The following is a 40,987-nucleotide window of genomic DNA, read 5'->3' as shown; positions in this document are numbered from 1 at the left end:
ACGCCAACAGTTACGGTGGCCTCGAAACATCCATAAATCTTTACCTCGAGGATAAGAAGATTGGTGAAAAAAGGATTTCCCTGCCGAGAAACGGCGAATTTCTCGATGTTAAGTTCAATGTCATGCCTGAAAACGAGGGTGAATTTACATATCGGGCTTTTTTACCTGCCACAGATGGAGAATTATCCTCTTCTAATAACGCAAGAAGCGTTTGTGTAAAGGTTTTACCTTCGAAAAAGTCCATTCTTCTTATCGGCTCCAAACCTAACTGGGAGATGACCTTTTTGCTTAGAACTCTTGCGCAGGATCCCGATATCGTTGTTAAAAGCGCATTTCTTGGGAAGGCCTCCCCTGCCAGCGAAACGAAAATGCCAAAAACACTGGATGAGCTCAGTAAAAATGATGCCGTTTATATTATAGATGCAATAAATCAACTCGATGGTATGAACCTCGCACCACTTCTTTTGGATTATGTTAACGGTGGAGGTGCCTTGGGATTTCAATTCCTCGGAAACATCATTTTGAATAAAAGCTCAGGCAACACCTGGGCTAAAATGTTTCCTTTTATTTATTCGGCCGGTTCACATGTTTGGATGGAAGACGATTTCGTTCCTGAGGTTACAGTTCGGGGCTTGGCGCATTCCATTACACGTCCTCAAAATGAAACCTCGCTTAAGGTCGAAGATTATCAACGCATTCCACCCCTTTCCGGATTCACAATGATAACAGGAAACACTCCCGGTTCAGAAATTTTAATGGCACATCCAAAAATGGACGACGTCCCTATCCTCTCTGTTCGAGAGGTTGGCAGGGGAAGAACTATGATAATCAATGGTGCGGGTTTTTGGAGATGGGCCTTTGTTCCGCTGGGCTTCGGTAAAGATAATGATCTATATCGTGGCCTAGTCAACAGAAGCTCTAGCTGGCTACTTGCAGCAGGTGAAGGAAGCGACTTCGCTGTTGAGACAGATAAACAAGTGTATCGTAGTGGAGAGAAGGTTATTATCACCGCTCGGCTGAGGGATCAATCTAACCAATCCCTTGAAGGAGCAAAGATTGCTACTAAATTCACGAGCAAAGATAATTCTTCTGATTCTATGGTTATCGTTTTAGAAGACCGTGGCGATGGCATATATTCTCTGGAATTACCTGCTTTCGATATTGGAAGATGGGTAATCAACTCTGTAGCTAGTCTAAACGAACAATCGATCAACACTGCCAACTACAGTTTTCTTGTCGAGCCTTATTCAATCGAATTGGAAAACGTCCAATTAAATACCATTGCGCTTAAAGCAATTGCCGACGCAACAGGTGGAAAATTCTTTCTGCCAGAAAACATCGACTCACTCGATGATTATATCCAAACACCGAAATTGGTTCACAAGGAACGCCGAGAAAGAGATATTTGGGACCATCCAGTTCTTTTAATCATATTTGTTTTATTGCTTTGTGCGGAATGGATCCTACGCAAGAAATGGGATTTGCCCTAGTTGCTGAATTTGCCATATTGGCAAGGTCTTTGCAATTTATTGTTTAATTAATTATCTTTATTATTTAGTGTGTATGTTATTATAGCCAGCAACCTGATATATTACTTTAATTGATATAATGTAACCTACTATGTTATAAAAAAAAACGCGAGGGTAAAACCCTCGCGTTTTTGTGAGAATCCCTTACGCTTCCTATTCAATTACATATTCGATGCAATCGCCGAGGCAAATTCGGAGCACTTAAGTTTTGTTCCACCCTCCATTTGGCGCTCGAGATCATAAGTAACGGTTTTATTGTTAATTGTCTTCCCTATACCCTTTACAATCAGGTCTGCAGCTTCTTGCCACCCCATATATTCAAGCATCATCACGGCAGAGAGAATCAGCGAACTGGGGTTCACTTTATCCTGACCTGTATATTTTGGCGCAGTGCCATGCGTAGCTTCAAACAGTGCAACTTTGTCGCCAATATTTGCTCCTGGAGCTAATCCTAAACCTCCAACCTGAGCAGCGCAAGCATCAGAGATATAGTCTCCATTCAGGTTGGGAGTTGCAAGAACGCTGTATTCACTTGGTCTAAGTAGCACTTGCTGGAAAATCTGATCAGCAATGCGGTCTTTAATAAGGATTTTACCTTCAGGCATTTTGCCATCGAAATCTGCCCAAAGCTCCTGTTCGGTAACAATCTTATCGCGAAATTCATCTTTGGCAAGTTCGTATCCCCAATCGCGGAAAGCTCCCTCGGTAAATTTCTGGATGTTGCCTTTGTGGTCTAAAGTAACAGAAGGCAGATCGTGTTCTATAGCGTATTGGATAGCTTTGCGAACAAGTCTCTTGGTTCCAGTAATGCTGATAGGTTTAATACCGATACCGCTGTCGAGGCGGATCTTCTTACCCATTTCTTTTTTCAAGAAATCTATTACTTTAATGGTTTCCGGTTCGCCCTGTTCGAATTCGATACCCGCATAAACATCCTCGGTATTTTCGCGGAAGATTACCACGTTTAAAAGATCGGGCCGCTTTACCGGACAAGGCACACCCTTAAACCAACGCACTGGACGAACACAGGCATATAAATCCATGATCTGGCGAAGACCAACATTGAGCGAACGGAACCTTGGCGTGATCCACTCAGAGCCACATTGAATGCACTTTTTGGGGCGTTTGCCATCGATTTCGCCTTGTTCTTTCGCGCAATCAAGGCAAACATATTTAAACCCACCCACAGGTGTGGTCAATGGGCCTTTTATCGCGACGTAAAAATGCTCTATTGCTTTGATAGTGTCATCTGGTAAGATATTATCGTTGCCATAGAGTTGGAGGGCAGAAAGCCCCGCATGGACCTCGAACCAGTGTATCTCCTTCTTACCATTATAGGCTTTCTTAACGGCATTATCGACAACTAGCTTCATAGCTGGTGTGATGTCCAGACCGATGCCATCGCCTCGAATAAATGGAATTACCGGATTATTCGGCACCGAGATCTTGCCATTAACATACTCGATCCGAGAACCAATTTTGGGATACTGCAGTCTTTCAAATTCGATCATGCTACTCCTTAATAAGGTTATATATTATTGGTTTATGTTCTTAATATAGTTGAGTTTACCGCCTGCGAGAATAATCGCCCTTTGAAGTTTGGAAAGCCCGTGTTCGACCTCGAAAGAGAATCCTTTCGTCGTGTTTTTAATAAAAATCTGTTCGTTCTTTTCTAATAGTTCGCGTATGTTATCGATTTCAAGGACATCATCTTGTTCTATGCGCTTATAATCTTTGGAATCAATGAAGCGAAGCGGGAGGATTCCGAAATTCACAAGGTTCGCGGAATGAATTCGCTCAAGAGATTTTGCGATAACCGCTTTTACTCCGAGAAACATGGGACAAAGTGCGGCGTGTTCACGCGAAGAGCCTTGTCCGTAAGAGAAACCGCCAACTATAAAATTGTGCAAACCATTATCTCTGTTAGTAGAGGCTCGGGCTGAAAAGGTCTCATCGACAGGCTCGAAGACATAGGTCGAATATTTTGGAGTGTTAGAACGATATTTCAGGCGCTGACCTGCAGGCATGATGTGGTCTGTTGTGATCTTGTCCCCCACTTTAATGGTAATTGGACCGTGAAGCTTTTCTGGGAGTTTCTCGTTGCGTGGTGGATCACCAATATTCGGCCCGCGGAAAATATCAATCGACTCTGGATTCTCCGATGGCGGGAGTATCATAGAATCGTCTATAGTGAATTTATCAGGCATTTCGACTACAGGATAATTATCTTCTCCGAGATCGCGTGGATCGGTAATTTCGCCTTTCAGTGCGCAAGCAACTGCCGTTTCCGGACTAACGAGATATATACCCGCCGAATTTGTTCCTGAGCGGCCATAAAAATTTCTGTTATTTGTGCGAATGCTGACTGCATCGGTGGAAGGAGCCTGACCGCAACCGATACAAAATCCGCAAGTAGTTTCCATAATTCTCGCGCCTGCAGAAATTATCTTTGAAAGCGCGCCGTTATCGGATAGCATTCTTAAAACCTGCTTCGATCCAGGTGAAACAACAAAGCTAAGATCTGGATTGACTTTCTTGCCATTGAGCGCTTCGGCCACAATAGTTAAGTCTTTGAAAGAAGCATTTGTGCAACTTCCAATAGCAACCTGATTGACCTTCATCCCTGCGATATCCCTAACTTTTACAACATTATCGGGAGAATGCGGTTGCGCAACCATGGGTTCTAATGTCGAAAGGTCTATCTCGATTATCTTATCGAACTCAGCATCGGGGTCCGAGTCGAGAGCGACCCAACCATCACCACGATTTTGAGCTTTTAGAAACTGAAAAGTTATCTCATCGCTTGGAAAAACTGAAGTTGTAACGCCTAGCTCGGCGCCCATATTGGTTATCGTGGCCCGTTCCGGGACTGAAAGGGTTCTTACGCCTTCGCCGCCATATTCGACAATAACACCGACATTTCCCTTTGTCGTCATTATTTCGAGCAATTTCAGTATGACATCTTTTGCAGCCACCCATGGCCTAAGTTTACCGTTCAACTCCACTCGGACTATTCGAGGATATGCAATAAAAAAAGGCTGTTGTGCCATTGCAGCAGCGACATCCAGGCCACCAGCTCCGATGGCCATCATACCAATACCGCCTCCGGTTGGTGTGTGGCTATCAGAACCCAATAATGTTCTTCCGGGGAGACCAAATCTCTCGAGATGCACTTGATGGCATATGCCATTCCCGGGTTTTGAGAGATAAATCCCAAATTTGGCTGCTACCGACTGCAAGTATTTGTGGTCATCAGCATTCTCAAAACCCATTTGGAGAGTATTGTGGTCTATATAACTCACAGAAAGATCAGTCTTTACTCTAGGCATGTCTAAGGCCTCGAACTGAAGATAGGCCATAGTGCCGGTTGCATCTTGGGTGAGTGTTTGGTCTATTCGTATCCCAACTGGCAAACCAGCATTCTCCTCGCCGACTATAATGTGCTTTTTAATTATCTTTTGCGCGATAGTAAGACCCATTTCCATCCTTAGTTTTTCGGTTATTTATTGACTTTCCACCCCTGTAAATCCACTCCTCTGGAAGCTTTTTCTCTTATGCTTATCTTATTTACAATAATAATTTATCAATCTTAATTTATTAACCATACTGATAATTTATCTATTGAAAGTTAAGATATAGAAATCGCTTGGCAAGTAAAAAAAATAATATTATAGAGATTAATAATATTGTCCTTAGAGCATTATCAAATATATATATAAGTCTTAACAACCACAAAAATATTTTATTCCAATCAGGTCAATAATCACGAATTATTTGTAAAAAATGAGAGAGTGATAACCAGCTTTATCGTTCGTTGTGTTCGAGAGCTTCGAATAATCAAGCAGAATAATATTTGCGAACTAAACTTATATTGCGGCTAAATAGCACCTTGATCTGCTGCCAAATTAGCAAAATACAGTTTAGGGTAGCAAAATAGTAATAAACATCAAAATATATTGAAATATATGTTTATATAGTTATATTCAATAAAAAGGAGTTAAATATGACAAAAAACATTCTGTCTTCAATTATTCGTGATCGTGAATCATTTTATGATGAGGTATTAAAAACCGATAATAACGGGATTTTAATTATTAAAATGATCCTCGGTTCTCTTTTATTGTTCAGTGTTTATGGGATTTCGATGGGTTTATATAATTCGATTCCACAGGCCATTTCAGCTGCAATAAAGGTTCCGGTTCTGTTTATTCTTTCCCTAATCATTTGTTCCCCGGCTCTTTTCATCTTCAATATACTTCTTGGTAGCAAGCTTAGCCTAGCACAATCGCTAGCAATGATACTCAGTGCGTTTGTAATGGCTGGTTGCATATTGGCTTCATTCGCACCGATAGTAATTTTCTTTATGCTTATTGGATCGAGTTATACTTTTCTTCGATTGCTTCATATTGCTATTTTTACAATTGCAGGATTAACAAGCATGAAAACTCTCAACGATGGGCTTGTTTATGCCTGTGAAGAACATTCGGTTTACCCAAAACAAGGTGTTCAAATTTTTAAAATATGGGTTATTATTTTCGCATTTGTAGGGACTCAATTAGCCTGGAATCTAAGGCCATTTCTTGGGAATAAGGACCTTCAATTCCAACTTTTCAGGAAGCAAGATGGGAATTTTTATAGCCATTTTATCAGGACATTCGGAGATTTCGTGATTGGCGATAAAGCTAAAAAAGAAACAAACGTGGAAAAGAAGGCTAGTCAATTCTACAGCGATGAGCATCTCAAAGAATTCGAGGAATCTGGGAATATTGAAAAGAAAATCGAGGATTTGAATTCCGAAAACGAGGATATGCAAGATGCTCGTTAATGACGAAATTATGACAGTCCAGGATGTTTCAAAATATCTTAAACTCAAACCTCAGACTATATACAAATGGGCCCGAGAGGGCCAAATTCCAGCCGCTAAATTTGGTAAAGAATGGCGATTCCGTAGATCACTTATAGATAAATGGCTCGATGCTCAATTTACAGAATCACCTGCTGTAAAAGAATTAATGGAATAGAGAGATTATTCCAAAATCTGCCTGAGATCGATTAATAGATGTTCCAAAGGAATTCCCCTCGTTTCCGAGATAGATTTGAGCGAACAGTATATTTCACTGGGACAACTTAGGGCGTGAAGACCGTGGCGTGCAACAATCTTCATTGCGCTGGAATTGGTTTTTAATATTGCCTCAAGTGTTGTGTTTTCATCTATCATCATTATTATAATATAATTATTCTTCGAAGATTTTCAAATTAAAAGGAAAATATGCTCGATATGAATAAAGCCGTCTTCGGTTTCTCTGGGTCAATCCCCGATAAGAATTTTATCGATTTCATCGAAAAGGCTCAACCTTATGGTTTTATTATATTTGAACACAATTTTATAAGCTCTAAAGGCCTTAAAAAAACAATAAAAAACCTCCGAAGTATTTGCCCAAAAGCAATGTTCATGATCGATGAAGAGGGCGGTGAAAAAAGTAGATTAAGATTAGAACATGGCTTCCCGAATCCACCCAACCCGCGTGAACTGCCTTCATCGATGACACCTCTTCAGGTTCGTGAAGCCTATAGAACACTTGGAAATGCACTTGCTGATTTAGGGATAGATATCAACCTCGCTCCGGTAGTCGATGTTGCCTCTGAGGGCCACATTTTAGGAGGTCGCGCTTTATCCGATAATCCCTATATCTGTGCAGAATATGCGGTTGCGATTATCGAAGGGCTTTTTTCCGCAGGAATAAAACCCTGCGCAAAACATTTCCCTGGATTAGGTTCTGCGGATATTGATCCGCATCTTGGTGTATCTTTTGCGGGAAAAAATGAAGACTTTTGGTTAAAGCATTTTATACCGTATAAATCGGTTATCGAGGCTGCTATTCCGTATATTATGACAACACATCTAGTTGCAAAAAAGCTCGATCCATCCGGCAAAATAGCAACATATTCTTCAAAAATAATAAATATAATAAGGGAAGACTTAGGATTCACAGGTTCAATTATCAGCGACGACCTATTTATGGGCGGAGCTCAAGAATATCAATCCCTAGAAGATCGTGTTAAGAAAACCCTAGACTCGGGTCACGATATTGTTTTAATATGCAAGGAGTTTGAAGGCCAAACAGAATTGTTATAGATTCGAACTAATCCTTCCGAGAGCTTCTAGAACTTTTTTTACATCGTTGTATTCAGGAATCATTTCATCAAAATCTATCTCTGATATACCTTCGATTTCTCCCAGAAGAATCCTAGCCGCCTTTGGAAAGCTTGTTTTTAAAATATAAAGAGACGCTGATAGATCATCATCGAGAGCAGAAGAACCCAGCAATATAATATCCGGGTGTAACTGAGATTTCTTTGTTTCCAATAGGGCCATATTTAGCGAGGAGAAGCTTAATAAGGAATAATGTCCTCCATCGAGAGCCACTCGATATAATCTCCTTAAGGAAGGATTTTTATCGATAAAGAAAATGGATGGTTTTTGCTCTATTGGACAATTGACATCATGAGATAAAGCTGGAAGATAAACCCTAAAAGTAGAACCAATACCTTCAACTGAATCGACATTTATCGCCCCACCGTGGAATTCCACAATACCATATGAAATTGAAAGCCCCAATCCAGTTCCCTTGCCGGGGCCTTTAGTGCTAAAAAACGGTTCGAAAATCCTATCAATTTTATCCTCGGAGATTCCAATACCTGTGTCTGAGATTAAAATCTCAACAAAATTCTTATTTCGGGAATCCTTTAGGGTTTTAAATTTTGAAGAATCTACTTCAACAAAATTGACCTCGACCGTCAGCTCTCCACCATCGGGCATGGCATCAATAGCATTTAAACAAAGATTGAAGAAAGTCTGCTTAATCTGGACTGGATCGACAAAAACCATAGGCAGATTAGAAGCTACTCTGGTTCTGAAAAAGATATCAGGACTTCCACTTGTGCGCAAAACTCTCATGACCTCTTCGATTAATGTCGAGATATTAGTAGTCTCTCTATGCGGTGGTTCCTGTCTGGCAAATGTCATTAATTGTTTGACTAACCCTGCAGCCCGCTCAGCGGAAGTTTCAATAATTTCGAGCATCTCGTATCTCGGGTCAGAGTTATTAGTTGTCGATTTTATAAGTGAGGCGGCACCTAAAACACCTACGAGTAAATTATCGAAATCGTGGGCAATACCTGCTGCAAGGGTTCCGACGCTTTCCAGCTTTTGTGCTTGTACAAGCTCGCGTTCAAGTATTTTCTTTTCAGTGATGTCTCTTGCTATAACAAGATATGTTCCATCGCCCAAAGATATAAGACTCATCTCAGTCGGAAAAAACACTCCATTTTGTTTAACAGCATTCAATTCTATCAGTCCAGCAGAATCATTATATTCTATTCTTCGGATCTGTCGCCCAAAGGTTTTAGCATCGTCTTCTTGAAACAGTTCAAAGACAAGCATCTGTTTAAGTTCGACTTGAGTATAATTCCACATCCTAGAAACACTTTGATTAATATCGAGTATGTTTCCAAACCTATCGATTGTAATAAACCCATCATTTGCGCGTTCGATAAGGTGACTTCGTTTTTGATCCGACAGGGCTTTTTCGTGCAAACTATCGGCTAATTTAGAAACCATAGAATTAAAACTCGATGCTAAGAGGGCAATCTGGTCCATGCCCTTGCTTCTAACACGAACATTAAGATTTCCTTGAGCAGCGGTTTGAGCGGCCTTAGAAATTTCGTCGATTGGCTTAAGAGTGTTTTTTAAAAGAAAATAGAAGAAAAAAGATGCTATTAATATTGAAGCTATAAGAATAGCGAAAATAACTACAATATCTTTTTTTAGCGGGCTGGTTGCCAAATCATATTCAACTTCGACAACAAGCACTGCACCTAAAGTAGATATAAACCTACAACATCCGATTACAGTTGTCCCATTCCAATCCTTATACTTGCCAATAAATCGGCCTTCTTCAATAGCTTTTTGAATACCAAAAGAAAAATTTCCTGTTTTTTCTTCAACCTTATCTGAACCTATTGTAAAAGCATTCCACCTATTCACAAGGTAGGAATTGATTGAGGTTTTATCTGAAAATCCGAGTCCAAGAACCGAAATAAGCTTATCGAGTTTAACTCTTCCCGCTAAAACAAGCAAAGTATCGCCACTGATTTCTATGGGAGTAGCGATGGTCATTGCCGGTCCCTGAAGAGAGGGGCTAAAATAAATATTAGAGGTGTAAGTCCCTTTTATTCCATTATGGAAATAGGCTCTCTCCTTTTTTATTTTACCAATATTCAAAGGCTCAGTGGATTGTATAATATTTCCATCTTTTGTAGATAAAATGAAAATTTCAAAGAATTCGCTATTGTCCTTAATAAAAAAGCTTATTATGTCATTCTTGGATAGAGGAATGTTCACATTGTGCTTATATAATTCGGCGATTTCTTCAATAGAATTTTCCTGTGCTTCAATCCATGAATGGATATAATGCTCTCTTAACTGAATATTTGTGCTTACCCGGTCGCGCGACATATCAACAAGATTTTTCACAGTTTTAAAATAGATATAAACACCGAAAAAAAACAGAGGAATCATGCATCCCATAATAAATATAGCTGTGAGGCGAACTCCAACGTCCTTTTTAAAACGATCTAACATATTATCAATATTGCTTGGAGTGAATTTTATTAATCAAATCGATAGCAAGATACGATTCGTCTTCCAAACCATTCTCACCCATTAAGCTGTTCCATCGCGAGATATCTACACAGCCTAGAGGTTTTTCCCCAGTGTGAATAAAAGGCACGATTTTAGCCAAAGATTGTCTCTGAAACGAAATTGAAATAGAAGAATCGAAGCATTGAATCGCTTTCAGGGTTAATTCAGGATTTTTTATAGAGTTATCCCAACCAATCATGGAAGCAGAAAGAAATGATTCTACTGCATCGCTATTATGCTCGAGTAAATCTCTGGTAGTTACTAACAAACCTTCGTAATTAATAACTCCATAGTCATAAGCATATATATTCGAAGTCTCTATACCTGCCATGTCGAATTCAACAGGTTCGTTATGAGCATAACCTGCCCATATATCTATATCGCCCGATGTGAAGGCAGCCAAATCATTCTGGCCATATACCAACTCGACTTGACTGGAATCGAGGCCGGCTGTCGAGATAATCCGATAAATCATTCTCTTCCAGTCTTTATTTTTGCAAATTATTTTCTTCTCTTTAAAATCAGTTGGACATTCAATCCCACTGTTTTCCTTAACTATAAATACAGAGGGTTCATATTGAAATATAGCGGCTAAGACCACAATTTGATCTGTTTGTTTACATGCATCAGTAAAATAATTCATGCTCATAACTGCTACATCTAGCTCTCCGGCTATAAGATGCCCAAGAACATCATAATCGTTATCGAATCTTAAAATATTAACATCAAGGTTAAAACTTTCATATATCTTGTAGTGCTCAGCATAATAATATCCCGAAAACTGGGCCCCTGAATACCAGTTTGGCATAAACGATAATACAGTTTTTTTTTGTGAAAGCTCTAGTTTGCTGGATGGCTTTATTCTTGGATCGCGCAAATGGTATTTATCATCAGCGAGTTTGGATGAAAGTAACAGTATAGCTACAAAGATAATACAAACAAAAACAATTAACAAATTCTTGTTCAACTGAACTCCCTGTAGCTTTTGAATTCAATATAATCTCATTATATTTTAATGATAAAGATCTCAAAAAGCAAGTTCTCTGGTAATATTTTTATTGCACTTGAGAATTATTCTGTTGTTTTTTAGAGAATATACTCGTTGCAGCGATAATTATCAGGATTACGCCTGCGGATATGGCTCCAACCCATCCCAAAGCTGAAAAGGCAGTAACAACAACACCAGCAATACATACACCAGCAAGAGCACAGAAAAAAGAGGGCCAAAACCTTAATCCGAAAAGAAAAGCAGCAAGGCTTCCTGTCCATGCACCCGTTATAGGAAGAGGTATAGCTACAAAAGCAATAAGACCCAATTCTTCATACTTCTTTATTTTGTTAGAGCGTTTACGCGTCCTGTTGAACAGCCATATGAAAAACTTATCGAATATCTTCATACGCCTTAAAAACCTTGATACAGGACCCAACAAAAGAAGGATAAAGGGAATTGGTATCATGTTGCCTAATACACATAAAATATAGCTATGGGGTATAGACATTCCGAAGAGGTGCATTGCCACAGGAATGGCTCCCCTGAGCTCGACTATCGGCAGCATCGCTATAATGAGAACTACAAGATCGGAGGGTATGCCTTTTTTGTGCAGCCACGAAGCAATCTTATCTCCGTGGGACAAAGCTTCCTCATCTCTGGGAACCGTTTCAGAAGCGACCAGCGAGCTCACGAATAATATTATCAGCACAAATAATGCTATTTTGGCCCTTTTCCCTGCCATAGATTTCATTTGGGAATTCTCCTGAAGGGATATGACAACATAAGACCAATAAAGCTTAGGGTTTCAGAAAATCCATTGATGTTACTTGGTTGCTCATTATAAATTGTCGGTATAGTAACATAAGAGAATTTTGCACCAAGACTCGATGCTTCAAGTAATAATTCGGTTTCGGTTTGATAGCGGTCTATCCTAAGATGAACATTGCGCAAAATGGATGTGCTTATCAGTCTGAAACCACACTGCGAATCGCGCATCTTTTCGCCTGTCCATAAACGGACAAAAAAACTCGTTGCACTGTTTGAAAATTTCCTAATAAAGGGCATACCTCTTACATCGGTCATTCGGTCGCCAAGGACAAGATCCGCAGAAGATTTCTTCATCTTATCAATGAAATTAGCGCATAACTCCGGTGGATGTTGTAAATCGGAATCTATAGTCAGAGCTGCATCATAGCCTTTTTCAATAGCCAATTTAAAGCCGGTTTTAAGAGCCGCGCCTTTTCCCATATTGCGCTCAAATCTTATTACTTGAATTCTGTTCCGCTTCGCTATTTCTAGAGTATGATCTGTGCTTCCATCGTCAATGAGAAGAATGTCCTCGGTATCGAAAGTCTGTAAAAGAACTTCAATAAGGCTATCTATCGTCTTCTCTGCATTGAAAGCCGGGGTTATTGCGAGAACTTTCACTTCTTTATCACGCTAAACAATCCAATCATTTACCAAAAAAAAAGCCCTCGCGAGAGGGTATTAAATGGTCGGGGCGACTGGATTTGAACCAGCGGCACCTTGGCCCCCAGCCAAGTGCGCTACCAGACTGCGCTACGCCCCGAACCAAAACGTCAACATAAATTTGACGATTTCCAAATATAAGCGCAAAGAGTGTTGTTGCAAGCATTATTTTTTCCCGAATAAAAAAAGCCCCAAACTCGAAAAGTTAGGGGCTTTTTAAACTAAAGCTATTTGAGAATCACAAATTCTATACGCCTATTGAGACTCCTTCCTTCATCATTCTCATTAGAAGCAATCGGTTCGAGCTCTCCCCTTCCCATAGAGATAATCCTGGCAGCATCTATATCCCCGCTCTTGACAAGATATACTTTAACTGAATCGGCGCGTTTTTGAGAGAGCTTTTGGTTATAACTGTCAGAACCGACAGAATCTGTGTGGCCTTCGATACGAACTCGGACCCCCGGATTATCTGTCATTATTTTTATAGCCTTATCGAGCGCCGGTTTACTTTCCGGCTTGATTGAAGCCCTATTGAAATCGAAAAATATTCCTTTGAGGGTAATTTTCTCCCCGGCTTTTACAAGCTCAAAATCACGTATTATGCTTTTATCCGCTTCAGCTATAATCGGAAAAACCTGCGGAATAAAACCTTCGTATCTAGCCTCTATCTCGTATGTTCCCGGCATTATCGAGATATTATATATTCCGTTTTTGTTGGCCTTGATCGAGGGAATATCCGAGTCCGTGAAAGAAATTTCTGCGGTCAGTGATAAACCATCCTTAATATTTATTACTTTTCCTGTAATAATCGACATTGGTATCGGCCGAAGTTCTATCTTTTGAACAGTTGTTTCGCCGATTTTTATCACAGCTGTTTGCGTGGCTGTTTGATAACCGTCTTTTGAGGCCATAACAGTCCAACTACCACTGGGTAAAGTCATTTTATAACTCCCGGTAATATTCTCGCTCATAATAGGTGCAAAACCGGGTGTTTCGACATTGATGCTTGCCGAAATTCCCTCACCGGTCCTGACATCGACAACATTGCCTGTGAGTTCGCCGTCTGTCGCGGTAATAAGCGGTCTGAGTTGAAAATCTTTAACCGTCGTTTTGTCCTTCTCTGTGATAGCCACCTCGGAAACGGGGTGATAGCCTTCGGCTTCCGCTGTCAGAGTATATGTCCCTACTTTGGCCTGTCCACGATATATACCTGTTTGCGAATCGACTTGCATCTTAATTTTCTCCTCAACTATCATCACATCAGCATCAACAATTTCGCCGCTCACAACATCGGTAACTTTGCCCGTAAGCGTTCCAAAATAACGAAGTGGCCTCAATGCCACGTCCAAAGCAATACCTATTGAATCTGTAATAATCACGGACTTAGTAAATGTTTCATAGCCATTCGCGCTATAAGTAACATTGTGCGCGCCTTTAGTTAACCAGATTGTGTAAATCCCATCTTTTTTTGTGATAAATGGGGCTTTCATGGTTGTATCATCGGATGTAACCATTGCTATTAAAGGACTACCTTTATCGACATCGATAATCGACCCTGTGAGTTTACCATAAATTGTCTGAGGGGGTTCCTGAATAAGCCTTGTCATAAAAGAAACGCCTGCAGTTAATTTCCATTCCATGTTGTCTATATGGCGAACATCTTGCACTCCTTTGTTCCCAAGCCCTATATCAACTCCAAAATCGGTGGAAAACCAATCGCTGTTGAATCGAATACCCGGAGTTATACACATTGGATTGTCTCCAAAATCGACCAATTCTCGAGTCGATTGTTCGGTTGAAAAATCACAGAAAAGGTCGAAATAACCAGCGGGGATTTCTATGCCTGCTCGGGCTATGTATTGATCGTCGTGTTGATCCTCACGCCCAGGAAAGGCACTTTCAAATATCGAGGTTATCGAATGATCTTGAATATAGCCGAAATTAAAATGCAATCTCAAAGGAAGCGGAAAACGTGCTTTATCGCTTGTGAAATCGAAAGTAAGAAGCCCGAGACCCGCAAAACTCTTATCTGTTTCGGTGAAAAGACTATCTTTAAGAATTGCACTTCCGGTAGGCCATGTCAGATAGCCGTATCCACCGATTGTAATCCACCACCATGGGGTATAGGACAGTTTGAGACCGGAATAGGTATCGCCGAAACCAAACTGTGTGGGATCATTTCCATAGATACCTTTATCTGAAACAAGCAATCCAGAAATGCCGCCCGATATTTCTAGAAAACACAACGGGGAAAATGCCGCAGAAATATAGGAATTTGAATGCCTTTGAGTGTAATCGGTGAGAGCTCCTTCGATTATTTGATTATTCAGATTCGTCTGATAATAATTACCATGGACGGAAATCGTTAAATAACCTTTTCCAAAGTTATCGGCAGAAACCGTTCGAATCAGTCCGCTGGTTCCCCAGTAAGTTGGTTGAGCTAATAAAAAGCTCGATAGAATGCACACTGATAGAATGCAAAAAAAATGCTTTTTCACATCTTCTCCTTGTTTGGTATTTGACTTCTTTTTTAATTATAAGCGATGGTGAATTTAAACACAAGTCATTTTTAACTCAATAGGTTAAGTTTTATTATTTACAATTTATCATTGAAGTTAAAAAGTTTTATAACTACAATTATGACTATGGAATTTGAAAATAAAAGATCTTCGCCGAGGATGACATTCGCAGTTGTGCTTATTATTGTTCTTGTCGCTTTTGCTGTTTATTTCAGTGGTGGATACCACGGTTTTTCCAAACCAACATATCAGACACGAACACGAGTTATGTTCGATACACTCATAAGGATAGAACTCGAGGGCGATAAAGGTCTCGATTATCCACAAATCTTCCACGCAATCTGGGAAGAACTCGAATTATGGGAAAAGGAAGTAGATGCTTATGATATGAATTCATATCTTTTTGCAGCCAATGCTTCCGATTGTGATATTATTGTCCCTTCGAGGCTGAGCAAAAGCATTCACGAGGGATTCGACGCGATAATTGCAACAGGTGGGCATTTCGATATTCGTCTGGGCGAGTTGACCGCATTATGGGACTTTTCAGGCGAAGGAAAAATCCCGAACGATAAAGAGATTTCAGCTGCAATAGAAAGAGTGCATTACCCTATTAAGCTCAGGGGAGATACTCTTATTAAAACAGACTTCTTCCCAAAACTCGACCTTGGCGGGCTAGCAAAAGGTTATGCCTTAGATATGATTTATTCATTTCTCGATACTATAGAGGGAATAGATAGGATGATCCTGGACCTCGGAGGAAATATTCGAGTCAAATCTAAAAAAAATGATAATTTCACTATCGGCATTCAAAGCCCTGTAGGGGGAAATATAATTTCCGCTAAATTTAGGCTTAAATCCGGATGGGCGTGCGCTACAACAGGCGACTATCAGAGATATTTCGTTAAGAATGGAGTGCATTACCATCACATTTTGGACCCCAAGGATGGAAAACCGGCAAGGGGATGTTCCGGTGTCACGATTATCGCAGACAAAGGCCTTACGGCGGATATCTATTCGACCGCACTATTCGTTATGGGACCAGAATACGGGATGGAATTTCTAAAAAGCAATCCTCAACTCGAGGCTATTTTTCTTGATTCCACGGGCACGGTTATTGCTGGAAATTTGAAGGTCGAAGAATAATTAGTAAAAAAAACAGTAGATTAGATTGTTTGATTTGAGAATCATGTTGCCTTTATAGATTTGTTTTTTAAATTACATACTTAATTAATCAAATATAAATTGAAATGCGCGGAGGATGGATGAAAAAAACGGCGCTGTTATTAATTTTAATTATCCCGACTTTTTTATATAGTAGTGGAAAGCAAGTCGATTTGGACCCTTTCATCAATGAAGGTCTTACTGCACTCAAAATGCACAATATCGATCTTTCTGTCCTATCATTAATTTCGGGACCCTTCAGAATGTCTTTAATCGATTCCAGTATGCATAGACCTCTCGAAATGCCCTACTTGCTCGACTCGCTTGGGATAGTTTTGTCCGATAATAATACGAGTGCTTTCAAGGTCGTAGAAGCATCGATTAGACTCACCGACAATGAAATTGAACAACCTGTGGCTAAATCAGTGTCGGAGGAATACCCATGGAAAGGGAAAAAGGAAATTCCAGTTCGATTGAGGAACGTGCTGGACATCATTTTTGCCTCCTTCGAACAGGCATCAGTTGAATTCACTGCTGCTTTCTCATCAGTTGATAGCTTTCAGATGGATTCGTTGGAAGAATGGGGTTTGAATTATTTGTCAAATGACGCGGAACATGACATCGATTCTGAGCAAGGGGAAACATCGCTTGAAGATTTCGATGAAAGCCAACTTGAAATCGAAAAACTCACCGATAGGATTTTCAATATTTCCACTAAAATTAACAGAGCCAAGATTGCGTCTGCTTATGCGATTACATTTAAAGCGGCTCTCTCAGCTGCGGAAAAATCTAAAGGCCTTACAGCAAAAAACCCCTCCGAAATAGACATACCGGATAGTATAGCATCGGGGGATGTCATTTATTGGTGTGAAACAGATAGAGGGTTGGTAGTTATAGGAGGCCCTAGAGAAACGGTCTATAGAAAACGAGCCGCTGTAATTCTCGACTTAGGGGGCAACGACTTCTATCTTTCTTCTGCAGGTGGAGCCGATCCACAAAATCCATTCGCGGTGTGCATAGATTTAGGCGGCAACGATTCTTATATATCTGATGAACCTTTCGCTTTCGGTTCCGGAGGAATGGGAATAGGGGTTCTTATCGACTATAACGGTAATGACCTTTATTTAACCGATAACATGGGCATTGCTTGTGGGTGTTATGGTGCTGGAATCCTTGTCGATAAGGCCGGCGATGATGAATACAGCGGTAAAGCCTGCACTCAAGGCTGCGGTTTTCTAGGCTGGGGCACGCTTCTTGATAAAGGGGGAAATGACAAATACTCCTCCACTATTTTTTCTCAAGGATTTGGTTATATAGGTGGTTTAGGCCTCCTTATCGATACTGGAGGGAATGACAATTACATTTCTCAAGGAACATATAGCAATAAACTTAGTTATACTGGTCATTATCTATCTCTTTCTCAAGGATTCGGCCTCGGCAATAGACCAGATTGGTCTGGTGGAATAGGCTTTCTCTTTGATCGTAGTGGCGACGATAATTATATTGCGGACATCTTTTCTCAAGGCTCGAGTTATTGGTTAGCACTCGGTGGCCTATGGGATGGTGGCGGCAACGATTCTTATATTGGTTTCCAATACTCACAGGGAACAGCTACACATCTAAGTGCGGCGATCTTATTGGATAAAACAGGCGACGATTCCTATTGCTCGCATGGAGTTTCTCAGGGTTCAGGACACGACCTGGCAGTAGGATATTTCCTCGATCTGGATGGCAACGATAATTACATCGTCCACGATCTTTCTCAGGGAACCGGAAATGCAAATGGAGTTGGAGTGTTTATCGACTTTGCGGGAAACGACAATTATACTGCCAGAAATGAATACAATGTGCAAGGGTATGGAAATTGGAACAGAGACTTTGGTTCGATTGGGCTTATGCTGGATTGTGCTGGAGATGATAATTTTAGTGGGAAAGGCAATAATTCTAGCTGGTGGGGCACCGGGAAATACGGAATTGGGATAGATTTCCCTGCGAATTTGGAGGAGAAAAAACAGTGATCGAAGCCGCTGGCGCTTTTGCAGGACAACATATATTTATCACCGGGGCTACCGGTGGCATAGGATCGATAATTGCTGCAAGATTGGCTCGAGAAGCCTGCAAAATCACGGCTATCGGTTATAACGAACAAAGATTGAGCGATTTGAAAGAATATGTCGAATCCATCGGAGGACAGTGTGCTGTGATCAAAGCCGATCTATCCAACCAAACTGAGGGAGACAGCTTTATTGAAGAGGCGATGGATAAATTTGGAAAGATCGATACGGCTTTTTTATTAGCTGGTTCATTTACATTTTATCCTGTTTGTGAACTAGAATCGAGAATTATAAACCAAGATGTTACTCTCAATTTGATTTCGCCAATTATACTCGCAAGTTCTTTATTCAAAGAAATGGCACCCAGAGGCGAAGGGAGAATAACTATAGTATCGAGCCTTGCTGGCATTGTGCCTTTGCCGTATCTCTCAGTATATAATTCTGCCAAATCTGGACTTGTTATGTTCTGCCGTTCAGCTGCTCCAGAGTTCTCTGAAAAAGGTATCTCCTTAACTTGTATTGTTCCCGGTGCAGTTGACACTCATTTTATTTCGAAATACAGACCTTCATTTGAGGCAGCAGGTTGGCATATTGATTCAGCTCAAAATGTAGCGGAAGAAATTTTACGAGCTACGGCTCTGGGCAAAAAACTCGTTTTCACGGGAGGGTTCGAGCGAATTGGAGCAAAGATATCTCCCTTATTCCCTGAGTTTACAGAGAGAATAATGGGATATGCTAAAAATAAGTTTAACTCGATCATAGCAAATTCAGAATAAGATGAAAAATCATATTATTACATTTTTTATACTCCTAACCGCTATTTCGTCAATTATTGCGAAACCTAGTGAAAATAAACTCAAGCATAGTTTCATGGTTTTGATATCTCAAAAACAAAGTGAACCCGAAAAGGTAGAAGAGGCATTATCTAAACTTATCGATGGTGGAGAAACAACTGTTAGGTTTATGATATGCTATTTCGATAGAGAGTATCCCCCTATTCGAGATGCTATTGAGCAAGTAATCATCATTATTGGAAAAGAGGCACTCGAACCGCTTACCGAAGTTCTCGCTCATCCTAACGAGACTGAATCTTCATTCGCAGCTTACTTACTTGGTGAAATCGGCTCCAAATCTTCCGGCGTCCCTCTGATCTTAGCGGCTCAATCTCAAAGCAGTAAACTAAGGTATTCTGCGCTAGGAGCCCTAGGGAACTGTGCTGATATTAATGCACTGCCCGTTTTAATAGATGCATTAGATGATGATCTGCCTTCAATTAGAAGGCAGGCTGCTATCAGTCTTGGTGAAATCGGCTCAAATCGTGCTGTTGAATCTCTTATTCCCCTTTTTAGTGATTCAAATGTTTTCGTCAGATATTCGGCTTCTTATGCCATTGCTAATATCGGAGATAATTCCGTTATAGATATTTTAATGAGGAGATTTGAAAGCGATTCGATAGATATTATCGAAAAATCCCATATTATTGAAACAATCGGTATGTTCGCATCCGAAGAGTCACTTCCACTTCTATTTGATTTGTTGGAAGATCCTTCCTATTTAAACAGAGGCTTCGCCTGTCAAGCTTTAGGGTATTATCGTGGAAATTATAAGGTAGCAAACGCACTTAAGCAAAGCCAAACGGATGCCTCCGGTTTTGTCCGAATGATGGCTGGGAAATCGCTTGCCAACATTGGAAATCGTTAGGACACCATTTGAGGCCATTATATTCCATACTAGCTGGAGTTTTTTTTCTTTCTTGCACGATAATAATAGCTGATGATTCCCCGACTGAAGAATCAGTTGGAAAAATCGAGGTTTCTTTTTCCGATCCAAAAGATGGTCGCATATGGAGACATCCATCCGCAGATAAGAATGATTTTACACTTGTTCTCTCTGGTGGAGGCGCTCGAGGGCTATCCCAAATTGGTGTTTTAGAAGTTTTCGAGGAGCACGATTTGCATCCGAGTGCTATTGTTGGTGTAAGTATGGGAGCGATAATCGGTGGTCTATATTCGGCAGGTTATAACACATCACAGCTAAACCAAATTGTTCATCAGATCGAATGGGGCGATTTGATCTACGATTCTCCTAAACGAACAAAGCTTTTCCAGACTCAGAGAATGGCAACTGAACGCTTTCTAGTTCATCTTAGGTTTTTGAATTTTAGACCATATATTCCAGAGGGCATCAGCGCTGCAAATAGAATATCAAGTTTACTTGTGCTATATTGTGCCGCCCCTAATTTCGCTGCCAATGGCGATTTTGACAGGCTACAAATTCCCTTTAGGGCTGTAACAACCGATCTTCGTTCTGGAAAACCATTAATTTTTTCAGAAGGAGATCTTGCTGTCGCATTGCGCGCAAGCTCGGCTATACCTTTATTTCTTTCCCCTCTCGAGATAGATTCGATTCTTCTGGCCGATGGCGGGTTATTATATCCCATACCTGTAGAAATTGCCAAAGTTTTAAGTAGCGCAAAAATCATCGCTGTAGACGCAACGGCAGATTTAAACTATTCAAGGGCTTTAGATAATGCGCTCTATATTTTAGACCAAACCACCAATATCATGGCTGAGGATAAAAAAAAGTATGAGAGAAAACTCGCCGATATACTTATTGAACCCGATCTCGGTTCACAAGGTAGTTATGATTTCGACAATATCGATTCAATAATTGAAATTGGTAAAAAGGCTGCTGAAACTAAATTGGAAGATATAAAAGAAATCCTCGAATACAAAGATAATAATATCACAATATATACAATCTCTTCAATTGATAATGGTGATTTGATTGGTTTAATTTCAGGCAATAAAATATCGATCTCTACACTAAAGAACAAACTAAACGAGTTATACTCTCAGGGTATTTATAAGGATGTTGCAATAGATTACGCAGTTAGTCATGACACTATGAATTTGCAGGTTCATGTGGAACTAAATCCGCCATTACACGGTATAAAAATGGTCGGAGTAGAATCATTCGATGTTGATACTTTTATTTCAAAATTTGTAATAGATACAACGCAACCGGCTAATCATCGGGAAATCGATTCTCTTCTTTCCTCGATAGAGGATTTTTATAAATCGAAGGGATTCGACCTCTCCCATATTTATTTCGCAGCTGTAGATGCTGGAACCCTCGGCATAATTTTTGAAGAAGGTCTAATCGAAGATATCAGAATTGAAGGGAATAACCGAACAAAAGATTGGGTGATTAGAAGTTTTTCAGACCTTGAAATAGGCAAAAAATATCAAAATCGATTACTTGAAAACACGATGTCGAATATTCATGCGACCAATCTTTTCGAGTCAATTATTCCTAGACTAGAAAGGGGCGATAGCGGCGTTGTTGTTTTATTAGAGTTAGCTGAAAAACCCTTCTTAGGGATAAGATTAGGTGCGCGGTATGATATTTTAAATGGAGTTGAGGGAGCCGTCGAAATAGGAGATGATAATCTTTTTGGAATTGCATGGAGACTGAATTTTGGTATTAATGGTGGTTCGCGTCGTTGGAACATCTATTCTAAAATTGAAACTGATAGAATATGGCGTTCATTTATAGCAGGAAACACAACTGTTTTTGCCAAAGGAACGAAATACGATTTATGGCAAGCCGATACGATTTCTGAGACCTACGATATATATTTATATGGCATTAAACTATCTCTGGGACAGCAAATTAAAAGATTTGGGACGCTTTTTTTGGAGATTGGATCTGAATATGTAGTATTTGGACCGGAAAAAAGCAACCATAAAGAGTATCCACTTAATAGATTTGCTATTCGCTCAATTGTGGACACCTTCGACGACAGGCAATTCCCCAGACATGGCAAATACCACGAGAGTTATTTCATGATCAGCAAGGACATCCTCGGCGGTGAATACTCCTTTTCTAAATCATACGCCAGTTTTCAGAGCTATTGGACATGGACGGAAGCGCTTACATTTCACCCCTATGTCATGGGCGGCTATATGTCGGGAGGACCTCCATTTTTCGAGCAGTTTGAACTGGGACAAGACGTAGCTTTTTGGGGCTTACGTGGCGATGAACGAAGAGGTAACTCGTTTTTCAAAATGGGATTCAATTTTAGAGTTAACCCGATGGACCCAGTTTATATTTTTTCAGGAGTGACCTCTGGCCGAACATGGCAAAAAGATGATAAATTAGAATTAAAAGAAACTATTTGGGGTTGGGGTGCTGGTTGGGGAATAGCGACTCCACTTGGCCCTTTACAGCTTTCATGGGGAACCAATACAGAAAAGCTCCAACAGATTAACTTCTCATTTGGATATAATTACGATTAGCGAAAAAGCATTATTATTTGCTAATTACTATGCTGAATTATAAAATCCCACGCATGTAATCCTTTCTTACTTTTATTCTTGATAATCTGTGATATGAGGCTATAATTATCTTACCGGGGTGGTATTAAAACCTGAGATTATACCCGTGGAACCTGATCCGGGTAATACCGGCGTAGGAAGTAGCAGGTTCCGTTAGGAACTTTTTTTTATTGGAGGTCGATTATGAAAATAAACTGGATAAAGCATGTTGAAGCAAATTTGGAGGCCGTTCGCCAAAAAAAGCCCCTCGTTCATAATATTACAAATTTTGTTGTAATGAATTCTTCCGCTAATATACTCCTAGCCATTGGCGCACAACCGGTTATGGCACATGCGATAAACGAGGTCGAAGACATGGTCTCGATAGCAAATAGCTTGGTTCTCAATATTGGTACACTCAGTAACGAATTGGTCGAGGCTATGATTCTTGCGGGCAAAAAAGCCAATAAGCTCGGTGTTCCGGTGATTTTTGATCCTGTCGGTGCTGGAGCTACGCGTCTTAGAACGGAAAAATCAATGGAGATACTCCGAGAAGTAAAACTGGCAGTTATTCGTGGCAACGCCTCGGAAATAAATTCAATTGCAGGCTCGGATGGTGCCCGTGGAGTGGATTCCATCCACGATGTAGATAAAATGGTCGATTTTGCACTCGATATATCCCAGCGCTACAACTGCATAATCGGCATCTCCGGAAAGCGCGATTTAATAACAGACGGCACTCGAATTGTCCGGGTTTCAAACGGAAATCCAATAATGACAAGGGTAACTGGCATAGGCTGCGGACTCACCGCCACCGTAGGAGCTTTTATTGGAGCAAATGAAGACCCTCTCACTGCAGCAGTATCGGCCTTCGGTTATTATGCTATTGCCGGAGACCTAGCTTTTCAGGAAACTCCGTATCCGGGAAGCTTCCTTGCTAAATTCATAGATGCATTGAGTTATATCGAGAACAAAAACCTAAATAAATTGAAGATCGACGAGATATAAATTGAAAACTGATATTAAATACACCCTATATCTTGTCACAGATAGTGCAATGTGTGGAGACCAAGAGCTTATAGACATTGTCACTCAGGCCGTTCTTGGCGGAGTAACGATAGTTCAGTTAAGGGAAAAAAACCTGGATAATTCCCATTTTGTAGCTATTGCAAAAAGACTAAAGAAAAAACTCGAACAACACCGAGTGCCTTTGATAATAAACGACAACATCGACGTAGCTCTCGAAATCGGTGCCCGTGGAGTGCATATCGGTCAACAAGATATGTCGCTAATTCAAGCACGCAAAATTCTGAAGAGTGATTATATTATCGGAGTATCCGTCAGTTCGGTGGATGAGGCCATTCTCGCGGAAAAGCATGGTGCTGATTACATAGCTGTAAGTCCAATATGGGCTACTCCTACAAAACTGGATACTCCACCCCAGGTCGGTTTGGAAGGTGTCCGTAAAATCAGGGCTGTGGTAAAAATTCCAATTGTAGGAATTGGGAATATTAAATATAATAATGCAAAACAGGTCATTCAGGCAGGTTGCGATGGCGCGGCGGTTGTTTCCGCTATAATGAAAGCAGACGATCCGCTCATGGCCGCTAAGAAATTAATCGAAGTTATACACGAGGAGGAATGATGGCAGCAAAAATCGCCGCTTGTGGGCTAAATTGCAACGAATGTGAAGCATACATCGCTACAAAAAATAATAACACCGGGGAATTCGCCAAGATTGCCGAAAAATGGAATCAGGCATACAGCGGTGATATTTGTCCCGAAAATTGTATCTGCGATGGTTGCATGGAAGGCGGAAGGCTAAGCACAGCCCATGCAAACGAATGCTCGCTGCGTATTTGCGCGATAAATAAAGGCGTTCCGACCTGCGCCCATTGCCCCGATTACATGTGCGATACTATGAAACAATTTATCTCTTTTGCGCCAGAATTAGGCAAAAAATTGGCTATAATTCACGCTAATATATAGTTAGCCTTTTTATATAATCTATACTATAAGGCATACTCTATAACATATTCTACAATAATATGTTATAGAGTTTATCTAATCAATAAAACCCTTACGGTTCTATTTGAACCTATTTCTTTTATCAGATATATGCCGGAAGATGTCTTAAGCTCGGGATTCCACAGAGTATTAATTTCTGTCCTATCAATACGCTCGATCAATCTTCCTGAAAGATCGTATATTTCAGCGCTTCCACCTTCGCTCAGGCCGTTAATTGTAACAGCAGAATTAAAGGGATTTGGATACGCAACGAGTTCCTGGGTTTTTGGTCTAGTGATAGCCTCATCGACACCATATTCATTGCTTAGAAAATCCATACAGGCACGGAAAATCGAGGATTTGTTATTCGGGAAAAAACCATCATCGATGCCACCGAAGAGGATCGACGAAAGCACTGTGCGATAACGCGGTAGATCACGAAACATGACACGGCCGGTTGCCAAAATAGGCTCGGGTTCTGAATCCTGACTTGCGAGTGCAATATATGTGCTATCATCGGCAGGTGAGAATTCATCTATGTAATTATCAGCGGGTGAGTTAAGGCAATAATCTGCATCGACAGAGAGGAAAAACCATTCAGGCTCGCCGGAAAGAGTGGCAACATTGCCGGTTGGTTCAGCCGATCGACCATCCGATTCATAAATAGCGCCAAACAAGTCGTAAAATGCGCCCGAGGAGGCACTTCCTCCGGCATAATCTGGTCCTGCATCTGGGGCTATCCAGAGAAGTCTGCCATCGTCCTCGAGCCACGATGCAAGAAGATCGAGATCGCCGTCAGGGATGATCACGCGAGAGCCATCCGTTCTAACAGGTGTTATCAGGACTACATATTTATATTCATCGAGACGGTAAGCAGCAATATCCGGATTCTGTTCGGTGCGAATATAGGAATAGTCATTGTTTGTAAGCAGTTCCGCGATAACATCATCTTCGCCTAGTGTATCCCCGCCATCGATAAAGGGGTGTATTCCCGAATCGTAATCTATAAGGAGAACCTCTGGAGGTGGTGTCTCCTCGAGGACTATATGCAAAACTGTATCTGAAACAATATTAATAAAGGTTGTGTTAGTCGAATATCCCTCTGCTGATACTCTAAGATTGTAAAAGCCATCGGAGATGCTATCTATGTGAAAGTATCCTGCTGAATTAGTTGTATCGAATTTTTCCGCCAATGAAATCTCTGCACCCTCTATGGGCACGAATGGGTCACCTGTGCCGACAGTGCCTGTAACAGTATGGGCTAGACTGTCCATTATTGTCCACCAAACTATGGTGTCAGCGATAGAATTTACGGGTGTTTCTAGGTCGAATGCATTTAGGATAACCTGAACCTCTTCTCCCCATCCGAAATCCGTAAAAGGGTCGTAGCTAAGCGAAAATCCACCCGCAATAGTGTCTATAGTTGAAAGCCATGTTACGCCCATTCCATTAACAATAAGCTCTATAGTGCCTTCATCGACACCAGAACCATCATCGAAAACCTCGCAATAGATATTCGTTTCGCGCAGGTTACCGGTGCTTCCATCGGCTGGAGACCATGCAGCCACATAAGGCGGGATTGTATCCTCCCCCATCGGTATAGACCATTTTATAGCAGCTTGAAAACCTGATGGCACAGCAGTCGCGCTGGCCACTCTCATATCCACCCAATGCGATGGCGTGGAATCAGGATGATATGGGGCTATCTCGAAAACGCCTTCAAGCGGCAGGGAATCGGTGAACCATGTAACTGTGGAAAAGGGCATATTCTGAAATCTAACATCCCATATATGAGATGAAACTCGCGAATTGCGTATATCTGTGGACAATGCAGTGACAAAGGTCCCGGTAACCGGGAAAAAAACCGTAGTATCGTCTGGCGAAACAAAGGCGGGAATGTCGTTGAGTATGTCGTAACCGTTGGACGCGCCATCGGCGACACCAAAGCTACGAAGGAAAATCGCTGAATCCATCGCCTCTATGGTGAATCGCATTGTCCAGTTTTGTGCAAATACTGGGACAATGATAATTAAAGAAAGCAAGAGTATTTTTTTCATAATTTACCTCTGGGATTTTATGTTTATTACAAATAAATGGAATTCTTCTCTTTTTAGCAAGGGATAAATGAAAAATAGAAGCTAGATTTGCCTATTGGCTTTAATTTCAACTTGTAGTGAAGCAATGCTGTGCACTCCCGTTTTTCTATTATTCTCGCCGCGCTGTCACGATTTTTGCTACGGTCGATACTGTATATTTTTTACCTAATTTTCGCCCGCAAAAATCCCCACACCTCCCGACCTTTCCCACGCGCCAGCGCCAGACATGAATCACCGACATGGTGCTTTGATCATGCTATTTAATTTAGTTTATTTTTGGAAGGCTTTAATTTTCTATCATCGGTCTAAATATTAGAAAGCGGGCGAATACAAGATTCGCCTTTTCGGCCAATGACTATCTAGTAGCCATCCCCCAGCTTCACCACTTCGACACCGAGTTCTTCAGGCAACCATCCGAAGGTCATTTTAGTTGCAGGAACGGCCTCTTCGAGGATAAACACTTTTTTACCTTCGGATAACCATGAATCGACAGTCATTTTGCTTACGCCATCGACGAAATACACCTCGGAGGTTTTCGAACGCCACATATCATGGCCCTTTAGTTCGCCAATAAACTCGAAATCTGTATTTAATTCAAAATAGGCTGAGGATCTTCCACAAATAACAAGGGAATTATCGGGAAAAGCAGTTTTTGAGAGAAGACTTCGATATCTCATTATTCTACGACGAACGACTATATCTTCTATTACTATACCGCGAGTGATATTCGGGCGCAATATATAACCAGTCGGGGTTTTTAGGCGTGGCGTTATGGATATAAACGCCGGCAAGATAAGCATCAATCCGAGGAATAACATTATTTTCTTTTTGAATTTAACAGTAAATATTGCCAAAAGAATAAAAGGCAAAAGCGTTAACCAGTAGGCCGATTCGTGGGGCAGAACAATCCATAATGCAATAAATGGTAAAGCCGACAGCACAAACAAAATCTCAGCTATATCATGTGTTTTCGCTTTAAGAAAAACATGGTATAATCCAATTAATATCGCAATCCACCCTAATAGATCGAAAGCACCGTATGACCGATATAGTATAAATACAAAGCGTTGTAAAAGCGCTAAATCCAATGAAAACGGGACAGAACTCGCTCCATTACTAGACCCTACAAGCAATGTGATAAAGCAGATAGCCACGACCGAGGCCATTGCTAAAATACTGAAAAGCGCGTCTTTTTTCGACATCTTATTCAGCCAAAGATAATAAAGCCAGCAAGGTAATAAGATCACTCCTGCGGGACGAAAGGCAAGCGACATTCCAAAAAGAAAACCAGATATTGGGAAAAGGCCCATACCGGCTGTAACTAACGCCCATAGCACAAAAGTCAGCGATGGAATATAATCCATGGTAGTCGCTGAGAAAACCAAAAATAACGGGGTGAAGGCGAATACAATTGTCGTCAAACGAGGACGAGGTAACGCGAGTTGTTTGCATAGAAAATGGAAGGCTATTATCGCAGCAAAACCCAGTATAGCAATCGCAAGATTGGATGCGAACGAGCTTTTTAAAAGACCGACAAGAATTTCCATTGCCGGATAGCCCGGAGGACGCGAAGGTGAATAAATCCCTTTTCCGATGAAATCGATACCGGTTTTAGCAACACGCCAAGCATCCGAATCGACACCATAGCCCAATGGAAAAAATATCACACGACTCGCGAAATACATTATAGCAAGCGCTGGCCAGAATAGTGAATTTCGGGCATCGTTTAGCGATTGCGTTTTTAGATCACTCCTTGCCGTTTTCATCGCGGTATTGGTCGATATATAGGAACCCCCCTAATGGCTTCACCCACTTTGACAACTCCCCCGGATTCTGCAAGTCACGCTTTATAATATGTTTATATGCGTTGGCCTGCGCTTCAAGCAGGTCTGAATGATGAAGAATACAGGCCTCGATTGTCATTGGGGCAACCGGTGAACCCATTTCTGGCGAGCCATGGTGCGAGAGTATCATGTGCGACAACTCGTCGGAGAGAGCTTGAGGAAAGCCTTCAATTTTGGAAATAGCTTCCAAAATTCGCTGATTTCCAATAACGATGTGCCCGATAAGCCTCCCGGGAATAGTATAATCAAAGTATGCATCTGAGGATAACTCTTCGATCTTGCCGATGTCATGCAACAATGCTCCAGCGACAACAAGGTCTCTCCGGCATATAGGGAAAAACCCTGCCGTAGTTTCGCACAATATGGCAACATTAATGGAATGCTCTGCAAGACCGCCGATATATGCGCCATGCCATAGCTTCCCAGCAGGCGTTTCGAGATATTTTTTCTTCGTTTTATCGTCGTCAAAAATGTAACGGATAAGGGCTGAAAGCCATTTATCGGAAATGGATTCTATTTTGGCCGAGAGCCTCCTCTCGAGCTCTTCAAAATCAAATTCTCCTTTTGGAAGCAGGGTTGTGCTATCGAGTTCTTCAGGTAAGGCTGGTCTAATTTCATTAATCGTTACTTGAAGCTTATCTCGATATTCATTGACTACACCTTTGACAAAAACAACTTGCGAATCGCCAATCTCATCAAAAACTTCCTTGGAATCGGCTCCCCAGTAAACTGCAGGAAGCCTTCCAGAGGCATCGCCTATCTCTAATAAAAGATAAGGCTCGCCGTTACTCTTTAAGCGCTTATTACACAACCTCAAAGCGAAATGGCCAGCAAAGAATTCATCCTTGGCGAAATCTTTAAGACTCTTTTCCATCATAGGAACCTCATTTCTTTGTGCGTAATATCCTCTCGATAATAGAGGTGGTGCTTTTGCCCTCCACGAAGTCTATCGTAACAACCTCTCCTCCATTGTCGATAATCAATTTCGATCCGACAATATCATCTATCTTCCAATCAGCACCCTTGACCAAAACATCGGGTTTGATTTTGTTTATGAGTTTTTCTGGGGTGTCTTCGTCGAAGATAATTACTACATCGACAAAACGGAGTGATTCTAAGATAAGCTTTCTATCTTCCTGCGGAACTATAGGGCGTGTTTCGCCCTTTATCCGACAAACACTCGCATCGGAGTTCAGCCCAATAACAAGAATATCACCGAGGGCTTTTGCTTTCTTTAGATACTCTATATGTCCTCTATGAATAATATCAAAACAGCCATTGGTGAAGACTATCCTCTTGCCTTCGTCTTTGAGTTCGGCTATACGATTAAATTTATCCATTAGTTTTTTGGACGGTTTTTTCCCTAACCATACTATTAGCTATACCTTCGAGATTCACTGCAGCAGTTCCAACCTCACCAACAACCACTCCTGCGGCGTGGTTTGCAATTATTGCAGCCTCGATTAAGTTTGCACCAGCAGCCAATGCCGTTGTTGCCACAGCAATAACTGTGTCACCCGCGCCAGTAACATCGAAAACATCTTGTGCCATAGTCTTGAGATGTTCGACCCTTTCACCGGGTTTGAATATGCTCATTCCGCGCTCGCCAGTAGTAATAAGCGCGGCTTTCGCCGAGGTCATCTCCAGAAGTTTCCAACCCGCATTTTCGAGATTAAACTCCGTATCCGTAGCAATACCGGTTGCATGCGATGTTTCGTTGTCGTTCGGCTTTATAAGATCGACATCCTTATAATATTTCCAATGATGCTCTTTAGGATCAACTGTTACGATACTCCCCGAGTTACGACATAAATTAACTATCCTGCTGACGAAATCTGAAGTAATTACGCCCTTACCGTAATCGGAGATTATCACAGCATCTACTTCAGAGGCAACCGAATCCAGTCTTTCGGCGAGTTTTTTATAAACAGCTGGTGACATTTCCACCGCTAATTCGCTGTCAATTCGGCATACCTGCTGATTCCTGGCAATAATACGGGTTTTAACTGTGGTCGGTCTTTTATCGGAAACTACCAATAAATCTATTGGAAGCCCAAGCTCCGCTGAATGGGCTTTGAATTGTTCCCCAGCGATATCATTGCCAATCAGCGAAATGAGCAGGGGCTCAGCCCCAAGAACACTGAGGTTGTCGGCCACATTGGCAGCACCACCAATACGGATCTCCTCCTTTTTAAGGTCAACTATCGGCACAGGCGCTTCGGGAGAAATCCTATCGGCCTCACCCCAAAGATACTTATCGAGCATAACATCGCCGATCACTGCTATCTTCAATTGGGAAACCTTATCAAAGATCTCGGCAAGTCTTTTTTCAGAGAGAAACATCTTCTTCTCCGCTCTGTGGAATTTCAACTTTCAGTTTAGAAAGCTCAGCTTCAAAATCGATTACATCGTCGAAGTTTCTGTAGATGCTGGCGAAACGGATATAAGCTACCCTATCCATATCTATTAGCCTTTTCATAACCATATCACCGATAAGTGAGGATTTAACCTCGAGGCCGTTGTGTTCAAGTAATTCAGCTTCTATCGAATTCGCCATCGATTCTATTTGTTCTGCGTTTACAGGTCTTTTCCTACACGCAAACCTAACGCCTGTAACAATTTTCTCGCGGTCAAACGACTCGCTCCTACCATCACGCTTGAGAACTGTTATCTGGAATTCCTCGACATATTCGTAGGTTGTAAAACGGTTACCGCAAGAGGAGCATTCTCGACGCCTTCGCACAGCGGTGCCTTCGCGCACCGAACGCGAATCTACCACTTTATCGAAATCACTGTTACAAAACGGACATTTCACAATACTACCTCAAATAAATATTTTCGTTGTAAGATATGATTTTTCCTCCAAGGCGCAAGGGATTTTAAGGAAGGTCATGTGTTCTGGACACACTTAAGAGCGCTCTTATGCGTGTTAGAACCTTCATTGCTGTTTTTTTTAAAACTTACGGAGGTCTATCATTTCCGTCCGGTCGAAAACCCAAAGATGGCGATTGATCTTATGCTCGTCCAACCTGTCATTTTGACCAAAGCGATAAATCTCCTGCTTCGACACGGTCACTGCGAGTATTCGCCCTCCTCCCAATGACGATGTAAAGGAAAGCCAACATGCCCTCCCACCTTCTGTAACAAAAGCGGGAACTCATAGCCCTCCCCTATCAATAGCAGCTTGTTCATAATACCATAATTAATTCCATTCAACAATTCCAAAACCTCGATTACCGCTGGAAATCTCCGGCAGTTTACATTATATTCTTTTGAAACACGATTAGGCAGCAAAAATGCTACTAGCTGGAATTATTGGTTTTTTTATCAAAGCAAAATAAAAGGAATATACATTCGTGCATCTAGAATATCGATACAGAGAAATGAACTATTTAACACAAACCAGAAGATTACTTTATAACAAAAGCCATGGTGTAAATGACCTTTAAACACGCATACATAACTACTTTGATCCTGCTGTCTTTTGTCGGTTCAATTTTTTGCGAAAGCTTCGGCAGAAATAAGGTGCAATATGACACCGGGGAGTGGTATTATTTCGAGGAGCAGCATTTCACGCTTTATTTTGAGAATGGTTTCGAGAATCTCGCGATTATCGCAGCCGACATTCTCGAAGAGGCCTACGATATAATCAGCGATGATTTAGGCCACGGAGTTGAAAAACCGGTGCCGGTGATATTATACGCCTCACCCGGGGATTTCCAACAAACGAATATTACAATGTCGATTCTCGGCGAAGGCACCGGTGGTTTCACCGAGTCATTTAAGACACGCGTTGTTTTGCCATTCAATGGAAGCTATGAGGATTTTCGACATGTCCTTATCCATGAGATGGCGCACGGGATCGTTTTCGATAAACTTCTCGGGCGCGGCCCGGTCAATCAGCTTGCAGCTAATCGTATATTCGAGATGCCGCTCTGGCTTGCCGAAGGTATAAGTGAATGGGAATCGATATGTTGGGATGTCGAAAGCGATATGTATCTCCGTGACGCAATCCTTAACGATTATGTTGTTCCACTCAATTACTTATCGGGTTTTCTTGCCTATAAAGAGGGTGCGAGCGTTGTGAATTATATTGCGCGTCGCTATGGACGGCGCAAAGTCGGAGAGATACTCGGCAAAGGACAGGTGCATATAACCGCCGATGCCGCCCTAAAATCCGCCATCGGTAAAGACCAGAAAAAACTATATGAAGATTGGCTCGAAACCAAAAAGACTGAGTATTTCCCTGAATACGGCTTCCGTAAGCGCCCTAAGGACATAGCATCGCGCGTTACAGACCATGAAAAGGAGCACTCATATTACAATGTCATGCCAGCCTTCTCGCCCGATGGCCACACCGTGGCCTTTCTCTCGGATAAAGACGACTATGTTGGTCTTTACACAATCGATATTATTACGGAGGAAAGGCATAAGATAGCAAGCAGTCAGCGCAAAGGTTCTTCCGAAAGTTTCCACCCCTTTAGAAGCCGCCCGGGCTGGTCGAGCGACGGCAATTACCTCGCTTTTTCTCGTAAACATGGAGATAATGACGAACTTGTTATATACAGTAGCGAGGATTGGAAGATCATTAAAACTCTCAGCTGGCAAGATTTTCGGGAGATTTCCTCGCCCGTTTTCATTCCCGGCGATAGCGCTATAGCGTTTTCGGCGCTCGTTAGTGACAGGTCGGATATTTTTATCGCAAAATTCGATGGCTCAACACCCTTAGCAATTACGGCCGATAAATATGACGACAGAATGCCCTCGATTTCTCCGGATGGCAAACGTATTGCCTTCTCCAGCGACAGACCAATTGAAAAAAGTATCGAATCACTAAAAGAAGAACAAGGGCAAATGTCTTCGCAACCGAAACCTGAAGAATTCCCTTATGGTGCATATAACATCTGGATTTACAATCTAGACGATGCGTCCTTCATGGCGCTTACCACTGATGGATTCGGTAACGATCACCCAGCATACTCTCCAAATGGCGAATTTATTGCATATACCAGCGAACGGAATGGCATTCGCAATCTCTGGATGGCGGAACTTGGGGATAGTGTAGTGCATCGACCTTATTCTGACTTACTTTCCGGCGCATTTTCGCCGAGTTGGGATACAGATAGCCGCAGGATAGTTTTCTCGGCTTACTTCGATGGCGGCTTTGATGTTTATTATCTTGAGCACCCCATTGCTCTTGATTCACTTGTGAATACGCCTTTCATCTCGGGTCGCGATAGCATTTGTGCCTGCAACATCGACGATGAACCTTCGTCACCACTTCCCATATTTAACGGCGATCTCAGGCGCTATGAATTCACTGGTTTAGACTATGAAGAACAAAGTAAAGACAGCCTCTCGCGCGAAGTTCAGGGCTATACTCCACAGTTTTCCTTAGACCTTATTTCAGGCGTGGTGGGCTATGATACTTACTATGGTTTTGTCGGGCAAACCTACTTAAGTTTCAGCGATCTCCTTGGCAACCAACGAATTACTTTTATTGTTGACTTACTCGACGATATCGAGAACTCGACGATTTACGCTAATTATTCATACCTCGCCCGAAGGACAGATTTAGGTGCGACGCTTTTTCATTACCGTGATTATTTTTGGGACAACAATGACCGTATTTTCTCTGACCGTGTTATAGGTGGTGGGTTTTACGCGCATTATCCCCTTAGCCAATTCGATCGATTGGAATGCTCTATCGAGGGCATCCAAGTCATTCGTAACTTCATCGGTGTTCCACAAGGCGAAGAACTTCCCGAGAACGAAAAACCCTTCGATATTAAGCTATCTCTAGGTGCTGTGAGAGATAATTCGCTTTGGGGAAACACCGGTCCACTTACGGGTTCGAGAATGAAGGTATCCTTCGAGCTTATGCCCGGAATAGATAACAGCGCAATGGATTATTACGCCGGCAGAATGGATTTACGAAAATATACTCATTTCGGGCAAGGATATTCTTTTGCAATAAGGTTAGCTACAGGTGCAGCTCGAGGCGAGCGCACACCTCGTTATTGGTTAGGGGGAACCGAATCCTGGCTCAATTGGCGAACCACTAATAATGATATCTATTCCGTTAGAGATATCTACTACTCGCGTATGCTTTTACCACTCAGGGGATTTAATTACTTCGCATATTCGGGACAGACATATCTTCTAGCAAATCTCGAATTAAGGTATCCTTTTATTCAATATTTAAAATTAGGCATGCCACCGATAACCATCGGCGGGATAAACGGCGTATTCTTCACAGACATCGGCACCATCACGGGAACAGATTTGTCAGAGTTTCGCGGGTGGCGTGATAGCCATTTCGAAGACATCAAGATCGGCATGGGCTTCGGAGCACGTGCTTGGATTTGGTGGTTGCTTTTTAACTACGATATTGCCTGGCAATACGATTTAAGCGAATTTTCGGCAAAACCCTATCATCATATAAGCCTCGGAGGAGAGTTTTAGGAGATTAATATGCCAGTTTGGACAATAATAATTATTGGAGTTACAGCAGGCTTATTGCTATTCGCGTTCTTAATCTGGATGGTGGTCCGCATTGCATATCGCACAGACAAACATTGGCATAAGGCCAATCCCGGTATCGATGTTATTCTCTCTGCAAACGGTGCGAATTGTGCAGCTTTCCCAATTCCCGATTCAAAATCTAACCTTCGCGGTAACGGGCTTTTAGTGCTAACTGAAGAGGAACTACAATTTTGGATGTGGACCTCCGATAAGAGATTGACTATTCCTCTAAGCGGTATTACATTAATAGACACAGTTAGAAAGTTCGCCGGAAGATGGGGAAGATTGCCTATGTTACACATTAAATTTCATAGCGCCGGTGAGATTCTTGAAACTGCATGGATACTTACAAATGCAAAATCATGGGTCGATAGAATAAAAGGACTAAAAAGTGGAGATGCAGAATGGCTATTAAAGAACGATTAGGTAGAATTCTTATCGTCGATGACGAGGAATCAATGCAGGAATTCCTCGATATTATGCTCACGCGCGAGGGTTACGAAATTCAAACTGTGGGTAGTTTTCGCGGCGCGATCAACCTACTTGCTGAATCCAAATACGATCTTATCATTTCTGATATCAAGATGCCTGGAGGCTCCGGTCTCGAGCTTCTTAAAAAAGCCCACTCGATGAACTCGAATATCCCGGTTATCATGATTACGGCTTATGCCAGCCTTCAAACGGCTGTGGAGGCCTTAAGAGAAGGTGCTTTCGATTATATTACTAAACCATTCGAGGTTAGCCAGATAAAATACGCCATTTCGCGCGCATTCGAGAATAAGAAACTTCGTGACGAAAACCGTTTATTGAAACAGAAACTCCGCGCTTCCGGCGGTGCTATCGATGATTTCATCGCAGTGTCAAAGGCTGGTTGTGAGTTAAAAGAACTGGTGAAAAAAATAGCCCCAACGGACAGTTCTGTTTTGATCACCGGAGAATCAGGCACCGGTAAAGAGGTAATAGCAAAGGCTATCCACTCACTTTCATCCAGAAAGAACGGTCCTTTCAAAGCAATTAACTGCGGCGCAATTCCCGAGCAACTTCTGGAGAGTGAGCTTTTCGGCCATCGGAAAGGTTCGTTCACCGGCGCAATCAAGGACAAAATGGGCCTTATCGAGGCCGCCAACAACGGCACTTTCCTTCTCGATGAAGTGGGAACTACATCACCAGCTATTCAGGTTAAACTACTTCGCGCATTAGAAGAGCGCGAGATAACTGCTGTCGGGGCAACATCGCCTACTGTAATCGATGTCCGCCTTATAGCCGCAACAAACTCTAATATCAAGACTATGGTCGCCGACGGCTCTTTCAGAGAAGACCTATATTACCGACTTAACGTGTTTCACGTGCATATTCCTCCGCTACGGGAGAGGCGCGAGGACATACTCCCCATCGCCAATCAAATATTGAAAAAAATTGCTATTCGCACCGAAGAACTCCCAAAGACCTTTTCAGAAAAATCGGCCGAACTAATCGAAAGAGCCCCATGGAAGGGCAATGTCCGTGAACTGGAGAACGCCCTCGAACGCGCAATCCTCATGGCCGATAAAAGCGAGATACAACCCAAACATCTTCCGGATTCGGCCAAAGAGGCGACGCCACATGAAACCACATCGCCATTTATTACAATCCCTGACGAGTATCTTCCCACAATGGAAACTGTCGAAAAAGCCTATATTTTTTGGGTTCTAATGTCTCATGAATGGAAGAAAGCCAAAGCTGCAGAGATGCTCGGAATAGATGTTAGCACTCTATACCGAAAAATAGAAAAATACGACTTGAAAGACTTGGAATCGGAATAAACTGAATTATGAATACCGCGAAAAAGACAATTCCATTACTTTTCGCGGTCTATGCCGCATTGCTTCAAATTGGGTATTTTCTACCGGGCAAACTATGGAGTTTCTCGGGGTTTTTCTACCTTCCGCTGGGAATACAAATCACTCTGTGGTTAATATTTCTGTCCTTTATAGATGAAAAAACAACACGATATTTCGCTGGTATTCTCAGTTGTTTCGGCGATGTTCTTTTTAAAGACTCTCGGAAAAGGATAATCTGTTTTTTCATTTTTGTAGTATTTGCCTTCGGTGCATGTTTCCTCAAGTCTTCGCATTTTCTATGGGGCGATTCCCACATGATATTCAGCGTAGTTCATAATTTTCCTGATACATCGGCGTATTCCATCCACAGTATAGTCACAATTGCATTATATAAAGTTACCTCGATCTTAATCGGGTGGATCGGTGGGGTTTTTGGCAATGGGGACATCCTTTCATGGAGAATATCGATCTATCTCTGGCATTTTATTTCGGCAGGATTTTTCGGGATGTTTGCCTACAAACTCTCCTCGGTTGTTGAAGAGGAAGCATTCAACCGAATTCTCGTTTTTTTCGGCATAGCATTTTCTGGAGCGGTTTTGGTTTTCACTCATTGTGAATACTACGCACCATCATTGGCCGTGGCAATATGGGCCTTGCATGTATATCTAAAAAACAGCTCTGAAAACTCCCTTAAAAGATACCTTTTTATAATTCCGGCAATAGTATCCACCGCACTATATTTCCCCATGGCAATACTACTCGCCCTCTTGCTGAATCGTTTTAGAAGAGCTGGATATATCGCGCTTGCCAGCGCAATATTGATAGCAGTTTTATTTTGGATATTGTCATCTGTTGCGGATATGCCTTCGGAACAGGCTTTCTTGCCGATAGCCGACCTGGATTATTTCCTATCGCTAAACCATCTTATAACCTATCTGAACTTAATTCTATTCGCAAGTCCAACGGTTCTTGCAATATTAATAATATATCCTAAAAACCACCCAAAAAGCCACCTAACACCGGTTGTCGTAGTTTCTTTAGTGATGCTTTTTTGCCTCAATCTGTCATTCGGTGGGCTGGACTGGGATTTAGCTGCAACCTTGCTTTTACCTTTGATAATCTTAACCGCCCTGAAGCTCCCCCTTCTTCCACAACGCCAATCGATTATTGCGCTTATGGCTACGTTGCTACTTCTTTTTTCGTGGCTGTATATAAACGTCGATAACATGCGCGGGCTTCGACGCACAGAAGATATACTCCTCAGGGAATCCAGCCCCTATCTCAAGCTTAAATCGCCACATGAGCGCCTAGCACAGATTTATTTTTTCAATCCAAATAGTGAAATAAGGCATAGCGAAATAATAAGACACTGTAACTGGTGCCTCGAAAACGAACCATTCTCTGAGCCCCCTTATTCTTATTTAATTGGAGAATATTCCGTCCGAAAACAATACTCACTTGCCGCAAATGTAGCACTCAAAGCACTCGATTACGGTATTCAAATGCCGAAGGAATATAAGCGTATAGCCTCTCTAGCCGGCATGATGTATCCCTTGGTTTCCAAGAAATTAGATGGAAAAAGTATAGTCAAGTTCGAGTATGATGCCAAACATGTCACTACTCTTTTGGACCTCGGAAACAGCGACGAGGAACCTCCAGCCGATTGGGACAAATCCCTGATGGAGTTGATGGTCATTACTCTGTTGATTAAGGATATTAGCGCTGGCAAAGACTTTGAACTCGCACAATTAATCTTTTTAGCTGGAAACAAGCTTTATCCAGACAATCCTGTGCTACTTTTAAACTGGGGAGGAACACTTATCGAGATGGGTAGAACGAACGAAGCCCGGCATTATCTGATCAAAGCTGAACAGTCAGGAGCCAATCGGGGGAACATCCAAACAAACATTGCACTTTCATATTTCATTGATGGCGACGATAAATCTGCTAGACACTTCTTTAAAACCGCACTCGAAGACAGCCCCCAACGCTTCGACTTCAATTACAATTATTCATATGCTCTTTATCTCGACGGCCATAAGGAGCAAGCGCTGGAGGTCATGGAAGACTATCTCCTCCGTGCCAAATATAATTATCAAAGGGCGAAAGCCCAAAGCGCCCTAGATGACTTTAAAACTGGGCAGGTTCTTTCTCCTCAAAGTTGAATCGCGAGCGCATTTTCTATCCACAACTTACAGCAGTCAAACCTCTATTATTGGAATACTGGGACATATCAAATGAAATATCCATGCAATTTTAGCTAGGGATTTGTTAACAGCAAATCCGTTGAGCAAGAACGCCCGTCGCCGCTGCCGACCACGGCTGGTTAAACATCGGGTGATTTTTTACTTAGCGCCGCGGAAAAGACCGAATTTTTCTTGCGCCCCCGGAATTCACGATTTATATTGTTTAGGACAAAAAGAAAATTAAGGAGCGGAAAGATGGCGGGAATAAGATTCAACTCTATTGAGAATTATAGCTGTATTGAAGGTTCAATAACAGAAAGAAATTTTTATGCAAAAGGGGGCACGTTATTCCCTATTCTGGGATTACCGATTAAACTCGATTTGAAGCCAATAGGACCGAAAAGCGAACAACGCCACTATGAAATAACCGGCGTTAAAGCAGAATTAATTTATGAAAACGATATAATTTCGTTCGGGCATAGCAACGCACAACTTGGCCATATTTCTTCTAAACGAAGTCATCCTCAGGATATTTTAATCGAATTTCCGTTAAATCAGAGAATTCTGGCTAAAATCGAAGAGACGAGAAAGGGCGATGCGAATTTCGAGATAAATATAGAATTGGAAACGGGTATCTTATACCCCTTGAAGGTAGATGGGGAAAAAGAAATAAGCGTTATTGGCGAAAGGCAAACTGTTACTGGAACCTGCAGACTGTGTATCGCGCAATCCGATTGGACGAAAAAAATAAATGACTTCAGTTACGGTTCGATTGCGATTATCGAACTGCCAATGGAAAGCATAGACTTGGGCGAAGAATATAAAACGGCGGTCAAAAGACTCGAAGAGGCCGTTGAAAAATTCCATAAGGGCGATTACGAAACAGCTGTTGCCAAATGTTATAACGCCCTGGAACCTCTAAAAAGCTCAAAAAAAACCCAGAAAATAGCGGAGATGTTGAGTGAATTCGACCGCTACGAAGATAATAATGGCGAATCGGTGGCTAAATGGTTCGAGGAGGTCCGTAAGAAAACTTCCGGCATTGCCAATAGGGTTCGTCACACCGATAAAAATCTTCATTTCGACCGCAAACAGGCGGAAGGAATTATTTTAGTGACTACCGGCCTTTTTAGATATTTAAGCTCCGTATTAAGAGAGAAAGAATAACCATGCAAAATCTCAAAGATAATCTCGTCGCGCTTATACAGGGCACCGAATATGTCGCGGACGGCAAACCGCTAAAGAACAAACTCACCGAGGACGCCCTCAAGCACGAGGCCCCGCTCATTCGCCTGCTCCTCAAAGACGCGCAGATAAAGAAACACTTTTTCGTGGAGGTGGACGACAAAATACTCGTGTTCGACGAGGACAAATTCGTGCAGTTCGTGAACGACAAGGAGTTTCTGCCGGATTCGTTCACCGCGTTTCGCAACAAGATTGGCCTCATGGATTCGCGCGGGAAATATTTCAGGGAGATAAACGACGTTGTGCTGGCGTGGCCATATAAGGACTGCGTGCTCGAAGGCGGGCAGGACAAAGAGGACGAGAAGCGCAACGAGATTTTCTACAACGAAACCCTCGCCCCGGACGAGATAGACCGACTCCTCGACCCGAAGGTGCTCACGAATTTCAAGCGCTACAGCGCCGACGGCGTGGAGGAGTTGACCCCTTCTGTCCTTCGGACATCTCCCCCTTATGAAGGGGGAGAAAAAAGCAAAGGAAGCCAAACATCTCCCCCTTATGAAGGGGAAGAAAAAGGCGC

Annotated in this window: 32 protein-coding genes, 1 tRNA gene and 1 riboswitch; of the genes, 18 read left to right on the top strand and 15 right to left on the bottom strand. The window is 41.9% G+C overall.

Annotated elements, in window-relative coordinates:
• Window positions 1–1,490: hypothetical protein (locus KAH81_01555; GenBank protein ID MCK5832334.1), on the top strand; the 1,490-nt coding region annotated here is incomplete at its 5' end.
• A 200-nt stretch (window positions 1,491–1,690) separates the two neighbouring features.
• Here the strand turns inward: KAH81_01555 and KAH81_01550 are convergent.
• Together KAH81_01550 and KAH81_01545 are read right to left on the bottom strand one after the other, a co-directional pair.
• A complete protein-coding gene (locus tag KAH81_01550; protein MCK5832333.1) occupies window positions 1,691–3,040 on the bottom strand; it encodes an NADP-dependent isocitrate dehydrogenase in 1,350 nt (449 codons plus the stop codon).
• 24 nt (window positions 3,041–3,064) lie between these two features.
• The gene (locus KAH81_01545; protein MCK5832332.1) at window positions 3,065–5,008 is read right to left on the bottom strand and encodes an aconitate hydratase; all 1,944 of its coding nucleotides are present in this window, start codon (window positions 5,006–5,008) and stop codon (window positions 3,065–3,067) included.
• A gap of 524 nt (window positions 5,009–5,532) precedes the next feature.
• Between KAH81_01545 and KAH81_01540 the strand changes: the two genes are divergently transcribed.
• Both KAH81_01540 and KAH81_01535 read left to right on the top strand, forming a co-directional pair.
• Window positions 5,533–6,354, top strand: coding sequence for a hypothetical protein (locus KAH81_01540; GenBank protein MCK5832331.1), 822 nt, complete (start codon window positions 5,533–5,535; stop codon window positions 6,352–6,354).
• On the top strand, window positions 6,344–6,550 hold the full coding sequence (locus KAH81_01535; GenBank protein ID MCK5832330.1) for a helix-turn-helix domain-containing protein: 207 nt from the start codon (window positions 6,344–6,346) through the stop codon (window positions 6,548–6,550). The genes KAH81_01540 and KAH81_01535 overlap by 11 nt, the downstream gene beginning before the upstream one ends.
• A gap of 5 nt (window positions 6,551–6,555) precedes the next feature.
• On the opposite strand, the gene KAH81_01530 is transcribed toward KAH81_01535, so the two are convergent.
• A complete protein-coding gene (locus KAH81_01530; GenBank protein ID MCK5832329.1) occupies window positions 6,556–6,750 on the bottom strand; it encodes a hypothetical protein in 195 nt (64 codons plus the stop codon).
• 57 nt (window positions 6,751–6,807) lie between these two features.
• Between KAH81_01530 and KAH81_01525 the strand changes: the two genes are divergently transcribed.
• Entirely contained in the window at window positions 6,808–7,665 is an 858-nt protein-coding gene (locus KAH81_01525) for a glycoside hydrolase family 3 protein (GenBank protein ID MCK5832328.1), read from the top strand.
• Here KAH81_01525 and KAH81_01520 read toward each other — a convergent pair.
• The 6 genes from KAH81_01520 to KAH81_01495 all read right to left on the bottom strand — a co-directional run bounded on the left by KAH81_01520 (window position 7,660) and on the right by KAH81_01495 (window position 15,192).
• Window positions 7,660–10,173, bottom strand: coding sequence for a PAS domain S-box protein (locus KAH81_01520; GenBank protein ID MCK5832327.1), 2,514 nt, complete (start codon window positions 10,171–10,173; stop codon window positions 7,660–7,662). The genes KAH81_01525 and KAH81_01520 overlap by 6 nt on opposite strands.
• 4 nt (window positions 10,174–10,177) lie before the next feature.
• Entirely contained in the window at window positions 10,178–11,200 is a 1,023-nt protein-coding gene (locus KAH81_01515; GenBank protein MCK5832326.1) for an ABC transporter substrate-binding protein, read from the bottom strand.
• 88 nt (window positions 11,201–11,288) lie between these two features.
• Window positions 11,289–11,966 (bottom strand): small multi-drug export protein, encoded by a 678-nt coding sequence (locus KAH81_01510; GenBank protein ID MCK5832325.1) that lies wholly within the window; start codon window positions 11,964–11,966, stop codon window positions 11,289–11,291.
• 5 nt (window positions 11,967–11,971) lie between these two features.
• Window positions 11,972–12,652, bottom strand: a complete 681-nt coding sequence (locus KAH81_01505; protein MCK5832324.1) for a glycosyltransferase family 2 protein — start codon at window positions 12,650–12,652, stop codon at window positions 11,972–11,974.
• A gap of 65 nt (window positions 12,653–12,717) precedes the next feature.
• Window positions 12,718–12,794: transfer RNA gene (locus tag KAH81_01500), tRNA-Pro, on the bottom strand.
• Window positions 12,795–12,921: 127 nt separating this feature from the next.
• Window positions 12,922–15,192 carry an OmpA family protein gene (locus KAH81_01495; protein ID MCK5832323.1) on the bottom strand — a complete coding sequence of 757 codons (2,271 nt, stop codon included), beginning with the start codon at window positions 15,190–15,192 and terminating at the stop codon, window positions 12,922–12,924.
• 147 nt (window positions 15,193–15,339) lie between these two features.
• Between KAH81_01495 and KAH81_01490 the strand changes: the two genes are divergently transcribed.
• From KAH81_01490 to KAH81_01455, 8 genes are all read left to right on the top strand, one after another.
• Window positions 15,340–16,356: an FAD:protein FMN transferase gene (locus KAH81_01490; GenBank protein MCK5832322.1), complete on the top strand. Its 1,017-nt coding sequence runs from the start codon at window positions 15,340–15,342 to the stop codon at window positions 16,354–16,356.
• A 119-nt stretch (window positions 16,357–16,475) separates the two neighbouring features.
• Complete coding sequence (locus KAH81_01485) at window positions 16,476–18,392, top strand: hypothetical protein (GenBank protein ID MCK5832321.1); 1,917 nt, start codon at window positions 16,476–16,478, stop codon at window positions 18,390–18,392.
• Window positions 18,389–19,204: an SDR family oxidoreductase gene (locus tag KAH81_01480; protein MCK5832320.1), complete on the top strand. Its 816-nt coding sequence runs from the start codon at window positions 18,389–18,391 to the stop codon at window positions 19,202–19,204. Before KAH81_01485 ends, KAH81_01480 begins: the two co-directional genes overlap by 4 nt.
• 1 nt (window position 19,205) lies before the next feature.
• Window positions 19,206–20,129, top strand: a complete 924-nt coding sequence (locus KAH81_01475; GenBank protein MCK5832319.1) for a HEAT repeat domain-containing protein — start codon at window positions 19,206–19,208, stop codon at window positions 20,127–20,129.
• 8 nt (window positions 20,130–20,137) lie between these two features.
• Entirely contained in the window at window positions 20,138–22,729 is a 2,592-nt protein-coding gene (locus KAH81_01470; GenBank protein MCK5832318.1) for a patatin-like phospholipase family protein, read from the top strand.
• Window positions 22,730–22,833: 104 nt separating this feature from the next.
• A riboswitch (TPP riboswitch) is annotated at window positions 22,834–22,925 on the top strand.
• A 26-nt stretch (window positions 22,926–22,951) separates the two neighbouring features.
• Window positions 22,952–23,755, top strand: a complete 804-nt coding sequence (gene thiM / locus KAH81_01465) for a hydroxyethylthiazole kinase (protein MCK5832317.1) — start codon at window positions 22,952–22,954, stop codon at window positions 23,753–23,755.
• A 49-nt stretch (window positions 23,756–23,804) separates the two neighbouring features.
• Complete coding sequence (thiE, locus tag KAH81_01460) at window positions 23,805–24,392, top strand: thiamine phosphate synthase (GenBank protein MCK5832316.1); 588 nt, start codon at window positions 23,805–23,807, stop codon at window positions 24,390–24,392.
• Complete coding sequence (locus KAH81_01455) at window positions 24,392–24,736, top strand: DUF3795 domain-containing protein (protein MCK5832315.1); 345 nt, start codon at window positions 24,392–24,394, stop codon at window positions 24,734–24,736. Before thiE ends, KAH81_01455 begins: the two co-directional genes overlap by 1 nt.
• Window positions 24,737–24,807: 71 nt before the next feature.
• Here KAH81_01455 and KAH81_01450 read toward each other — a convergent pair whose 3' ends face one another.
• The 6 genes from KAH81_01450 to nrdR form a co-directional block, all read right to left on the bottom strand.
• Window positions 24,808–26,811 carry a T9SS type A sorting domain-containing protein gene (locus tag KAH81_01450; GenBank protein ID MCK5832314.1) on the bottom strand — a complete coding sequence of 668 codons (2,004 nt, stop codon included), beginning with the start codon at window positions 26,809–26,811 and terminating at the stop codon, window positions 24,808–24,810.
• Window positions 26,812–27,209: 398 nt separating this feature from the next.
• Window positions 27,210–28,616, bottom strand: coding sequence for a hypothetical protein (locus tag KAH81_01445; GenBank protein ID MCK5832313.1), 1,407 nt, complete (start codon window positions 28,614–28,616; stop codon window positions 27,210–27,212).
• Window positions 28,597–29,571: an HD domain-containing protein gene (locus KAH81_01440; protein MCK5832312.1), complete on the bottom strand. Its 975-nt coding sequence runs from the start codon at window positions 29,569–29,571 to the stop codon at window positions 28,597–28,599. Before KAH81_01440 ends, KAH81_01445 begins: the two co-directional genes overlap by 20 nt.
• A 7-nt stretch (window positions 29,572–29,578) precedes the next feature.
• Window positions 29,579–30,034, bottom strand: a complete 456-nt coding sequence (gene rfaE2 / locus KAH81_01435) for a D-glycero-beta-D-manno-heptose 1-phosphate adenylyltransferase (GenBank protein MCK5832311.1) — start codon at window positions 30,032–30,034, stop codon at window positions 29,579–29,581.
• Window positions 30,027–31,037 carry a D-glycero-beta-D-manno-heptose-7-phosphate kinase gene (rfaE1, locus tag KAH81_01430; protein ID MCK5832310.1) on the bottom strand — a complete coding sequence of 337 codons (1,011 nt, stop codon included), beginning with the start codon at window positions 31,035–31,037 and terminating at the stop codon, window positions 30,027–30,029. Before rfaE1 ends, rfaE2 begins: the two co-directional genes overlap by 8 nt.
• Window positions 31,024–31,509, bottom strand: a complete 486-nt coding sequence (nrdR, locus tag KAH81_01425; protein MCK5832309.1) for a transcriptional repressor NrdR — start codon at window positions 31,507–31,509, stop codon at window positions 31,024–31,026. Before nrdR ends, rfaE1 begins: the two co-directional genes overlap by 14 nt.
• Before the next feature lie 623 nt (window positions 31,510–32,132).
• On the opposite strand from nrdR, the gene KAH81_01420 reads away from it, so the two are divergent.
• The 6 genes from KAH81_01420 to KAH81_01395 form a co-directional block, all read left to right on the top strand.
• A complete protein-coding gene (locus KAH81_01420; GenBank protein ID MCK5832308.1) occupies window positions 32,133–35,159 on the top strand; it encodes a PD40 domain-containing protein in 3,027 nt (1,008 codons plus the stop codon).
• A 9-nt stretch (window positions 35,160–35,168) separates the two neighbouring features.
• Window positions 35,169–35,645 (top strand): hypothetical protein, encoded by a 477-nt coding sequence (locus KAH81_01415; protein MCK5832307.1) that lies wholly within the window; start codon window positions 35,169–35,171, stop codon window positions 35,643–35,645.
• Window positions 35,624–37,021: a sigma-54-dependent Fis family transcriptional regulator gene (locus KAH81_01410; protein MCK5832306.1), complete on the top strand. Its 1,398-nt coding sequence runs from the start codon at window positions 35,624–35,626 to the stop codon at window positions 37,019–37,021. Before KAH81_01415 ends, KAH81_01410 begins: the two co-directional genes overlap by 22 nt.
• An 8-nt stretch (window positions 37,022–37,029) precedes the next feature.
• Window positions 37,030–39,204, top strand: coding sequence for a hypothetical protein (locus KAH81_01405; GenBank protein MCK5832305.1), 2,175 nt, complete (start codon window positions 37,030–37,032; stop codon window positions 39,202–39,204).
• 276 nt (window positions 39,205–39,480) lie between these two features.
• Window positions 39,481–40,392, top strand: coding sequence for a hypothetical protein (locus KAH81_01400; protein ID MCK5832304.1), 912 nt, complete (start codon window positions 39,481–39,483; stop codon window positions 40,390–40,392).
• Between the two features lie 2 nt (window positions 40,393–40,394).
• On the top strand, window positions 40,395–40,987 hold a 593-nt coding region (locus tag KAH81_01395), incomplete at its 3' end, for a hypothetical protein (protein ID MCK5832303.1).

It is taken from the genome of bacterium, assembly GCA_023145965.1.
In the GTDB taxonomy this organism is placed as follows: domain Bacteria; phylum UBP14; class UBA6098; order UBA6098; family UBA6098; genus UBA6098.
This window is presented reverse-complemented; position numbering and strand designations above follow the sequence as displayed.

What these genes read in the sequence shown, in the direction of transcription:
- KAH81_01550 (MCK5832333.1), bottom strand. Translation starts at nt 3,040, where the DNA reads ATGATCGAATTTGAAAGACTGCAGTATCCCAAAATTGGTTCTCGGATC.
- KAH81_01545 (MCK5832332.1), bottom strand. Translation starts at nt 5,008, where the DNA reads ATGGGTCTTACTATCGCGCAAAAGATAATTAAAAAGCACATTATAGTC.
- KAH81_01540 (MCK5832331.1), top strand. Translation starts at nt 5,533, where the DNA reads ATGACAAAAAACATTCTGTCTTCAATTATTCGTGATCGTGAATCATTT.
- KAH81_01535 (MCK5832330.1), top strand. Translation starts at nt 6,344, where the DNA reads ATGCTCGTTAATGACGAAATTATGACAGTCCAGGATGTTTCAAAATAT.
- KAH81_01530 (MCK5832329.1), bottom strand. Translation starts at nt 6,750, where the DNA reads ATGATGATAGATGAAAACACAACACTTGAGGCAATATTAAAAACCAAT.
- KAH81_01525 (MCK5832328.1), top strand. Translation starts at nt 6,808, where the DNA reads ATGAATAAAGCCGTCTTCGGTTTCTCTGGGTCAATCCCCGATAAGAAT.
- KAH81_01520 (MCK5832327.1), bottom strand. Translation starts at nt 10,173, where the DNA reads ATGTTAGATCGTTTTAAAAAGGACGTTGGAGTTCGCCTCACAGCTATA.
- KAH81_01510 (MCK5832325.1), bottom strand. Translation starts at nt 11,966, where the DNA reads ATGGCAGGGAAAAGGGCCAAAATAGCATTATTTGTGCTGATAATATTA.
- KAH81_01490 (MCK5832322.1), top strand. Translation starts at nt 15,340, where the DNA reads ATGGAATTTGAAAATAAAAGATCTTCGCCGAGGATGACATTCGCAGTT.
- KAH81_01485 (MCK5832321.1), top strand. Translation starts at nt 16,476, where the DNA reads ATGAAAAAAACGGCGCTGTTATTAATTTTAATTATCCCGACTTTTTTA.
- KAH81_01475 (MCK5832319.1), top strand. Translation starts at nt 19,206, where the DNA reads ATGAAAAATCATATTATTACATTTTTTATACTCCTAACCGCTATTTCG.
- thiM (MCK5832317.1), top strand. Translation starts at nt 22,952, where the DNA reads ATGAAAATAAACTGGATAAAGCATGTTGAAGCAAATTTGGAGGCCGTT.
- thiE (MCK5832316.1), top strand. Translation starts at nt 23,805, where the DNA reads ATGTGTGGAGACCAAGAGCTTATAGACATTGTCACTCAGGCCGTTCTT.
- KAH81_01455 (MCK5832315.1), top strand. Translation starts at nt 24,392, where the DNA reads ATGGCAGCAAAAATCGCCGCTTGTGGGCTAAATTGCAACGAATGTGAA.
- KAH81_01450 (MCK5832314.1), bottom strand. Translation starts at nt 26,811, where the DNA reads ATGAAAAAAATACTCTTGCTTTCTTTAATTATCATTGTCCCAGTATTT.
- KAH81_01445 (MCK5832313.1), bottom strand. Translation starts at nt 28,616, where the DNA reads ATGAAAACGGCAAGGAGTGATCTAAAAACGCAATCGCTAAACGATGCC.
- KAH81_01440 (MCK5832312.1), bottom strand. Translation starts at nt 29,571, where the DNA reads ATGATGGAAAAGAGTCTTAAAGATTTCGCCAAGGATGAATTCTTTGCT.
- rfaE2 (MCK5832311.1), bottom strand. Translation starts at nt 30,034, where the DNA reads ATGGATAAATTTAATCGTATAGCCGAACTCAAAGACGAAGGCAAGAGG.
- rfaE1 (MCK5832310.1), bottom strand. Translation starts at nt 31,037, where the DNA reads ATGTTTCTCTCTGAAAAAAGACTTGCCGAGATCTTTGATAAGGTTTCC.
- KAH81_01420 (MCK5832308.1), top strand. Translation starts at nt 32,133, where the DNA reads ATGACCTTTAAACACGCATACATAACTACTTTGATCCTGCTGTCTTTT.
- KAH81_01415 (MCK5832307.1), top strand. Translation starts at nt 35,169, where the DNA reads ATGCCAGTTTGGACAATAATAATTATTGGAGTTACAGCAGGCTTATTG.
- KAH81_01410 (MCK5832306.1), top strand. Translation starts at nt 35,624, where the DNA reads ATGGCTATTAAAGAACGATTAGGTAGAATTCTTATCGTCGATGACGAG.
- KAH81_01405 (MCK5832305.1), top strand. Translation starts at nt 37,030, where the DNA reads ATGAATACCGCGAAAAAGACAATTCCATTACTTTTCGCGGTCTATGCC.
- KAH81_01400 (MCK5832304.1), top strand. Translation starts at nt 39,481, where the DNA reads ATGGCGGGAATAAGATTCAACTCTATTGAGAATTATAGCTGTATTGAA.